The following is a 54,058-nucleotide window of genomic DNA, read 5'->3' on the forward strand; positions in this document are numbered from 1 at the left end:
CGACAGTGATATTCCGGTCCGCCCGACTTCCGATGAGTGGGGCATTGCGGACATGACGAATGGATCCAATCGCTGCGGCGGATCCATAAGCCAGACCGTCTCCACGGGCAGAGGCGGCACCGGTTCCGGCCGCGACGCGATGTTTTGCGGCGGTTTGCCGGACAATGCCCGCATCCTGCTGGACTTTGTTGTCGAGCGCCGGATCCGGCAGTTCCGCGATGGCTCACTGGGCAATGTCTATGTGCGTGACCTTCCCGACCAGAATATCGTCATCGACATGAGCGAGGACGATGACGAGAATACAGAAGAGGAAACTGACGGCGAAATCTCGAACTAGCCCCGGATGACAAGCACCGGAAAAGGCGGCCCCGACGGGCCGCCTTTTTTGTGGATCGCGGGTGCCATTCGCGAATATCGGGTCTAAGCTGTCAATAAAAGGGAGGACTCAGATGGATCAGCGCAATATTGGCGATTTTTCCGTATTTCCGATCGGCCTGGGCTGCATGGGTCTTTCGGCCTTCTATGGCCCGCCGACAGAACAGGCTGAAGCGATCAACCTTCTGCACAAGGCGATCGACCTAGGCGTCAATCACTTCGACACAGCCGAAATGTACGGGATGGGCGCCAATGAGAAGCTGCTTGGCGAAGCCTTCGCTGACCGGCGCGAAAAGGTAAGAATCGCCACCAAGTTCGGGCCGAAATTCCTGTTCGATGAAAATGGCAAGCCGACAGGCACAACGATTGACGGGACACCGGAAAATATGCGCCGCGCCGTCGAGAATTCATTGCGCTATCTGCAGACTGACGTGATTGATCTCTATTACCTTCACCGGGTCGATCCGAAAGTTCCGATCGAGGAAACCGTTGGCGCCATGGGCCAACTGGTCGGCGAAGGGAAGGTTCGCGCCATCGGCCTTTCAGAGGCGTCCGCGGAAACCATTAAACGCGCGCATGCAACCCATCCGATCTCGGCCGTCCAGAGCGAGTACTCGATCTTTTCCCGTGATATCGAGACCGATATTCTGCCGACCCTGAGGGCCATTGGCGCCACGCTTGTTGCCTATTCTCCGCTGGGCCGTGGTCTGCTGACCGGTGCCATGACCACGGATAACAAGCCCGGCGGGGAAGGCGAGTATCGTCAGGGTGCGATGCAACCGCGCTTCGCCGATGGCGCCTACGAAGCCAATCTGGCGCTCGTGGATGAGGTCAAGGCAGTAGCCAGCACGCATGATGCCCCTCCCGGGCAGGTTGCCCTCGCCTGGGTGCTCGGGCGCGCCGACAATATTGTGGCCATACCGGGAACGACGAAGTTGAAAAACCTGCAATCCAATCTCGGCGCCGCAGATATTGCCCTGAGCGGAGATGAAATTGGCCGTTTGAACACGTTGGCCGACAAGGTCCAGGGCGCCCGCTATAACGAACAGGGCATGTCGGCGGTCAATCGCTAACACCATGGATTGGGACAAGCTGAAATCCTTTCACGCCGCGGCCGAGGCCGGTTCGCTGACAGCGGCAGCTGATACGCTCGGCCTGTCCCAGTCGGCCCTGAGCCGCCAGATCACCGCGCTTGAAGAACAATTGGGGATCAAGCTTTTCCATCGCCATGCCCGTGGCCTGCTCCTCACCGAGCCCGGAAAACTGCTCTATCGGGCGGCTCATGATATCTCTGCCAAGGTCGCGTTGGCAGAAGCCATGGTGGCGGACTCCCGGGACAAACCGTCAGGCGATTTGCGGGTAACAGCACCGACTGCCCTTGGCGCGATCTGGCTGGCACCTCGCCTCGCCGCCTTTAACGCGGCCTATCCGGACATACGCATCCGGCTGCTGCTGGACGATCATGAGATCGACATCGCCAATCTTGAAGCCGAATGCGCCATCCGGCCCTGGGCCTCAACACAGAATGATCTCGTGCAGCGAAAGCTGATGCAGGTGCCCCAGCACCTCTACGCCAGCCGTGGCTATCTGCAGAAACGGGGCGTTCCGGCCAGCCCTGCCGATCTCGACGATCATTCATTTGTGCAGTACGGACCGCCTTCCATGGCGCCGATACCGAATCTGGATTGGGGCACACGCCTCGGCCGGGCCGAAGGGCAATCGCCGCGGGAAGCCATTATCGAGGCCAATACGATCAATGCGGTGATGAAGGCAGCCGAAGCCGGACTGGGCATTGCCAGTCTTCCCGACTATGTCGCACGCGAGAACGAAAAGCTGGTCCGTGTCCTGCCCGAAATAGAGGGGCCGGTCTTCGAGGTATACTTCGTCTACCCTGAAGAATTGCGGGGATCTAGCCGGATCAGCGTGTTCCGTGACTTCCTGATTTCCGAAGCAAAGAGCTGGGCTGGATAGCCAGTTCGGGTGCTGTCTGACCCGATACTTGAGCCTTGCAAATCTGCATAACCGTTATTCCGGAATGTCTCTGGTCCTGTCGACCGCTTTGCATCATATACCCACCCGAACGAAGCGAGAGCACACGTTCCCCTTCTGAGTTTGCATACTGTCTCCTCCCCGACATTGTATGCACATCGCGCCGGGACCCTTTCCCTCCCCTAGGGCCCGGCGCTTTAATTTTCACAGATGTGAAAAAAGCCCCGGCCGATTGGCCGGGGCTCTCTTTTTCAGACTTGGCGAAATCCAGATCAGCCCAATGTGGACCGAAGCATCCAGGCCATTTTCTCGTGGGCCGTAAGGCGCGGCGTCAGCACGTCAGCCGTTGCTTCATCGCCATTGTCTGCAGCGTCCCGGAGCGCCCCACGAATCGTTGCGGCAACCTGCTCATGGCCAGCAAGGAGATCAGATATCATTTCGTTGGCATCGGTTTTGGACGCCTCTGACCTGATTTCCGCATGCTTGTCCATCTCGCCATAGGACATGGGGGCTTTGACGCCCAGAGCCCTGACGCGCTCGGCTATCACATCCGTTGCCATCCACATTTCATTGTACTGGGTTTCAAACAGCATATGCAGATCATGAAAGCGCGGGCCGGTTACATTCCAGTGATAGGCGTGTGTCTTGAAATAGAGCGCGTAGGTATCCGCCAGCACCTTGGTGACAGCTTCCGCCATTGTCTCGCGCTTGGCCTGATCCATTCCCATCGATATCGACATCGGACATCTCCTTCAGATTTCTGACCGTTGATGAGATTTATCGCATTCCTCCTTGTATAAATCCAATAAATCTTTTGCGTCGATATTATCATATATTTCTATGATATATTTGCTGCGAAATTCTTCAGGCGCTGTCCGGCTTTGATCAGGGCCTCGTCATTCGTGGCATAGGAGATGCGAAAGCCGGGCGAGCCACCAAACGCTGCCCCGGGGACAACGGCAACGGCTTCTTCCTCGAGCAGGGCATTACAGACATCAATATCGGTTTCCATTGTCTGCCCCTTGGGCGAGCGCTTTCCAATCCAGTCAGAACAATCTGCAAAGATATAGAAAGCGCCCTCAGGCGTGGGGGCCGTCAGACCCTCGCATCCGGCAATATCTGCCAACATCCGATCGCGTCGACGCAGGAAAGCCGCATTGCGATCGGTCAGGAAATCCATGGAGCCATTCAAGGCGGCCACAGCGGCCCACTGGCTGATAGAACTCGGGTTAGAGGTTGTCTGCGACATGACCTTCCGCATGGCCGCAATCAGCTTCTCCGGCCCACCGGCATAACCGATCCGCCAGCCTGTCATGGCAAAAGCCTTGGAAACGCCATTCGTCGTCAGGGTCCGGTCATAAAGATCCGGCGCGACCTCGGCGAATGTCGAGAAGACAAAATCGCCGTAAACGATGTGCTCGTACATATCGTCCGTCATCACCATCAGCCGGGGGTGCTTGCGGATCACCTCGGCCAAGGCGGCAATTTCATCGCGTGTATATCCTGCCCCCGTGGGATTGGACGGTGAGTTGAATATCAGCCATTTGGTCGCTGGCGTTATGGCGGCGGCCAACTGGTCCGGGGTAATTTTGAAACCGGTTTCGATCGGGGCGGGAATGGACCGCGGCTCGCCACCGCAAAGCCGGACCATCTCTGGATAGGAAACCCAGTAAGGCGCGGGGAACAGGACCTCGTCACCGGGATTCAACGTCGCCACAAGCGCATTGTAGATGATCGGTTTGCCGCCGGGAGCGACCGAAATCTCTCCGGGCGCATACGACAGATTGTTCTCGCGCCGGAATTTAGCAGCGATGGCGTCCTTCAACTCAGGAACACCATCGACCGGCGTATACTTGGTCTTTCCAGCATTGATCGCCTCAATGGCGGCCTGTTTGATGTGATCGGGCGTGTCGAAGTCCGGCTCGCCCGCGCCCAGCGAAATGACGTCGACGCCCATAGCGCGCAATTCCCTTGCCTTTTGCGTGACGGCAAGTGTTGCGGACGGCTGCACCCGCGACAGCGCATCAGATTGTTTGAAGACCATTTCGACTCCGGATCAGAACTGCGCGAGGACCGTAACGAAGGCCGGTGTAGAGGCCAAGCGGCTTGACCCCATTTCCGCCGCATTTGCCTTCGCATTGCCCCGAACGTCTTCAACATGGCCCGAATTCGCCCTTACCGCGCCCGCATGCAAATCGATTCTTTAACCATCGGACGATTTAGGGGAGATGTGCGATGGCCAGACCGGGTAGTATAAATGCTTCCGCGATATTCGGGCTTGCGCTCGCTGCCGGAATGTTCGCTGCGACGCTGTATCTCAGTCAAAGCCAGGCGCCGTCGAACCTGATCATGACGGTTCATAGCGAGGGCGCAAATCAGGAGTCAGGTGTCGAAAACACTGCTCTGCAAGAAAGGGAAGCACGATGAAAATTCTGCGCAAAACCGCTTCGCCTGCCAAACTGCCGAACGTCCGTGGCTATGGCGTCCTGAACCGCACTGGCAGCGCCTCTGTGGCCGCACTGTTCGACGCACGCCGCAAGGCGAGCAAAACCCAGAAATAAGCTGTTGTCCGCCCCAAAAAGGGTCGCGCTCCGTTTTCTCATCGGCTATGTCTGATTGAGGCGGGGCAATTGATCTTACCGGGGCGGGCGTTTGCAGCTTCGTGCGTTCAGCTTTTCATTGCCGTCCCTGCCAAAACGGCGGTTTGCCGCCGCATTTGGAGCGGTCTGTGTTCATGCCGGACTGGCCATTTTCATATTCTCTGTGAAACACGACCCGGTCGTTCCAGTATCGGTTATCACTGATATCGTCATTGTCGCTGAACCAGACGAAGAGCTGTCGCAGCTGCCCGAGCCTGACGAAGTTACCGAAACTGCCGCCATTGCGCCAGGTCCACAGCCAGAAACCACAGCCAGTCCGGTCGCCTCGCTTCCTGCCCTGCCTCCGGTTTCCGCCAGAGCTGGCGAAACCGAGGCTGCGGATACAGAACCAGAATCGAACCTCGTTTATCCAATCAGCCCGGGAACCCGGTCGGTGTTACAAGGCCTGCAATGCCCCGGTGATCCGGATGCCTTTGCCCGCACAGGGCTCTGCCCGCAGGGAGCCGGACCCCACACCGCCATGGCCGCCGCCGATGAAAGCGCGGCCGATTTTATTACCCTCGACACCGGTACCATCCGTTCAATGTTCGGGCTTGCCCCTCATGCATTGGCCGGTCAGGCGGCGCTGGATGGCGGAACGCAGAGAACGGGTCTGGCCAATTCCGACTCGATTCGTGATGCCCTGCCCGCCAGTCAGCCCGATCCAGCATTCGGCGATTGACGATCGTGATCAGGTGCCGAATGTTTTCGCCATGAAATTCCTTTCCGACACAACGTCTCCGGCGCATCCCGATGTCCTGGCCGCTCTGGCAAAGGCCAATGAGGGTTATGCGCCCAGTTACGGCAATGACCCGCTGACTGCGGAATTGCGGGAAAGGCTGGCGGCGCTTTTCGGGTGCGAGCTGGATATTGTTCTGACAACCAGTGGCACCGCGTCGAATGCGCTGGCGCTTTCGGTTCTGTGCCCGTCGCATGCCGTGATCCTGTGTCATGACGAAGCCCACATCCATCGTGACGAGCGAGGCGCACCGGAATTCTTCACCGGTGGTGGCAAGCTTCTGCCGTTGAAGGGCGATCATGCGAAAATCGATCCGGCATTGCTGGCCGCTGCACTGGCAGAATGGCCGCAGGATTTCGTCCACACGACACCGCCGCGGGCATTGTCGATTTCGAACCTGAATGAATCGGGCTGTGCCTATTCGCCCCGGGAGCTGATGGAGCTGACCGCTCCGGCGAAGGCCAAGGGGCTGAGTGTGCACCTGGATGGCGCGCGCTTTGCCAACGCGCTGGTCTCGCTCGGCTGCTCGCCCGCGGACATGAGCTGGAAAGCCGGGGGCGATATTCTCTGTTTTGGCGCGACCAAGAACGCGGCTTTGGGCGCCGAGGCCATCATTCTCTTCGGTGAGACCCGCGACCGACTGGGCGAGTTGCAGGCCCGGCAGAAGCGGTCAGGCCATATGGGTCCCAAGGCCCGCTTCATTGCTGCGCAGATGTGTGCCTGGCTGGACAATGATCTGTGGCTGGATCTGGCCCGGAAAGCCAATTCAGCAGCCAGGGAGATCGAGCGTTTGCTGATGCGATCGGGTGGCGCGGAAATGGCGCACCCTGTTGATGGCAATGAGGTTTTCGCCCGTCTCGATCCGGTACTCGCTGATCAGCTACAAAAGGCCGGTGCCGGCTTTTATGCCTGGCCGGACGGCTCGGCCCGCTTCGTGGCCAGCTGGTGCACCAGCGCGGAAGAGCTGGCAGCGTTTGAAGCCGCGATCAACGGCTAGGCGACATCCAGATCCTCTTCCAGATCATCGTGCTGCTCGTCGGTTGAGCGGCGCCACGGGCCGGTATAGGCAGAATCCTGGCGCCGCCGTCGATCCGGACCGAAATAGTCCGGCGCGCGGACAAAGCGCCGCGGACGCTCGATCAGCGAGACAATCCGCTCGAACAGGTCGATCGGCCGCACCGGTTTGGCGAGGTATTCATTGACGCCGGCATTGATGGCCTGGAGCACGCGCGAGCGCTCGGTATGCGCTGTCACCATGACGATGGGCAGGTATTTGTTGGGGCTACGATCGTCATTGCGGACCAGCCGGGACAGTTCGAGCCCGTCCATTTCCTCCAGGAAAAGGTCAACGATGAGAATATCGGGGCTGAGGGTTTCAAGGTTCTGCCAGGCGGTTTCGGCATCCCGGCATTCGTGAATCGTACGCACGCCAAAGCCCTGCAGGATCGTCCTCAGGATCGCTGACATATGCGGGTTATCCTCAACAATGAGCACCCGGACGCGTTCGAAACTGCCCGCCATTTTCTTTCGCGGACCTACCTCTAGATTACACTTTGCCCCAGCCTTGAAACTGGTCCGATTGGCCTTAACCAAGGGTGTATGGCTAGAATAATTGTCATGAACGGAGAAACCGGAATGCGCCTCAAGCCATTTGCCCTTGTCAGTCTTTGCCTTGCGCTGGCCGCCTGTTCGAGCCCGCGCGACCGCCTTGCCGGCGATGAACCGCCGCCAGTGGCGGACAATGTGGACATCGAGCGTTATCTCGGCACCTGGTTCGAAATTGCCCGCGCCGACCACTCCTTCGAGCGGAATTGTGACGGTGTTTCAGCCTTTTACGAACGGCGCGAGGATGGCGCGATCCGGGTCATCAACCGCTGTTGGAAGGGCGGGCTGGATGGCGAGCTTGAGGTGGCGGAAGGCCGCGCCCTGATCGCCGACCGCAATTCCAATGCCCGCCTTCGGGTGAGTTTCTTCGGTCCTTTCTTCGGCGATTACTGGATCCTCGACGTGGCGGAGGATTATTCCTGGGCCGTGATCTCCGAACCGGCGGGCCGCTATCTCTGGATCCTGGCGCGCGAGCCGCAGATGGACCCAGCGCTTTTGCAGGAGCGCCTCGATTTCCTGCAGGGGCTGGGTTTTGACACGGACGGGCTGATCTATCCCGACCAGTGGGAGAGTGCCGCCGCCGCGCCGACAGACGGCCTGCCCGGATAGGCGGAACAAACTGGAAACTTCCATCCGCAATCCCTATACCTGAGCCATGGCCCGACTCACTGCCGATGACAGCGCCGTCCAGGACATGGGACAGGCGAATTTCACGCCCGAACCGGTGGCGAATACCCCTGCCGCCTGGGTGCCGCACCGGCCCGAGCGCCCGGAAAAGTCGGAGGGCGGAGTCCGGTTTGAGTGCGTGTCGGAATATTCTCCGACCGGAGACCAGCCCACCGCGATATCGGAGCTGGTCGGAGGCCTCAATGCGCAGGAAAGAGACCAGGTTCTGCTCGGCGCCACCGGTACCGGCAAGACCTTCACCATGGCGAAAATCATTGAAAGCGTTCAGCGTCCGGCGCTGATCCTCGCCCCGAACAAGACGCTGGCCGCCCAGTTATACGGCGAATTCAAGAGCTTCTTTCCCGGTAATGCGGTCGAGTATTTCGTCTCCTACTACGACTACTACATGCCCGAAGCCTATGTGCCGCGCACCGACACCTATATCGAGAAGGAAAGCTCCATCAACGAGGCGATCGACCGGATGCGTCACTCGGCGACCCGGTCCATTCTGGAGCGCGATGATGTGATCATTGTCGCCTCGGTCTCCTGCATTTACGGCATCGGCTCGGTCGAGACCTACACGGCGATGACCTTCGAGATCAAAACCGGCCAGCAAATCGATCCGCGCGAGATCGCCCAGCGGCTGGTCGCCCTGCAATACACGCGCAATGACGCGGCCTTCCAGCGCGGCACCTTCCGCCTGCGCGGCGACGTGCTGGAAATCTTCCCGGCGCATTATGACGATAGGGCCTGGCGCGTGGATTTCTTTGGCGACGAGATCGAGCGCATCACCGAATTCGACCCCTTAACCGGTAAGGCGCAGGCCGAGCTCGACAGCGTCAAGATGTACGCCAATTCGCACTATGTGACGCCGCGCCCGACGCTTCACCAGGCGATTTCCTCCATCAAACAGGAGCTGAAAGTGCGCCTCAAATGGCTGGAGGAAAACGGCAAGCTTCTCGAAGCGCAACGCCTCGCCCAGCGCACCGAGTTCGACCTGGAAATGCTGGAAGCCACGGGCTCCTGCGCCGGCATCGAGAATTACTCCCGCTATCTCACCGGCCGCAAGGCGGGCGAGCCCCCGCCCACCCTGTTCGAATACCTGCCCGAGGACGCGCTGGTCTTCGTCGATGAAAGCCACCAGACCATTCCCCAGCTGGGCGCCATGTATCGCGGCGACTTCAACCGCAAGAAAACGCTGGCCGATCACGGCTTCCGCCTGCCCTCGGCGCTGGATAATAGACCGCTGAAATTCGAGGAATGGGACCTCATGCGCCCGCAGACGATCTGCGTCTCGGCCACGCCCGGCGGCTGGGAGCTGGACCGCACGGGCGGTGTGTTCACGGAACAGGTCATCCGCCCCACCGGCCTCGTGGACCCTCCTGTGGAAGTCCGCCCGGTCTCGAAGGATGGCGCCAGCCAGGTTGATGATGTCATCGACGAGGCGCGCGCCACGGCAGAGCGCGGTTTCCGCACCCTCATCACCACGCTGACCAAGCGCATGGCCGAGGATCTCACCGAATACATGCACGAGCAGGGCCTGAAGGTCCGCTACATGCACTCGGATGTGGATACGGTGGAGCGGATCGAGCTGATCCGCGACTTACGCCTGGGCGTCTATGACGTGCTGGTGGGGATCAACCTCCTGCGCGAAGGCCTCGATATTCCCGAATGCGGGCTGGTCGCCATTCTCGATGCCGATAAAGAGGGATTTCTGCGCTCGGAAACCAGCCTGGTGCAGACGATTGGCCGCGCCGCGCGCAATGCCGAGTCAATGGTCATCCTCTATGCCGACAATATCACCGGCTCCATGCAGCGGGCGATGGATGAAACCGACCGCCGCCGCGAAAAACAGGAAGCGCACAATCTCGAACACAACATCACGCCGAAAACCATCACACGCGGCATCTCGGATGTGCTCGAAGGCGTGATGGAGAAGACAGCGAAAGGACGCTCAGCGAAGGCGCGGGACCGGAAGCAACGGAAAGGCTTGACCACTCGCGAAGAAAGCGCTCAATTTGAACCCAACAACCTCAAGGCGGTGATCGCCGATCTCGAAAAACAGATGCGGGAGGCTGCGGCCAATCTGGAATTCGAGACTGCTGCCGATCTGAGAGATCAGATCAAAGCCCTGGAACAGGACTAGGCAGCAGAAGCGGCGAGGCGGAGCCTGCCCTCACGAAAGTGAGGGTGACGAGATCAAGGGGTTGGAGGGGGAGTAGGTAAAACCCACACTTTTCATGACCGCTGAGATTTTGCGGGAAACGTCGCTCACATTGTTAGAATCGAACCCACAAGCAAGGCAATTAAAATGGTTAATACCAATCTCGAACAATATACTATTGCCGACTTCATCCAGTGGGATCAAGAAAAATCCCTTACATTAAATCCATACTTTCAAAGAAAAGGCGTCTGGACACCGGCAGCCAAGACATATTTGATTGATACAATACTTAATGACATGCCGATCCCGAAGATCTACATAAGATCAAAAATCGATCTAGAGACGCAAAAATCAATAAGGGACGTCGTTGATGGCCAGCAAAGACTGCGGGCAATTTTAGACTTCGCAAGAAGCAAATTTAGACTAACCCCTAGATCAAAACACTTTAAAGGCTTGAGCTACGACAAGCTAAGTGACGAACTAAAACAACAGTTCCTAGGATACTCCTTAAGCGTCGATCACCTTTTGAACGCTAACGATGAAGATGTGCTTGAGATTTTTGCTCGTCTTAACTCATACTCCGTTGTCTTAAATCCACCGGAAAAACGTCACGCAAAATTCCATGGCGATTTCAAGTGGCTCATTGTCGAGCTCACTAAAAAATGGTCGGTATTGTGGGAGGAATACAATTTAGTTTCACTTTCGCAGCGTACGCGAATGATGGATTACTCTTACATGGCCGAGCTGTTCGGGATCATTCTTGAAGGCGTGAAAGACGGTGGCCAGGCCAACATAAACAAGCTGTACCAGAAGCACGACAAAACAACCGACGGTTTTGACGAGGCAATTAAAAAACTAGACAAAACTCTGAGCTTTTTGCTCGAGAACTTTGAAGCCGTATTGAGCAAGCCGCTAACTAATCAACCTCATTTTTTAATGTTTTTCGCTGCGGTCGCGTTTCATAGAGTAGGCATTCCGGAAGGCGACATCGCGGTGGATCAGTTCGGTCAGCTTGAGCGTGGCATACAGGATATAGAGGCCGCTAATGCAAATGTAGCAACGCTCGCGGACTACATTGAAAATGACTCAGCACCTAAAGATTTCACAAGCTTCCTCACAGCCTCCTCGGAGACGACGCAGCGGATAAAAAGCCGGCGAATACGGTTTCCAATCTATGTGAAAGCTCTTGCTGGCCAGTTTTAACCGGTGAGCTTTCTCGGCCACGATCCGTTCCGTAGATTCGTTCGCGAGGTCGAAAACCTCCGGTCAATCTTTGCGGAGGAACACGAAAGTGAGTTGCAAAACAGGCTTCTAACGGAGATTTGCGTTATCCGGCTCCACGACGCGTGGGCGCGATTTTGTTACCGCTTTATCATCGAATTAGCCGTCTCAGATGGTCAGTATGCTGATGGAAGCGCCCATGTACGGCCTGTGGTCTACAGCGACAAAGACGAAGTACTCCGTGCATTGCGCCGCAGCCGCCAATTTCGACACGAACCACTGTGGCACAACCCCTCGGATACGATTAGGGCGGCACAGATACTTCGTTTACCTAATTACTCTCGCTTGTCTTCTGGTTTCGGATCAAGCTCAATTGACGTCAATCATATCCGCGTAACTAGGAATTTTTTCGCGCATAAGAAACCCGAACTTCATGATAAGTTCAAAAATGTCACTCGGCAGCGTTCACCGATCGAATACGCTCGCCAAATACTTCGGCCTGATTTTAGCCGATACGATTTTTGGAGCACTCGAACTGTTCTTTACGCAAAAAATGTGTTGTAACGACGTGCTTTATTCTAACCACGAATATTTATTAGTTAATAACTCAAACTCTTAACTGGGCGGCAGTAATTTATTCGGTAGACGAGGCGGCATCGGAAGGCCATTCGCTTCGAGGTGGGCAATTAATTTCGGTTCTAGATGCGGCGACCAGCCATCATAGTTTGCTGAAATACAATGCCGACAAACCGTAAGATCATAGGAACGTAATTAGTCTCCATCGTACTTGTGCGGTCCGAACTGGAATTGTGATCCACACATCGGGCACTTCATCATGTTGCGAAAATCTGACATTTCGATCTCTTTCCCAAACTATAAGCTCTTTTCAGAATCTAAGTATGGATTCGATTCGCGCAGCGGGGGCTAAAGCTCTTATCCACGCCCTCCCCCACCCCGCATAAACCTTGCGGTTGATGGCGCCGCCGAACCTCTCCGATCTTAAAGCCGAAGCCGAGGCGATGCGTCGTTGCAAGCTGCGGTATGATAGGGTGAAAGGATCGATCAGGCAGAGTGATCCATGTTGCTAGAATTCAATGGCATTTCTTTAGACCTGAGCCTGATCCAGGGCCGTGGCGGCGCGATTCCCAATGCGCCTGGCATTTATGCGGAAATTCATTGGCCAACGATGACTATTCGTATTGGCGAAAGCAAAAATATACGGTCTCGAAACCTTGGCCATATCCGTTGGGCCGATAAACACCGCGCTGGCACCCACAATGAAAAAAACGAACCGTAGAGGACGGATTGTTGAACTGGTCAAGCAATGGGGCTCGGAAGGGCTTGAACATTTCCTGATAAGCGACGATCCGCGTTTAGCCGACCGGGAGTTGCGCGTGGAATGCGAAAAGTTCCTCCATGAATGGGCTCGGAATCAAGACCGGTTCGAAAACCTGAACACGCAAGTCAGCTATCGAACCCGCAATTGAATAAAGACGGCTGGGAGAGCCGCGGAATGGGTACCTAATGGCTCACTGCGTGGTTCGAGGCTGCCTACGGCAGCACCTCACCATGAGGTTGGTGGGGATTTAAGTTCACAACACACCTCATCCTGAGGTGCTCGCGATAGCGAGCCTCGAAGGAGGCTTCCAGTTGGTGTTTGGTTCGAGGCCCGGCTTCCCCGCTTTACCCGCTTTCGCGGGCACTAGCCGCGGGGACAGGTCGCCGGGCACCTCACTCCCCGGTCCAGTCGAGGACAGGCATGAGGTGGGTTTTTCAACTCGTCATGCCCCGGCTCGTCCGGGGCATCTCTATATGGGCGAGGTCCTCCGGTTAAACCGGAGGATGACGGTTTGGATGTGCACACGGGAAATGTAATCCACCCCTCTCCCGCCCCGCATAAACTCTGCGGTCGATGGCGCCGTCCAACCTCTCCGAACTGAAAGCCCGCGCCGAGGCCTTGCGCCGCGAAGGGGCGAGCATGGCCGAGGTGGCGCGCGCCGTCGGGCGCTCGCCTTCCACCGTCTATGGCTGGGCGGCGCAGGGCGGCTGGCGGTTGGAGGAGATTGAGGGGGAGGTTTTTTCTGATGCTCCGGCCCCTCCGGGCCGTCGATCCTCGCTTATTCCGGGCGAGCCGGAAACGCTGCGGACGCGCACTTGCGCTTTGCCCTTCCCTGAACGGGAAGGGGATGGGCCTGAGCATCAACAAGAACACTTTGCCCCCCTCGCCGCTACGCGGCACTCCCCCCGCGAGCGGGGGGAGAAAGATTTTATTTCGCCCGGCCTCACCCCGCTGGAAGCCGCCAAGGCGCTGCACCAGCGCTCGGCCGAGCTGGGGGCGGCGGGGCAGATCCGCGCCGCCGAGGCCGCCGCGCGCCTGGCCGAGCGCATCTTGCGCACGGAAGTCCAGCTGTTGCGTGCCGGGCTGTCCGACCCCGGACCTGACCCGGACCCCGAAGGCTTCAATGAATATGAGGGCGGTTACAGGGCCGAGCTGGAACGGCGCCTGAACAAGCTGCGCGCGGTGAAGGAGGGGCGGAGTCTGGAGGGGTTGTGAGGTTTGTGCTGGGTTCGTGGTTCGAGGCCCGGCTAACGCCGGGCACCTCACCATGAGGTGGGTTGAAATATCAGATTTCACCTCATCCTGAGGAGCCCACGAAGTGGGCCTCGAAGGACACTGGCGGTCGCGCTCTGGGCAGGCTTCGCCTGCCGATATCAGCACCTCATCCTGAGGTGCGAGCGGCTTGTCCCCGCGGAAGCGGGGAAGCGAGCCTCGAAGGACACAACCTTTCGAATTTTTAATCCGTCACCGGTCTTGCACGGGCGGAGCGGCAACCCATTTCAGGGGTGTTCCGGCGGGGAACCGCTGCTCTCCCCCTCCCCTCTTGGTGGCGGCCCGCCGGGAACACTCTTTGGAAACGAAGACACATGGGAGGTCTTGATGAGACATTCATTGATGCTTGCCCCGGTATTGCTTGCCAGTGTCAGCACGCTGGCGTTTTCGGGCGCTGCTGTGGCGCTTTCCGATGAAGCCGATACCTCCGCCGCCGACACGCGCGCGGACACGGCAATGACCGAAGCCGGCAACCCGGTTCCGGCCAGCGACCCTGTGGTGATCGACAAGCCGGACCTGCCGGCCGATACGGTCGAAACCACTGCCGTCTCCCCGGAAAAGGACGAGATTGTCCCCTCCGCTGACATGGCGGCCTCCGGCATGGGCGACAAACCGCACAGCGAAGGCTGATCCCCCGGCCTTCCCTGCCACACTGACCCCCGCCTCGACCCCTTCAGGCGGGGGTTTTCGGTTTTTCTTTGTGCTCCGGCCCCTCCGGGCCGTCGCTCCTCGCTGACGCTGCGGGCGCCCCAGCCTTGCATTCATTGGCGCGCTCTGGGCAGGCTTCGCCCGCCGGGAGTGGCTCATCCGGCGTTCAGAGGGTTTTCGTGATAGTCTGTCCCGCAACAGGGGAGGCTTTCATGAAAACGATGCTGATGATCAGCGCCGCGATATGGCTGGCGGCATCCGCTGCACCGGCCTTCGCGCAATCGGATTCCATCCAGTCCCGGCCGACCACCCAGCCGCGCTCGCCCGGCGGCGAAATGCCGTCCGACACCAACGAGCCGGACAAGCCTGGCGGTGAGGATGGCGATGGAGAGCCGACGCCCGGCGGCGGGGGTGGCGAGCCGCCCCGCGATGGTGATTTTGATCCCGACCAGGTGAATTTCCCGGCGCGGCAGACGCAGCGGGGCGGTGACGGCATGGATGTGCCCGGGCCCGGCCCGCAAATCCCCGGGCCGATCGAACCGGAGATTCCCGATGAGCCGGAACCGGAGCCCGAACCCGAGCCGCAGCCGGCGCCCACCCGGACCAGCGAGCTCTATTGCTGCGTGTTGTCAGATGGCAGCACGCAATGGACGCGGCGCAATAGCTGTATCCGTCTGCGTGGCCGGCTGGCGGAGGAGACGGTGTGTGCCGACCCGAATGCCGGATCCGGCGAAACCGGCCTGCCGGCCTTTGAGGGCTTCGAGGTCCATGAGCTACAGGGCAATGAGGACACGCGCTCGGGCGAGACGGTCGATGGCGAGCCGGTGCGCCGCCGCGAACGCGGTGAACGCGAAGGCTATAACGAGGATGGTGTGCGGGTGCGCGACATGCGCGACCGCGACGATGATCACTAGCTCGCCGGTGCGGTGCACAATCCCAGTGCCGAGCCCAGCGTGGTCAGCCCGCTGGTCGCATCGGCCGCCGCGCGGGAAAGGTCATACAGGCGATTGGCCAGCTCGGCCGCACTGAGCTCGTCTGCGGCGCGATCGTTGCGATCGCCCGCGAGCGGCATCTGGTCGCCCTCTTCCGGCGCTTCGGCCGGAGGAGTTGGCCGCTCGCCGCCAGAAGCCACGATGCGGCGGTTGGAATCCTCGGCGATGGCACCACCATAACTCTGTAGTGCATTGATAAGGTTCGACGGGTTTGACCCGATATTATCGACCCTTTCGATCATCCGCGATTCCAGTCCACGCACGGCCAGGAGGCTGTCGCTGCGGACATTCCGGGTATTGTTGATGGCGCTCTCCAGCAGAGCGATTGCGGCGCGGGCCTGCGTGGCCGTATCGGCCAGCATGCGCCGGTCCGCGGCCGTCGTGCCCTGGGGGAAATCGAAGGTCTCGGCCACACGCAACGCATCCTGGAGCGCGTCCCTGAGCGTGCGCAGCTCGGCCTCATCCACGCCGATGAAAGGCGAGATTTCCTCGGCAATACAATAGAGGGAAAGCGCGGTCTCACTGTAGATCCGGCGCCAGGCCGAGTTCTGGTCATAGCCTCTCAGGCCGGTGATCAGCGTCCCGACCAGACCCAGGCCAAGACTGGCCTCCTCACCCCCGTCGAACAGGGTGTTTGCCGCCAGGCCGAACGTGGTGGCAATGGCCGGAGCGTCATAGTGCCGGAAGCGGGTCTGCGGTTGTGCACCGGCGGCCCGGAGCAGTTCATCGGCCTTTGCCCTGATGTTGGTGACATCGTCCTGGGTGCTTTCGTCCAGATCGATAAGGCTGAACTCATAATCGTGGTGGCTGCAGGCCGTAATGGTCAGGGCTGTGAAGAGGATGATGGCGGCGCGCGCAAGGCGCCCGCCTGCGCCGGTGTCCCGTGCATGGCTCGGATTTGTCACATCTGCCCCCAATTCCACTGGCCGGATTCGGCCTGTTTCCAGACGGCGCTCATGGCGCTCTTCGTCTACCAAGTGTGGAATCCGGACAGCTTCGCGTCAAGCGTGTGTTTGGATTTTATGGCTCTATTGAGTTGTGCCAATCTACCACTCATCTTCCGGCGCGGCGCCTGACAGCACCTCATCAATGCGCCTCGCGGTCGCGGGGGAGATGTCCTGTGGCAGGGCATCGGGCGCAAACCAGCGGGTCTCGGCGATCTCCTGGCCGGGCTCGGGCGGGCAGGCCGACCAGTCCCTCACCACAAAGAGCGCAATGTGATCACCGCTGAATTTCCGCTCGTTCGAGTAGACATGGAAAAGGTCCGGCGCGCCGGTCAGCGCCACACCTGCCTCTTCGCGCATTTCCTTTTCGATCGCCTGCCAGACGGTTTCGCCGCGCTCCACCCCGCCGCCGGGCAGATGCCAGCCGGCCATATAGGTATGGCGCACCAGACAGACCCGGCCCCTGCTGTCCAGCGCCAGGCCGCGCACGCCCAGCGTCATGCCGCGGGTGCGCCGCCAGTGCAGCCGCATCAATGGCCGGATGACCGGTTCGAGGCGAATCCGCCAGCCTGTCATGAGCGCCCTTCCGCCGCACAGTTGGGCCCTAGCAGCGCGCCGCAAACCCGGTTAGAAAGCCGGTCAATCTGGTTCGTATTCACGGAGTTCGTCATCATGATGGCACTGGTCGCTCTTGGCATTCCCTTCGTCCTGTTCGGCATCCTGAATCTCATTGAATACCGCCGCGTCGACTAGTCTCTTGCGCAGACGCGATAGAGCAAGCTGATGTTCGGTGTCGAGGAGTCCCTGCCGATTGCTGCCAGTTTCATACTGGCCGGTATCGTGGTGCTTCTGTTTGGCGGGGATCTGTTGATCCGCGGCGCCGCTGCGCTGGCGCGCCGGGCCAGCCTGCCGCCGCTTCTGGTCGGCCTCACCATTGTCGCCTTCGGGACATCGGCGCCGGAACTCGTCGTCTCCATCGATGCTGCCCTGTCGGGCGCGCCGGGCCTGGCGCTCGGCAATATTGTCGGCTCGAACATTGCCAATGTGCTCTTCGTGCTGGGCCTGCCGGCCCTGGTCGGCGTGATCGGCACCCAGTCCAAGGGCGTGCGCCGCAACGCCCTGTTTGCCCTCGCCGCCGGTATCGCGCTGGTGATCGTCAGCCGTGACGGCACCATCTCCACGCTCGAAGGCGGCGTGCTGTTCGCCCTGATCATCGTCTTCATCAGCCTGCTGGCGATGTCGGCGCTGAAGGCGCGCGATGATGATCCGCTGCTGGCGGAAGTCGCTGAACTGGAAGAAGCCGCTTCCAAAGGCTCCATGCTGACCACCCTGGTCTCGCTGGTCGTCGGAATCATCCTTCTGCCGGCCGGCGCGCACATGATCGTCACTGGTGGCACATCGGCCGCGGCCATTCTCGGCGTGTCGGATGCGGTGATCGGCCTGACCGCGCTGGCGATCGGCACTTCGCTGCCGGAATTTGCCACGGTCGTGGTGGCCGTTCTGCGCCGACAGGCGGACCTCGCCATCGGCAATGTGCTCGGCTCGAACGTATTCAACGTGTTTGCCGTGGGCGGCGCGGCCGGGCTTGCCGCCGGTGCGGCCGGTCTCGATCTGCCTGTGCCGGACCAGTTCATGCGCTTTGATTTCTGGGTGATGCTGGGCGCCAGCACGCTGCTTGCCGCCTGGATCTATATGGGGCGCAATGTGGGCCGGCTGGCCGGCATACTTTTCTTTGGTGGCTATGTTGCGTATATCGCCGCGCTCTGGGTCATGAACCCGATCCAGTTCTAGACGCTTGAAGGCCCATGACCACGACCCGCCTGGAAATCACGAAGGACTTCACCTTCGAGGCCGCTCACTATTTCGAGCATGAGGCCGCCGACCATCCGTTCGCACGGATGCACGGGCATTCCTTTGCCGGCTCGGTGACGCTGGCGGGCGCCCCCAATGACAAGGGTTGGATCAAGGATACCTGGAAAATCGAGCAGATCGTGAAGGGCGTTATCAGCCAGCTGGACCATCATCTGCTGAACGAGGTGGAAGGCCTTTCCAAGCCATCACTGGAGAACATCTGCGACTGGCTGTTCGACCGTCTGGAAGACCGGCTGCCGGGTCTTGTCGCCGTGGAAGTCGGCCGCCCGTCCTGTGGCGAACGCGCGGTGCTGCGCCGGGGTTAGAGCCTGCCGGCAGTAAGCGGGGCTATTTTGCCGCGCGCTTTCTTGCAGGCTTTTCCGGCGCAGGCTCGCCCTTGGCCCTGGTTTCTTCGTCTCTTGCCAGGCGTGCTTTGCGCAGCCTGTCAGTCAGCGCGGCACGTTCTTCGGATTCCTGCTGGAGGATTTCACGAACCGCGGCATCAGTTATGTCACCCTTGGTCCGCGGCGCCTTACCTTCCAGCGCGAAGATCGAATCGTAATTTTTTTTGGGCATGCAGCTTCCTCAATCAGCGAGAGGACAAGGGAAAGGCCGGGGGTGCCCCCGGCCTTCCGGAAGTCTGAACGTCTGTCCGGCGGCAAGCCGCCGGACAGAGCCGGATCAGGCGAGGACCAGATTGTCGGCTGCGTTTTTGCCGGAGCGGCTATCCTGCACAACCTCGAAGCTGACCTTCTGACCTTCGGCCAGCGAACGGATGCCCGCGCGCTCAAGCGCACTGGCGTGCACAAACACATCGGTCGAGCCATCTTCCGGCTGAATGAATCCGAAGCCCTTGACGGAATTGAAGAATTTTACGGTACCAGTTGTCATGACGATTTCCTTTCAATCGATGACGTGAATAGACGGAATCCGGCCAGAGGCCGAAAACCAAGAGTCGAAATTGGAAGGGAAAAAGTCGGGAACGCGGCGGACCGCACAACAGAAATAATCGTCAAACCATATCGATGGAGACCTCTTTACGCCGTAATTGTGTTCGTATTGAGGCGAAAAAAATAATCTGCCGCGGGCCTGTGTGTTGGCCGCCTGCGCTGCGGGCCCACCTCTAAACCTGAGGCGCATTCTCCCAGCGGCCACCGGCGTCGGCATATTCCTGCGTGCCTTCGGTATAGACCGTGTCACCGTCGATGACGCCGCGGGCGGGAATTTCCTCGGCCTGCTTCACCCGGTCGTAGATCGGCGCGAAGTCCTGGTTCACCGTCCGGTCCAGCAATTGTTCGAAACTGTCGATGACGAAATAGGTCTGCTGGAAATCGTCATAGCGGTACTGGGTGCGCATGATGCGCTCGATATCAAATCCGATCCGGTTGGGTGAACGGGCATCCAGCGAAAACACGCTTTCGGCAAAGGAAGAAACGATCCCGGCGCCATAGATCTTCATGGCATCGTCCTGCTTAATCAGGCCGAATTCCACCGTGTACCAGTAAAGCCGGGTGATGTTTTCCAGCGTGCCGAATTTCAGCGCCCGCAACCCCCCGCGTCCATAGGCCGCCATATAGTCGGCAAACACTGGCAGGCCCAAAAGCGGGGCGTGACCGAAAACATCATGGAAGATGTCCGGCTCCTGAAGATAGTCGATCTCGTGCGGCTTGCGGATGAAGCGGCCGACCGGGAATTGCCGGTTGGCGAGATGAGTGAAAAAAGGCTCGTCGGGAATGAGGCCCGGCACGGTGACCAGCTTCCAGCCTGTGAGGGCTTCCAGCTTCGGATTGACCTCGCGGAAGTCCGGTATTTTGCTGTTATCCAGGCCGAGCGCGTCCAGCCCGTCATAGAATTCCTTCACCGCGCGGCCGCCCAGCATCTGGGTCTGCCGATCATAGAGCTTCGCCCACATGGCATGCTCTTCCTCGGTGTACTCATCCCAGCACTGATCGATGGTATAATCGTCGCGCACGGCGCCGGCCTCGACCTGGCGCTGGACAATCGGATCGGATGTGGGGACGCGGAGTTCGACCATGTCAGGCTCCAGATTGTTTCATTTGAAACTAAATTACAGTGTATCGGCCCATCCTCCAAGGGGGTGGGCGCTTGAAACCTCAGGAAATCCCGCCTATCCACGCGATCCGTCCTGACAATCCGGTGGCAAATCAATGGCCGAAATGGAAATCGAAATCACCTCGCTGCGCGTACCGGTATCGCTGGGCGTTCACGATTTCGAGCGCAAGGCGCGACAGGACGTCACTGTCGATCTGGTGCTGGCGCTGAAATCCGTACCGGCCAGCGATTCGATCGGCGAAACAGCGCATTATGACGAGGTCGCCGATGCAGTTCAGCATGTGGCCGATGCCAAGCATTATGATCTGATCGAGACGCTGGCGCTGGCGATTGCCGAGCGCGTGCTGGAGTTCCGCGATGTCGCCCGGGTCGAGGCTGCGGTGCACAAGACACCGCGAACGGTGGCCGCCGAACGCCTGTCTGCACGGGTTCGGCTATAACCCCTCCCTTTATGATGAATTTATGGTAATGAACCTGTGACACCGCAGCCTGGTGGCTGGGTGGACAATGGAAGGGAAACCCATGCGTACAAGATTTTTGCTGACCGCTGCCCTGCCCGCGCTGGCACTTGCTGCCTGCTCGCCGGCCGAGGAAGCGACTGACGACACGATGATGGACGATGCCGAGACCACGATGGAAGATGCTGCTCATGACGGCGGCGAAGCCATGGACGAGGCAATGGACGAAGCCGGTGACATGGCAGAAGACGCCGGCGAAGCGGCCGATGACATGATGGATGATGCTGCAGACGCAGCCGATGACATGATGGATGACGCCGCGGACGCCGCTGAAGACGTCATGGATGATGCCGGTGACATGATGGAAGGCGAAGGCCATGGGGATGGCCATGATGATGAGGGCGGCCGCTAGCCCCCTTCATTGATGCCTTCTTTTGGCTGTAAAGGCGCCGCCGTGGTTTCACGGCGGCGCTTTTGGTTTAGCCGAAGGCCCGGTCGACGAGTGATTTCGGCTTTGTCGCGCTGACAAACATCGACGCGACGATCGCAATGATGATGCGCGAGACGATGGTGAAGAAAAGGAAAGCCAATTGTTCGTCGCCGAGGAAGAGGCGGACAAAATTGTTATAGCGGTCGGGCAAACCCGTATGGGTCAGCCATTGTTCGACTAGCTCTGCGCCGTCCAGGATCCAGTTGAGGACTGTCGGGGCGTATAGCCCCAATGCGACCAGCATGGCCGTTGCCATGACAAATGCCAGAAACAGCGTCGCGCTGACAGAACCGATACGTCCAAGCAGGAACATGACAAACCTCTTCCACCCGTTTCGAGACCGATCCTAGCACAAATGCATGAACCATGCCTGTCAGAGGCCGGACTCGTGAAGCAGGGTATAGGTGAAGCTGTTGCCGTAAATCTCTTTCGCCCGCCGCGCGAGCGTCATCAGGACGTCGAAATCGGTCGGATCTGCCAGAACCGTACATCCGGCAGACCAGCGGTCGACCTGTGTAGACCGGCGTGTCCGGTTGGCGCGATGGATGTTAATGCCCGTGGCATTGGTAAAAATGCGGCCGTCCGACCGGTCGATCGTGCCGTCCTGATTGCGGTCACGGTAGACCTCCAGCTGATAACCCGGCTTCTGGCAGATGGCGTCATACTTGCCCTGGTGCTTCCGGATCATGTGCGAGGACCGGTATTGCCCTTCCCTCAACACCGCCGTGCCGTCGGGATGAGACAGATTTTGCAAATGGGACAGGCCGGGATCGGTGGTGCAGGCGAAGGCATAGAAGGCCCAGTCACCGTGCGCGGCATCGATATAGGAAACGGTCAGCCAGTCGTCGAAGCTGTTGGCCCGGGTTTCCGCGGAACGGACGGCTATGATGTTCAGGTCAAACCCTTTGGCATTGTCGAAAATGACATGGCCCTTGGCTGTCATCGCGGCATGGATGGTCTGACGGTCAGGACGCTGCATGGCGGCCTCCTTGATAACAAGAAAAAACGGCCAGCCTTGCGGCCGGCCGTTTGATTATCCCTGAAGGCTTACAGGTGCGGATTATTCAGCCGGAGGCGTCGGAGGGGTCGGCGCATCATGGCCGCGGCCTTCAAGGATGGTAAAAGTCAGCATGGTGCCATTCTCGGCCCAGGCGTCGGTCTGCCACTCGCCGCCGGGGGCGAGATCTTCATTCCAGGGTCCGCAGGCAGGCGGTGCTTCAGTCTCTGCCGGCGGGATCACGCACAGCTCTGTGCCATACTCCCAGCCACCGGAACGGCCGAGGCTGTCGGAGAAGGTTCCGTCAGCATCGAAATAGGCATCAAAGCCCTGACCGGTATCGCCGATCATGATCCGGACCGTGTTGCCAACGGCATTATCCAGACCGTCGGCGAAAGCGGAACCGCTTGCGAGGAGCGCCAGCGCGGCTGTCGTCAAAACCAGGTTTTTCATTGAAAAGTCCTTTTGCGTCACTAGGCCCCCCGGCGCAGTGAACACAGTTAACCACGAGTTAAAGGCAAGAAAAAGCCTCTATGGAGAGCAAGTTATGCTGCACTCGCGTAATAAGCGAATGAAGACGGCCTTTTCCGGCGGTCACAATCATGCCGCATGCGCGGCGAAACAAAGCCCGTCATCGTCAGCTGTCATTCAGGCAGGACAAGGCAATTTCGTGAGCGTGCGCTCCCGGCTGCGGTGTTTCGAACCCGGGACTTTACCGAACCCTCCCTCGCACGGGCGAGTGCCGGGCAAGGACACCGCAGCTACTCTCACCCCTCCTTGAAGCGGAAGAAACGGTGCGATCTGAACCGGGGGCGCACACTTTTCCTACCTCGCGCCAACTCGCTACGCTCGTGGCTCCGGCGGGCAGCCTGACCGGCTGACGCGCAGTCGCGCTTTGTGGGATTTTCCTGATCTGCCGACGCCGCAGCCTTGAGCCGTGTTCCATGCGAGCACCGGCGCCAACGCTTCCCTTCATCACAATCACCGCGCCGGGCGGAGCGGGAACAATGAAAGAATCGGGCGCGCAGTCGCGCTTTGTCAGGCGTCTGTTCGTGAAATATTTGCAGTTCAAAACACGCGTCACCCTCCGGTTAAACCGGAGGATGACGAGGGTTTTCGTTGTTGCGCATCAAGCCAGAGGCAGGCGCATGATGGCGCGCAGTCCGCCCAGCGGACTGTCGGACAGATCCACCTCGCCGCCATGACCACGGGCCACATCGCGGGCAATCGCCAGGCCGAGCCCGACGCCTTCGCGGTTCATATTGCGGGCCTCGTCCAGCCGGGCAAAAGGCTTGAAAGCCTCCTCGCGCTGATCCTCGGGTATGCCCGGCCCATCATCATCCACGATGATCTCCAACCGCCGCACACCACGGCGGACCGACACCTCACAGGTGTTTCCGTAAGCGCAGGCATTGCTGATCAGATTGGCGATCCCGCGCTTCAGCACGCCGGGGCGGACATTCGCCAACAGGCCTTCATCGGCCGTCAGGGCAATGTCCGGATCGGCGCGCCTTGCCGCTTCAACGGTTTCTGCCACGATCGCGGAGACATCGGCCTCGACCGTTTCTTCATTCACCTGGCCGCGGGCGAAGGCGAGATATTCCTCCAGCATGTGTTCCATCTCGGACAAATCGCGGATCGCTTCCTCGCGTTCCTCGCTTTCCGGCAGCAGGGCCAGCTGCAACTTCAACCGTGTCAGCGGTGTCCGCAGATCATGACTGACGCCGGCCAACATGGATGTCCGCTGCTCCAGGTGACGACTGATGCGCTGGCGCATATCGATGAAGGCATGCGCCGCCTCGCGCACCTCGCGGGCGCCGGCCGGCTTGAAATCCCCGGCATCCTCGCCGCGGCCGAACTGCTTGGCGGCATCGGCCAGGCGGCGGATCGGCTTGACCTGATTGCGGATGAAGATCACCGACACCAGGCTGAGCACCGCCGTCGCGCCAAACAGCCATAACAGGAAGATATGCCCGGTCGTGGCAAAGACGCGCTCGCGCACGGCAATGAAGCGCAGAACGCCATTATCCGTCTGGACACGGATATCGACATAGGCGGGATAGCGGGTGGTATCGAACCAGACCTCGTTATCCATCGCCGCCGTCAGCGAGCGTCGTAGCGTCCGGTCCAGCGTCCGGAAAAAGGAGGATCGCCGCGAGGTTGGCAACAGCTCGCCTTCGCGGAAATCCACCGAGAGCTGCATGTTGCGATAGGCCGCATCGGCCAGCGGTTCGAAGGCGGTCTCGTTGCCACCGACCGATTCAAACAGTTCGGTCATGATGGCGACATCACCGGCCACGCCTTCCGACAGGCGGCTGGTGACGGTTTCCCAGTGCTGTTCGAAGAAAGCCCAGGCGATCAGCCCCTGCATGACCGCCACGGGAACAACGAAAATCAGGAGGGACCGGCCAAACAGGCTCTTCGGCAGATATCGTTTCAACGGTCCCAATGCGCGCTCAGCCCTGATCCTCGAAAATCGCGTCGGCGATCAGCTTGTATCCCTCACCGCGGATGGTCTGTAAATGAACCGGCTGGCGCGGATCGGCTTCCAGCTTGCGGCGAAGCCGCGTCATCTGCACGTCTACCGCGCGTTCTCCTCCTCCGGTCAGCTCGCACAGATCATAGCGCGAAACGGTCTGGCCGACCTCGCGGGCGAGCGCTTTCAGCAGGGTTTCCTCACCGCCGGTCAGGCGTACCGGCGCGCCATTCTCGATCAGCGAACCGTTGGAAATATCGAACTGGAAACGGCCGAAACGCACCTTCTTGTGCTCGGTCCCGGCCGGGCGGGCGCGCCGCAATATATTGTTGATCCGCAGGACCAGTTCTTCCGGCTCGAACGGCTTGGAGAGGTAGTCATCCGCGCCCAGCGACAATCCCCTGATGCGATCCTCGGCCTCGCCGCGGGCGGTCAGCAGCAGAATCGGTGTTTCGCGGTTCTCCCGAACCTTTCCGGTCAGCTCGAACCCGTCCATGCCCGGCATCATCACATCCAGCACGATCAGGTCGAAATCCATGGAGCGCATTTTGGCCTGCGCCCGCGACGCATCGGCTGCGGTGGTAATGCGAAAGCCGCGCTGGGCGAGGAAACGCTTGATCAGCTCGCGAATGCGATCGTCGTCATCGACGACCAGAATGTGCGTGTCAGTCAATTCGGTCATGGTGCTCCTCACCGCAAAATGCGGCGGCATATAAGCCGTTTAGCACGAATTTGGCGGATCACTTATCCTGACGAAGTCTTTCGCTGGGCGAGGACGTATTGAAGGCCGGTATAGAGGCTGAGCGCAGCCGTCACCCAGATCATCGCGATCCAGACGATATAGGCCCAGTCGCCACCGATCCGGGCCAGGACAATCAGCGCGAAGAACCAGGCGATAACGCCCATCTCGGCAGCGGTTTTCACCTTGGCGGCGAAGCTGACCGGAACCGGATTGGCCTCCTGGCCCAGCCTGGACAGCCGCATCCAGGTGATCATTACATCTCGGGCGATGATGGCCGCCACCGGCGCAGAGACCATCCACAGGCCCGACCAGATGCCAAAGACGATCAGAAAGGCGCCGATGAAAACCTTGTCCGCGATCGGATCAAGCAGGGCACCAAAGGCTGTCACCTGATCCATTCGGCGCGCCAGCCAGCCATCGAGGAAGTCCGTCGCCGCACCGGCAAGGAAAAACGCCAGCGCATAGCTCCACCAGTTGATCAGCGCGGCGTCGGTTTGCGCGGTCAGGCCTTTCCAGAGCAGGAAAGCGCCCAGCGGGCCGGCCACAAGGCGGAAGGCGGTGAGGATTGTGGGAATCGTGAAGATCATTGCTGGAACCAGTCGTGAATGCGTTTGGCCATGGCGGCAGACACGCCCTCCACGGCTTCAAGATCGGCCAGAGCCGCGCGTTCGACGGCCTTAGCCGAGCCGAAATGCGCCAGCAGTGCCTTCTTGCGAGAGGGCCCGATGCCGGGAATGGAATCAAGCGGGTTTTCCCGCAGCGCCTTCTGGCGTTTGGCCCGGTGACCGCCAATGGCAAAGCGGTGCGCCTCGTCACGCAGGCGCTGGAGATAGTAAAGCACGGGATCATTCATCGGCAGTTTGAAGGGCGGCTTGCCGGGCATGTAGAAGGCCTCCCGGCCAGCATCGCGCTCCGGCCCCTTGGCGATGGCGGCGATGGGGATTTCGGTGACGCCGAGTTCTTCCATCACCTCCAGAGCGGCCGAGAGCTGGCCCTTGCCACCATCGATCAGGACCAGATCCGGCACGGGGGCGCCCTCCTCGCTTTCCTTCAGCAGGCGCGAGAAACGCCGTCGCAGCATGGCGGCCATCATGGCGAAATCATCATTCGTGGCGGCATCATCGCCCTTCATGTTGAAGCGGCGGTAATGGGTTTTGGAGAAACCCTCAGGCCCGGCGACGATCATCGCGCCCAGCGCGTTCGAGCCCTGGATATGGGAGTTGTCATAGACCTCGATGCGTTGGGGCGGCTCATCCAGATTGAAGACTTTCGCGACACCGGCCAGCAGCCGGCCCTGGGTGGCGCTTTCCGAGAGGCGGCGGCCCAGCGCCTCGCGCGCATTGGTGGCCGTACGTTCCACCAGCTTTCGCTTCTCGCCGCGCTGCGGGGTCATGATGGTGACTTTCCGCGAGGCCCGCAGGGTCAGGGCTTCGCCGATCAGTTCCGCTTCCTCGATGGGGTGCGAGGTCATGATCAGGGCCGGTGCCGGCCGGTCATCATAGAATTGCGCGAGAAAGGCGGAGAGAATTTCAGCCGGCTCGGCATCTGCTTCATGGCGCGGGAAGAAGGACTGGTTTCCCCAATTCTGGCCTGCCCGGTAGAAGAAGACCTGCACGCAGGATTTCCCGCCTTCCTGGGCCAGCGCCACGATATCGGCTTCTTCCACCCCGTCGGGATTGATGCCCTGATCGGTGGTGACGGCGGCAATGGCGCGGATCCGGTCACGCAGGCGGGCGGCCAGCTCGAAGTCCAGTGCCTCGGAGGCTTCACCCATCTGGCGGCTCAATTCCTCGCGCAGCGCGTTCGACCTGCCCCGCAGGAAGGCCTCGGCCTCGTCGACCAGTTCCTGATAATCCTCTTTCGACACCAGACCGACGCACGGGCCGGCGCAGCGCTTGATCTGATAAAGCATGCAGGGACGGGTGCGCCCGTCATAGACACTGTCGGTGCAGGTGCGCAGAAGAAAGGCCTTCTGCAGCGTGTTGAGCGTGGCGTTTACCGCCCCGGCGCTGGCGAACGGGCCGAAATACATCCCTTTCGCCTTGCGCGCACCGCGATGCTTGCGGATCTGTGGCGCGTCGTGATCGGTGCCGATCAGAATGTAGGGAAAGGATTTGTCGTCGCGCAGCAGCACATTGTAACGCGGCTTCAGGCGCTTGATCAGATTGGCTTCAAGCAGCAGCGCTTCGGTCTCGGTCTCGGTGACCACGAATTCCATCGAGCGCGTCAGCGCGATCATCATGGCAATGCGGTTATTGTGCCCGCCGCCCTTGGCATAGTTCGAGACGCGGTTTTTCAGGCTCTTGGCCTTGCCGACATACAGGATATCGCCATCTTGCCCGTACATGCGGTAGACGCCGGGTTTCGCTGGCAGCTGCTTGACGTAAGATGCAATGATCTCGGGTCCGGACAGACCGGTTGTGCCCTCCACGGGAGGCGCTGCCGCATCTTCCGCGACGGTCGGGGGACGTTCGGGCCGGGAGGCTTTCATGGGCTCTAAAATCGCTTTGGTGACCGGTGCTGGCAAGCGCCTGGGCGCAGCCATGGCTCTGGCGCTGGCCGAGGATGGTTACAAGGTCTGGGTCCATTTCAATCAATCCGCGGCCGAGGCGGGCCGAATTGTCGAACAGATCCGCAGCTTTGGCGGCAATGCCGAAGCCGTGCAGTTTGACCTGGCCGCGGTGGACACGCTGGCCACTCTGGTGCGCGGACTGGGCCAGATTGATGTGCTGATCAATTCCGCTTCGGTGTTCGATTACGACAGTGCCGACAGGCTGGATTCGGCAGACATGCAGCGCATCCTGAATATCAATCTGGTCGCCCCGGCCCTGCTGGCCTCGGTGATTGCGGAGCGTCACACGACACGCAATTCCGGCAATGTGATCAATCTTCTGGACCAGAAGCTGTTTAATCTGAACCCGGATCATTTCAGCTATACGCTGGCCAAGGCCGGGCTTCACACCGCCACGGAAACCATGGCCATGCAGTTTGCGCCGCGGGTCCGCGTCAATGCGATTGCGCCGGGCCTGACCCTGCCGGCGCCCGGCATGAGCGATGAGGAATTCGCGCGCTGGCATACGGACAATCCGATGCAGGGCGGCACATCGCCCGAGGACATTGTCCGCACGATGCGCTTCATCCTCGCCAGCCCGGCGATGACGGGGGAGACGATCCTGATGGATTCCGGCGAGCATCTGATGCGCCGTGGCCGGGATGTGTCGCAGGGGGGTTAGCGGTTACTTTCGCCCAGCTGACGGGAGCGGCGCTCGGCAGCGGCAACGGCATGGCGCATCAGTTCCGGCAGGGCGGAGCCGCCCATCATCACATCCAGCGCGGCCTGTGTGGTGCCATTGGGCGAGGTGACCTGGCGGCGCAATTCCTGCGGTGTCAGGCCGGACGCCTTCATCAGCTCGCCCGCCCCGATCAGGGTTTCAGCCGCCAGTTTTTCTGCCAGTTCGCGCGGCAGGCCGAGTGATTCCCCTGCCCCGGCGAGTGATTCCGCCAGCAGGAAGAAATAGGCCGGACCGGAACCGGATACGCCGGTCACGGCGCCCATCAGACGCTCATCATCGATCCATTCCACCTTGCCACCGACCTTCAACAAGCGGTCGGCATCGGCACGCAGGGCTTCGCCTGCCGCATTGCCGGCGCAGACGATCATGCCCTTGCCGATCGAGGTGGGGGTGTTGGGCATGGCGCGGATAACAGGCCGCTCGCCCAGCACATCGGTCAGGGCGCGGATATTGATCCCGGCCATGACCGAGATGACAAGACAGTCTTCCGGCAGGGCGGCAGCCAGATCCTCGGCGATCTCGTGAAACACTTGCGGCTTGACGGCAATCAGGGCGATTTTCACATCCTTGCCGGTGCGCGGGCCCAGCGCGTCAATGCGCTTGATGCCATGCTCGCGGACCAGGGCCGACATGTCCGCCGGCAGGCGCGGAGCACACACAATCAGGTTTTCCGGATCAATCTTGCCCTTGCCGCGAAACCAGCCCGTGGCCAGCGCGCCGCCCATGCGTCCCGCACCGATCAGCGCTATGCGGTCATCCTTTGCCAAGCGTCAGGCCTCGCCAATGGTTTCAAACATGGCTGACTGAGCCGCTTCCTCGACCGTCTTTCCGCCCCAGACAAGGAATTGGAAAGCCGGATAGAAGCGTTCGCCCGCTTCGCGAGCCGCCGAGATCAACATGGCGGCCTGTGCCGGAGACAGGGATTCGCCCGGAGGAACCGGGACGCCATGGCGCCAGACGACACCGCCATCTTCTTCCCAGACGTCGAAATGCCCGTACCAGAGCTTTTCATTGAGGCGGGTGGCCAGTTCGCAGACCTCGCGGAAACGGGCCCGCGGCGCCTTCAACTCGAGGCTGGCGCAGATATGGATGGCATCGTGATCGGGCCGCCAGGCAAACCAGATCTGGTGATCGCGCCAGGCTCCCGGCGCGGACATGTGCAGCTCACCGGATTCGTCGCGTTCATAGGGCAATTGCTCGGCGATCACCGCCTGCTCGACGGCGTCAAGCGGATCGATCTCGATGCTGGTGTTTTCTGTCGCAAGTTCCATGCGCTGTCTTTCCTCTTCGCGCCGGCTGCCCCCAATGCCCGTTGCGACCCGCTTTCAAACGAATCGTGCAGCAGACAGTGAAAAGCCTAAGGGTGGAAATTCCACCCGCGCAATAGGCTGAACGGTGGCTATCCGTGGATTAGTTCTTCTTTGCCCGGCTGGCCGGCTTTTTAGCCGTGGATTTCCGCGCTGCCGGCTTCTTTGCCGGTGCGGCGGGCTTCCTGGCTGTCTTTTCCAGAGCCTCGATGCGGGCCTTCAGGGCCTCGTTTTCCTCGCGTGCAGCCTGGGCGACGGCCTTCACCGCCTCGAATTCCTCGCGGCTGACGAAGTCCATATTGGCCGCCATCTTGTCGGCGCGCGCGCGGAAAACCGCCTGCGCTTCCTCGCCAGCAGCCTGCGCCGCAGCGAAAGCGTCCGTCATCAGATCGGCGATGTCATTCAGGAGGGGATTACGGGTCTGCATGCCTTGGCCTTCTTTCCTTACGCTCCGGTATATGCGATTTCAGGCGCTCAGATGCAATGTGACAGCCCAGCGCAGGACAATCCATGATCGAAGCTTGTCAATCGACCTTCCAGCTCCTGGACTCGGTTCTGTTCCGGATCCCGCTGGATTTCATCCGCGAGGGCTGGGGCTTCGATATCCGCTGGTATGCGCTGGCCTATATTGCCGGCCTGCTGCTGGGATGGCGCTACATGCTGGTGCTGGCACGCCGTCCGCAATTATGGGTGCCGCGCGATGGCAAGCCCAAGGGCTCGCCTTTCACGGTCGAAGATGTCGATGATCTCCTGCTGTGGGCGACAATCGGCGTCATTGGTGGCGGCCGTCTGGGCTATGTTCTGTTCTATAATACCGAGGTGATCTGGACCAATCCGCTATGGATCATCACCGGCTTCCAGGAAGGCGGGATGGCCTTCCATGGCGGGCTGATCGGTGTCGGTATCGCCATCTTCTTCGTCGCCCGCGCACGCCAGCTGGATTTGTGGCGGATTGCCGACGCGGCGGCCGTTGTCGCGCCGATCGGCCTGTTCTTCGGCCGGCTGGCCAACTTCATCAATGGTGAGCTCTGGGGCCGCGTCAGCGACGTGCCCTGGGCGATGCGCTTTGCGGGTGACCGCTTGTGCGCCCTGCGCCATCCCAGCCAGCTCTATGAAGCGGCGCTGGAAGGCGTGCTGATCTTTGTCATCGTCAATTTTGCCACCTGGAAGCACCGCTCCCTGTCGCGGCCGGGCCTCAATACGGGCCTTTTCCTCGTGATCTACGGCCTGTCGCGGGCGGTGCTGGAAACCGTTCGCGAGCCGGATGCGCACATGCCCGAAGCCCTGCGCGGCTACATCACGATGGGCATGATCCTGTCCATCCCGATGATCTTTGCCGGCGCCTGGCTGATCCATCGCGCGCTGAAGGCGGCGCCGGCGCCGGCCCCGGCGAAGAAGCCCGCAGCCTGATGTCCACGGGGATTGCGGCGAAAATCGCCGAGCGGATCCGCAATGGCGGACCGATCTCGGTGGCCGCCTTCATGACGGAGGCGATGTTCGATCCGCTGGAAGGCTATTACGCCACCAAGAACCCGATCGGCGCGGGTGAGGATTTCATCACCGCCCCGTCGGTCAGCCAGATGTTTGGAGAGCTGATCGGCCTGTGGTGTGCGCAGGTCTGGATGGATATGGGCCGGCCGTCCCGCTTCCAGCTGGTCGAGCTGGGACCGGGGACCGGCCAGATGATGTCGGACATTATCCGCGCGGGCCGGGCGGTTCCGGGTTTTCTGGATGCCGCGCAGATCACGCTGATCGAAGCCAGTGCCGCACTGAAAATGGTGCAGGGCCGCACGCTCACGCCGATGGGCGTGCAGGCAATGTGGGCCGACCGGCTGGAAAATGTGCCCGCCGGGCCGGCTATTATTCTCGGCAATGAATTCCTCGACTGCCTGCCCGTACGCCAGGCGGTGAAACAGGACGGTCACTGGCATGAGCGTCTGATCAATCTCAATGAGGATGGCGGGTTCGCATTCGTCATGGGCCCGCGCCTGGGCGTGGAGGCAGAGCTGGTGCCCGCCCCGCTGATGGATGCCCCGGACGGCACGCTGGTGGAATTGCGCCCCGGCGACCAGCAGGTGATGGATCAGCTCTCCCGGCGCTTCGCCGAACAACCCGGACGGGCGCTTTTCATCGATTACGGTCCTGCCAAGAGCGAACCGGGCGATACCTTCCAGGCCATCCGCCAGCATCAGAAGGCCGATCCGCTGGCTGACCCTGGCACGGCCGACCTGACCGCCCGGGTCGATTTCGAGCAGCTGGGCGTGTTTGCCCGCCAGGGCGGGCTCGATTTCGCCGGGCCTGTCACGCAGGGCGAGTGGCTGAAATCACTGGGACTGGAGATGCGCGCAGCGGCGCTGATCCAGTCGGCACCGGACCAGAAAACGAAAATCGCCCGCCAGGTCATGCGCCTGACTGAACCGGACCAGATGGGCGAGTTGTTCAAGGTTATGACGTTTTCCACACCGGGAATGCCGATTCCGCCGGGATTTACCGCGAACGGATGATTTAGCGGTTCATTATTCCCGGTCCTTTTGCTAGAGCCTCGCGCAGGCGCGGCAAACACAAGGCGATCCGATGGCTGGACGGACCCCTCTCAAGCTTGTTTCGGGCACTTCAAACCAGAAGCTGGCAAAAGCCATCGGCGATCATATCGATGCGCCACTGACCGGTTGCGATATCGAACGCTTTGCGGATGGCGAGATTTTCGTCCGCATTTCCGAGAATATTCGCGGTGAGGACATCTTCCTGATCCAGTCGACGTCGAAGCCGGCGAATGACTACATCATGGAATTGCTGATCTGCATCGACGCGCTGAAGCGTGCCAGCGCCAAGCGGATCACCGCCGTCATTCCCTATTTCGGTTATGCGCGTCAGGACCGGAAAACCGGTGGCCGCACGCCGATTACCGCGAAGCTGGTGGCCAATCTGATCTCCGAGGCCGGTGCCGACCGCGTGCTGACGCTGGATCTGCATGCCGGTCAGATCCAGGGCTTCTTCGACATTCCGACCGACAATCTGTTCGTGACGCCGGTGTTCGAGGACGATCTGACCCGCAATTACGACACTTCCTCGCTGATGATCGTGTCACCAGACGTTGGCGGTGTGGTCCGCGCGCGCTCGCTGGCCAGCCGGCTGGGCGCTGATATTGCCATCGTCGACAAGCGCCGACCCAAGCCCGGCCAGTCCGAAGTCATGAATATTATCGGTGATGTCGATGGCCGCGATTGCATCATCTTTGACGATATCTGCGATTCGGGCGGTACGCTCTGCAACGCTGCGGCAAAGCTGCGCGAACAGGGCGCCACCAGCGTGGCCGCCTATGTCACGCACGGCGTGCTATCCGGCAAGGCGGTGGAGCGGATTGAAAGTTCGGAGCTGTCCGAGCTGGTAATCACCGATTCCATTTCGGTCAGCGACGATGCGCTGAAAGCGAAGAAAATCCGCCAGATTTCCATCGCGCCGCTTCTGGGCGAAGCCATCCGGCGCATCGCCAATGAGGAGTCTGTGTCGAAACTCTTCGACTAGACGGTTTTCCTGTCTGCGAATCCTTTGTTGAGGCGGTTGCGCGCCCGGAATGTATCGGCTATACGCCGCGGCTCGAATTCAACTGGCTAGGGGCATGGCCCCGATGGGCCGCCCGATGCGGCCTTTCTTGTTTCAAGGATCAGACCGATGAGTGACATCGTTCTCCCCGTCGACGTTCGCGACAACACCGGTACCGGTGCCGCCCGCGCTTCGCGCCGCGACGGCTATGTTCCCGGCACGCTGTATGGCGGCAAGCTGGGCCCGGTTTCCATCGCCATTCGCGAAAATGTCCTGCGCAAGGCCATCTATTCCGGCAAGTTCCTGTCGAACATGGTGACGCTGGAGCACAAGGGCGAGAAGCAGACCGTGATCCCGAAGGACGTCCAGTTCGACCCGGTCACCGACTTCCCGCTGCATGTCGACCTGTTCCGCGTGGACGAGGACTCCGTCATCGACGTTGAAGTCACGGTTCACTTCCTGAACGAAGACAAGGCACCGGGCCTGAAGCGCGGTGGTGCACTGAACGTCGTGCGCCACTCGATCGAACTGTCCTGCCCGGCCGGCTCGATTCCGGACTCGATCGAAATCGACCTCTCCGGTATGGAGATCGGCGATTCGGTACACATTTCCGATGTGACCCTGCCTGAAAACGTCACCCCGACCATCGCTGACCGCGACTTCACCATTGCCACGATTGCCGGCGCGCGCGCTGCGATCGAGGAAGAGGAAGACGAAGCCGCCGAGGGCGAAGAGGGTGAAGCCACCGAAGCCGAAGCCGGCGAAGGTGAAGAAGGCGAAGACGAGGCCTCCGAAGACTAGTAGGGGCCTCGCCTCCCCGCATTGCACGGGGGCTTTCCATGCTGCTCATTGCGGGCCTTGGCAATCCGGACAGCAAGTACCGGTATAACCGTCATAATATCGGCTTTCTGACGCTCGACAGAATCGCCGATGACTGGCGGCTGGGCCCGTGGAAGGCGAAATTCCAGGGCGCGGCCTGTGATGGCACAATCGATACGCCCGAGGGTCCGAAAAAGGTTCTGCTCCTCAAACCCGGTACCTATTACAATGAGAGCGGCCGCGCCGTGGGCGAAGCCGCGCGCTATTACAACATCCCGGCCAGCCAGATCGTTGTCTTCCATGACGAGCTGGATCTGGCGCCCGGCAAGTTCCGCCTGAAGACCGGCGGCGGCCATGCCGGCAATAATGGCCTGCGATCCATCATGGCGCATGTCGAAGGCGATTTCCGCCGTGGCCGGATCGGTATCGGTCATCCCGGCGACAAGAATCGCGTGACCGGCTATGTGCTGTCGGATATTCCCAAGGCCGACCAGCGCTGGGCGGGTGATCTGATGGACGCAATTGCGCGCTCGGTACCGCTGCTTGCGGCGGGCGAGTTCGACGCTTTCCAGACCAAGGTAACGCATCTGGCGCCTGCGCCGGGGCAGACAGACAAGGACTAGGGATAATGGGTTTCAAATGCGGCATTGTCGGCCTGCCGAATGTGGGAAAGTCGACGCTTTTCAACGCGCTGACACAGACCGCTGCCGCGCAGGCCGCGAACTACCCCTTCTGCACGATCGAGCCGAATGTTGGCGATGTCGCCGTGCCTGAGCCGCGTCTGGCAAAAATCGCGGCCATCGCGGAGTCGAAGGAAATCATCCCGGCGCGCATGAATTTCGTCGACATTGCCGGTCTGGTGGCCGGCGCCTCCAAGGGCGAAGGCCTGGGCAATCAATTCCTCGCCAATATCCGCGAGACCGATGCGATCGCCTATGTGCTGCGCTGTTTCGAGGATGACGACATCACCCATGTCGACGGGCGCATTGATCCGCTGGCGGATCTGGAAACGGTCGAGACCGAGCTGATGCTGGCGGACATGGAAAGCCTGGAAAAGCGCCGCTCCAATCTGGAGAAAAAGGCCAGGACCGGTGACAAGGACGCCAAGGCCGCCCTGAAACTGGTTGATATCGCGCTGGAGCAATTGCAGGCCGGCAAGCCGGCCCGTTTTGCCACCATCGACAAGGAAGACGAGAAGGAATGGAGGAAGCTCCAGCTCCTCACGTCCAAGCCGGTCCTGTTCATCGCCAATGTCGATGAAGAGAGCGCGGCCGAAGGCAATGAATACTCGCAGCGCGTGATTGACAGGGCAAAGCAGGAAGATGCGGAGGCCGTCGTCATTTCGGCCAAGATCGAGAGTGAGCTGGCTCTGCTGGAAGACGATGAACGGGCGGAATATCTTGAAACCATCGGCTTGGAAGAGCCTGGTCTCGACCGGCTGATCCAGACCGGTTATTCGCTACTCGGTCTTCAGACCTATTTCACGGCGGGACCGAAAGAAGCCCGCGCCTGGACCTTCCACAAGGGCTGGACCGCACCGAAATGCGCTGGCGTAATTCACGGCGATTTCGAGAAGGGTTTCATCCGCGCCGAGACCATCGCCTATGATGATTATGTCTCCCTGGGTGGCGAAGCCGCGGCCCGCGAAGCCGGCAAGCTGCGCCAGGAAGGCAAGGAATACGTGGTCAAGGATGGCGATGTCCTGCACTTTAAATTCAATGTCTGATCTGTAATCCGCCCGTCAGTTTACGCCAAGGTCAATTCCGTCAGACAGCTCCCCGATTTGGGGAGTATTCAACATGAAACAGTCAATCCTGGCCCTCGCGGGTCTGACCCTCGCGGCCTGTTCCAACGAGCCGAGCCTGCTGGATCGTCATGTGACAGCGATGGGCGGCGAAGCCGCACTGGAATCGGTGAACGCGATCCGGCTGGAACTCGATATCACCGAGCCCACCTTCAATGTCCGCGGTGTCTATCAGGCTGAACGGCCCGATTCGATGCGCGTCGATATCTATGTCGGCGAGAATCGCGTGTTTTCGGAGGGACTGGACGATGGCGCCGGCTGGCAGATGTTTGCTGACGGGTCGATCGAAGCGACGTCGCCGGAAGGTACGCTCGCCCTGTTGCGCGGACTTCACGGCAATCTCTACGGTGCGCACGAATATGCCGCGCTGGGCCACACCATCACCGAGGGTGAACCGGCGGAGATTGATGGTGTCGTCTATCCGACGCTCGATTTCCTGATGTCCGACGGGTTCGAGGAGCGGCTCTATCTGGATCCGGAAACCTTCCTGCCGGTGCGCGATCGCAGCGAATATGCCCTGCACCCCGACGTCAATCCGGATCAGGAATTCCATGAGACCCGCCGCTCGGAATTCACGATGATCGAGGGCGTGATGTTCCCGATGCTGCAGGAAACCGTCGATCTGCGAACCGGCGAGGTCGTGCAGACGGTGCGTATTGTGTCCGTCGAGATCAATCCCGAATTCGAACCCGGCGTATTCGCGATGCCCTCGGAAGAATAATTCCTGTGCAACCGCACCTTGCCATCCTCTGGCGATAGGCGCACCAAGGTCCCTGAAAGAGGGGGCCATGAGAGAGACTGAGTATGCAGGAGAGCGTCAGCTTCTGAGCTTCTGGCAGCTGGTGACGCTGCTGGTCCTGTCTACCGGCATTGTTGCCCTGAGTATCGACATGATGCTGCCGGCCCTGCCGGCCATCGGTGCGGATTTGCAGGTCGCCGGGCCCAACAGCCAGCAATTGGTCATCACCGCCTTTCTGTTTGGTTTTGGCCTGGCCCAGCTGGTCTATGGCCCGTTATCCGATGCTTGGGGACGCAAGCCGGTCATTCTCGGCGCGCTGGCGCTCTATATCCTCGCCACCGTCTTCTGCCTTTCGGCCTGGAGTTTCGAAGTCCTGCTGGCGGGACGTTTCCTGCAAGGCCTGACCATTGCGGCAGCCCGCGTCGTGGGTACGGCGGTGGCGCGAGACCTGACCTCCGGACGGCGCATGGCGCAGGTCGTTTCCATGGCCATGATGGTGTTCATGGCAGTCCCGGTCGTGGCCCCCAGCCTGGGCCAGCTGGTCTTGCTGGTAGCGCCCTGGCGATGGATTTTCGTGGTGCTGCTGATCGCCGCATCAAGCCTTGGCATCTGGCTGGCCTATCGCCTTCCGGAAACCCTGCACGAGAAATACCGCCGCCGGCTGGATGTGAAGGGGACGCTGGGCGGTTTCCGTGAATGCCTGCGGCACCGAGCGCTGGTAGGCTACATGCTGGCCGGTGCCTGCTTCTTCGGCGGTCTCTATGCGCTGTTGAACATGTCGGAACAACTGATGGCCCGGCATTTCGATCTCGGGACCAGCTGGACTCTGGCCTTCGCGGTGATGGCGGGCTTCATGGCGATCACGAATTTCGTCAATTCGCGGCTGGTCATGCAATATGGACAGCGCCGCCTGTCGCAGGCCGCGCTGATCGGTTTCACAATCATCAGCGCCAGCCATGCCGGCCTGATCCTGACGGGAATGGACAATATCTGGACCTTCATGGTGCTGTTGTCCGCCGCCATGATGCTGATGGGGCTGATCGCTGCCAATTTTAACGCGCTGGCGATGGAGCCGGTGGGCCATATCGCCGGTACCGCTTCCGCGATTTACGGTTTTGGCACCGGCGTGATCGGCGCCCTGATCGGCATGGTGCTGGGCCAGCTCTATAACGACACCGCCCTGCCTCTGATCGGCGGGCAGACCCTGACCGGGCTTGCGGCCTTTGCCATCGTCTTTATCACTGAGCGCGGCGAATTGTTCGGTGAAGGCACCGAAGACTAGGGAGACATTCATGGCGTTTGAAACCATCGATCTGACGATCGAAGGGCCGATCGCAACCATCAAGCTCAACCGGCCACAGGCGATGAATGCCTTCACCCATGTCATGCGTGACGATGTCTGCGCGGCGCTGGACGAGACCGATGCCGATGACAATGTGCGCGCCGTGATCTTCACAGGAGCCGGGCGCGGCTTCTGCGCCGGCGCCGATCTGTCCCTGGGCGCGGAGACCTTCAACGCGGTCAGCCAGGCTAAGGAAGCCGGCGAGCTGGACGATAGCGACCCGCGCTGGCGCGACAGTGGTGGCGTGATGAATCTGCGAATCTGGGCATCGGAAAAGCCGGTCATTGCCGCCATCAACGGACCGGCGGTCGGCATCGGGGCCACCATGTTGTTACCCATGGATGTCCGCTTTGCCGTCAGGGACACGAAGATGGCGTATCCGTTCTCGCGGCGCGGCATCGCCTGGGATGGCGCAGCCAGCTGGTTCCTGCCGCGGATTGTCGGTGTTCCGACCGCAATGGACTGGGCGCTTTCGGGCCGGACCTTCAAGACCGAGGAGGCGCACGAGGCCGGGCTGATCAAGGCGCTCTATGACAGCAAGGACGAGTTGCTGGATGCGGCGAAGGCCTATGCCACAGAGCTGGCGGAAACGACGGCGCCGGTCTCGGTCGCGGTGATGCGGCAGATGGCCTGGCGGATGCTGGGCCCTGTTACGCCGATGGATGCCCACCGGATCGAATCGAAAGCCATATTGCATGCCGGGATGAGCCCGGATGCGGCCGAAGGCGTGATGAGCTTCCTTGAAAAACGTCCGCCGGACTTCCCCCTGAAAACCTCGACGGACATGCCGCCCTGGTATCCGTTCTGGGACGAGGAAGAGTACTAGAACTCCTCGACCGACAGGCTTTCATCCGTCGCACAACCGTCCAGACGCCAGCCGGCGCCCTCACCCTGCGCCAGCGTCTCTGCCAGCCAGGGCAGCAGCGCCAGTAGCTGGCCTTCCAGCGTATAAGGCGGATTGACGACGACAATGCCGGCACCGGCCAGCTTGCCCTCGCTTTCAATGTCGCGGACCCAGAGATCCGCGCGCAGCAGTTTTTCTGGCGTGGCCAGCTCTTCCTCAAACAACCATTCAGCGAGGCCGACATCGAAACGTTCCGACGCCCACAGATCCTTCAGCGGCCGCCAGAAAATCCAGGTTCCATTGGGCCATTTGGGCAGGGCCGCACGCACGGCTTCAGCCATGTGAGCCATCTCGTCGCGATGCTCGAAGGGCGGGTCGATCAGCACCACGCCGCGCTTTTCCCGCGGTGGCACCAGACCCGGCAGGGCCTTGTACCCATCACGCGCCTCGACCTTGACCCGGGCATCACGCTTGTAGCGATTGTCCAGCGTCTTTGCGTCGGCCGGGTGAAGCTCGCAAAGCTGGATGCGGTCTGTCGGGCGCAAGAGGCGCGCGGCAATTTCCGGTGATCCCGGATAGTCCTTGAGGCCGTCCGGATTCATCGCGGTCACTGCCTGCAGGAGCGGGGCAAGTGCTTCTGCGACATCCGCCGGTTTTGCGCTGGCCATCACTTTGGCGATGCCGCCTTCCCATTCCGGATTGCGCTGGGCCTCGCTGGAGGTGAGGTCATATGCGCCAATCCCCGCATGGCTGTCGATATAGCGGAAGGGTTTGTCCTTCTTCTTCAGATGCGCAAAGCATTGCGCCAGCACAGCATGCTTCAGGACATCGGCGAAGTTTCCGGCGTGGAAGGCGTGGCGATAATTCATGGCCTCGCTTTATCGTAATTTGCATAGGCAGGTGAAGGCTTTATGTTGCCGCCCAGGGTCTTGGGAGAGCTTCATGAAACGCTGGATTTCAATCGCTACCGCTATCGTTCTGGGTGCCTGTACGGCTGCTGCACAGGATGAACCGTCGTCTGTTCGCGAAGATGGTTCGCGCGTCTATGAAAGCGAAGGGCAGATCACCACCAATGGCCAGCGCGTACGCTATTCGGTGATTGCCGGCGAAACCTATATGGCTGGCGATGATGGCGAGCCCTATGCCTCGATCTTCTCGACCGCCTATATCCGCCAGGGCGTGGACGACCGGCAAAGCCGTCCGGTGGCCTTCATCTTCAATGGCGGGCCGGGCTCGGCCAGTCTGTGGCTGCATATGGGCGTGTTCGGCCCTTACCGTCTGGACCTTCCTTCCGATGCCCGCGATGACGGCGCCGCGCCCTATTCCATCATCGAGAACAATCTCTCCATCCTCGACCAGACTGACCTGGTGTTCGTTGATCCGGTCGGCACGGGCTGGAGCCGCCCGCTGGGCGAAGCCGATACGGAACGCTTCTGGGGCATTCGCGAAGATGCCCGCGTGCTGGGCGCTTTCATCCGCCGCTGGCTGACCGAGAACCGGCGCTGGAACTCGCCGAAATACCTGCTGGGCGAAAGCTATGGCACGACGCGGATCGCCGCCCTCCTCAACGAGATGCAGGGCGGCTGGACGGATGTGTCCTTCAACGGCGTGGCCCTGATCTCGACCGTGCTGGACTTCCGCTTCGACGATACCTCCGAAGGCAATGATGTCGGCTTTGTCGGCCTGATGCCGGGCTTTGCGGCTACGGCCTGGTATCATGAGCGCGTCGACCGCTCGGCCTGGAATGGTGATCTGGAAGCCTTCATCCAGGATGCGCGCGATTTTGCCTATGACACCTACATGCCCGCCCTTTTGCGCGGTGCCAGCCTGCCCGAGGAAGACCGGCGCGCCGTGGCCGCCGAGCTTTCAAGCTTTATCGGCCTGTCGGAAGATTATCTGATGCGCGCCAATCTGCGGGTCAATCTGGGCCGTTTCATGCGCGAGCTGTTGCGGGATGAAGGCCTGTCCGTGGGCCGTCTCGACAGCCGCTTTACCGGTGCCGAGGCCGATGCCGTCAGCGAGGGACCGGAATATGACCCGTCCGCCTATGGCATTGATGGCGGATATACAGCCGCCATGCTGCACTATTTCACCGACACGCTGGGCGTCGATATCACCGAGGAATATTCGGTCATCGACATTCCGACGGCGACACAGTGGGACCGCTCGATCGGCCAGGGGTCGGCCTATGTGAATGTGACGCCCTGGGTGGCCACGGCTATGCGCCAGAATTCCGATCTCGAAGTGCTGGTGGCGCAGGGCTATTACGATCTTGCCACACCGTTTTTCTCGGCCGAGCTGATGTTCAACCAGCCGGGCTTTGATCCGGACCGGGTGACCTTCAGCTATTATGAAGCCGGGCACATGATGTACATCCACCACCCCTCGCTGGAGGCTTTCGTGGCGGATGTGCGGGAGCTGATCGGCGGGGAGTAGGCGCCGGCCAACTTCCCACCTACCCACCTCATCCTGAGGCGCTCGCAAAGCGAGCCTCGAAGGAGGCTTCCAGCGAGTTGCGTGGTTCGAGGCCCGGCTTCCCCGCTTTCGCGGGGACAGGTCGCCGGGCACCTCACCATGAGGTATGTGGTTTGGGGGCTATTTGCCGCCTTGAACGGCTATTTCGCCTCCCGCACCCGGTCGCACAACAGCCAGGCCAGCACGGCCACCAGCGTGTAGCTGAGGATCGCCATCGGGCCGAACTCCTGAGCCGTGGCCGGTGGCGGTTGGAAAAAGCTGACCGAATAGAGCGCGACCAGCAGCACGCCGAAAATCCACGGGCTGATTTTGCCGAACGCACCCTTCGCCTTCGTCGCGGAGACGTAGAGCAGAAGACCCGCCGCCAGCACGCCGAATTCCAGCGTCAGGGCAATCGGCGCATTGTTCCACAGGCCAAAGCCGACCTTGGGTCCGCCCGGCCAGAGGGCGAGATCGGGCACATGGACCAACAGATCGACCAGCCAGTGCGAGAACACGGCGACACCGATCAATATCCCACCAGCGCGTTTCTGTGACCTTGCGATCAGCGACCAGACAAAGCCCAGCACCACTGACCAGACCAGCGCCATGAGGAGGGAATGCGTCCAGGGCATGTGGTAGAGGTCGAGCGGGCTGACCGCGGTGAAGCCCGGCTCGATACGAACATGCTCGATGCCGAAATAGACGAAGGCACCCCAGAGATAATCGAGGAACTGGACCGCGACGCACAGCGCCCAGACAGGCACGGCTTTCACAAAACGCGGCCCAGCGAGCGCGGGACCGTAATGACCGACGAACATGGCAAATCTCCCCAGACTTGGTGGGAGAATAGCAGATAGGCCAGGATGGTTCGAGGGCGCTTATTTCGTCATCCCGGACGGGCGTTAGACCGATCCGGGACCCAATCCGGTTGAATGACGTATCGGGATGGGTTCAGGGTTCACGCCTCCGGCGCGCCCCGGAGTGACGAATTAGCCCCCCTCAAAGCTCACCAGAGAGGCACAGGGCACGCCCAGCGCTTCGATGCGCTTTGACCCGCCCAGATCCGGCAGATCGATGACAAAGGTGGCGCCGACCACATCCGCGCCGGCGCGGCGCAAGAGCTTGATGGCCGCATCGGCGGTGCCGCCCGTGGCAATCAGGTCATCGACCAGCAGGACGCGTTCGGTCTCGGCGATGGCATCGGCGTGGATCTCGACGGCATCTGTGCCGTATTCCAGCTCGTAGGACTCTTCCAGCGTGCGGCCGGGCAGTTTGCCCTTTTTGCGAACGGGTGTGAAACCGACCGACAGCTGGTGAGCCACGGCGCCGCCCAGGATAAAGCCTCGCGCCTCGATGCCGGCCACCTTGTCGATTTTCGCACCGGCCCAGGGCTGGACCATGGCGTCGATGGCGGCGCGGAAGGCGCGCGCATCCTTCAACATCGTGGTGACATCGCGGAACATGATGCCCGGCTTGGGATAGTCGGGAATGGTCCGGATCGCGTCCTTGATGAAATCCATATCTGGCCTCTAGTGGAAGGGGGCGTCCCAAGTCTCTTCAAGCGCAGCGGTGTGCCAGTCCTTGTAGACCGGATCAGACAGCAAAGTCTCGACATAGGCGGCCGCGTCTGTGGAAAGCGGCACCTGGTAGGTGTCGAAGCGCGTGGCCACCGGCGTGAAAAACGCGTCTGCGATCGACCAGTCGCCGAACAGGAAATCTCCCTCGCCCGTCTTTACATGCGCCCACAGCGCCTGGATCGTTTCGATATCGCGCCAGCAGGCGACGCTCATATCCTTGGCGGCCTTTTCCCGCTTCAAATCCATACCGAGTTCGTTTCGCAACGCCGAAAAGCCGGAATGCATGGAGGCGGTGATCGACCGCGCCGTCGCCCGCAAAGCGGGGTCCTCGGGCCAGAGCGATGGCACCTGTTCGGCGGCCCATTCACAGATGGCGAGACTGTCCCAGATATTCCGACCGGCGGTTTCCAGAACGGGCACAGTCGCCGCTGGAGACAGGGCCAGCAGCGTGTCGCGCGTGTCCTCCTGATCGAGCGGGATGATGTTTTCCTGAAAGGCGATATTGGCCTTCTTCAACGCCAGCCAGGGGCGCAATGACCAGGTCGAGAGGCGCTTGTTGCCGATATGCAGGATGGGCGTCATTGGGTCTCTAATTCCGTTGCCCGGGCGCGGGTCAGGGCAATGCGGCAATCGGTGGCAACCGCCTCGGCATCATCACCGATGAGCAGGAGCGAAGCCCGGCGCTCGCATTCGGCATCGCGGTAAGCGATCCAGGCCGAATGCGCAGCGCCGAGCCGGCTGGCTGCATCGGCCACGCCCGGCATGTCGAGGTCAATCTCGGAGGCTTCCTGGCGGGCCGCTGCCAGTGCGGTGTCCAGATCGTCCTCGGCGGCCTCCAGAAGGCCGGACAGGCAGGAGAGAAGCGCACGGTCATCATTCATGTGCTCGGAACACTCGATCATGGGACGGATTTCCGCCCCCTGAAGGGCAAACAGGCCAAGAAGGACACTGGCGATCATCGGGGAAACCTCACTCTGGGACAGAGCTGAACGCTAGTCGGCGGATGCCGCCAAGTCCACGGCGCAGGGCTGCTGGACGTGGCGCCTAATCCACTTGCGCGATGGCGCGCTGCAGCGTGCCTTCGACGGTTGCCGCAATCAGGCCCTCGTCGAACACGACCGCGATGGAGGCTCCGTCAAATCCGGTGACCCGGCCGACATTGACACCGACCACCGACAGGCGCCCGTCCTCGAGCGTCAGAATGGGTGCGCCGGACAGGCCATGACGCGAGCCGCAATCATGGATCCGGACCCGCTGACCGCCATCCACGATGCGGTCGCTCTGCTGGAGCGTGCAGTCAGTGACCAGATGATCGCGGCCGATCAGGGCAACAGAGCGCGGCGTGATCTGGTCGGCGGCCGACCAGGCGATGGGCAGACGCCATTCCGGATGGGCGAAATCATCCTCGGTCAGGATGATCGCCCAGTCATCGAACGACGAATTCATACCCTGCGGCCGGATCACAGAAATGATGTCGTGCTGAGTGCCGAAGGCATCGACAACCCAGCACTGGCGCGGCTGTGAGGAATTGTAATAGCGCACGCCATGACCGGTGGTGATGATGACTTCCGCGCGGCGTGTGTCGCTGCCGCCCGCCAGGATGACGCCCCGGCTGCGCGAACCGCGATTGGTGGTGCCGACGCGGCAAATCACATCCACGACGGAGGAGGAAGCGCCTTCGGCGACGTCCCGCGGCACCGGCAGATTGTCGGTCGCCATGGCGCTGGCAGCGCTGAAGAACAGCCCTATCAAAGCAATGCGGAACACGCACTCACCCCCGTTACAGGACGCGCCCCGCAATGGCTCTCAGCTTTTCCACCAGCACCGGGTCGCGAGCGTGCGGTGCGGTTATGATGGCCGTATCCAGCGCGGTCTCGATCCCCTGTGGCGAGGGCGTCCGGTCCATATCGGACACCATTTCCGCGAGCCGGGCAATGCTTGTCCGGGCAATTCTGGAATTTTGTGCCATCACGGCCAGCACGGCGGGAACATCGACGGCCGCCTCTTTTTCATTCCAGCTGTCATAATCCGTGACCATGGCGATAGAGGCGTAGGGCAACTCGGCTTCGCGGGCGAGACGGGCTTCGGGCATGTTGGTCATGCCGATCACATCGCAACCCCAGGACCGGTAGAGGGCGCTTTCCGCCCTGGACGAAAACTGCGGACCTTCCATGGCCAGATAGGTGCCGCCGCGCGTAACCGGCGCTCCGGCTGCCTCTGCGGCGTCGGCGGCCAGGCCAGCGAGTCGCGAACAAACAGGTTCGGCGACCGACACATGGGCGGCGCAACCGGCTTCGAAGAAGGAGTTCACCCGCGATGTCGTGCGGTCGATATACTGGTCAACGGCAACAAAGCGGCCGGGATGCAACTCTTCCTTCAAAGACCCGCAGGCCGAGATCGACACGATATCGGTGCAGCCGGCCATTTTCAGCGCCGCAATGTTGGCGCGGAAATTGATGTGATTGGGCGGGAGACGGTGACCGGGTCCATGTCGCGGCAGGAAGACCAGTTCAGTGCCCGCCAGCGTGCCGAGGGTCAGCTCGCCTGAAGGCGCGCCCCAGGGCGTTTCCACCGCCTGTTTGCGGATGTTTTCCAGACCGGGCAGGTCATAGAGGCCGGAGCCGCCGATTATGCCGAGTTTCCAGATCATGATGTTGTTCTAGCCCTTATGGGGAAAAGAAAAAGGCCGCGGACATGCCGCGGCCTTGATCCATTTCATGGCGGCAAACCGCCTAGTGCTTCACGTTCGACCAGACCTGACGATAGGCCAGCCAGAGCAGGCCTGCGAAGATCAGAAGGAAGATGATCACGGCCAGGCCCATGCGCTTGCGGTTTTCCATGTGCGGCTCGGCCGCCCAGGCCAGGAACGCCGTCACATCGTGAGCGTATTGCTCGACCGTTTCCGGCGATCCGTCCGGATAGGAAACGATACCATCTGACAGCGGGGCTGCCATGGCGAGCACGCCGCCCGGGAAGTATTCATTGTAATGCTGTCCCGGCAGCAATTCGACGTCGTAGGGAATTTCGTCGCTATAGCCCAGCAGCAGCGAGCGGAGATATTCCGCACCGCCCGCACGGGCCTTGACGATGACCGACAGGTCCGGCGGGATTGCGCCGCCATTAGAGGCTGCCGCCTGCTGCGGATTGGCAAACGGGTTCGGGAAGCGGTCGGCTGGAACACCGGCGCGTTCGAACATGTCACCGGCATCATCCGGACCGTCCATGATCATGTATTCGCCGGCGATCGCCATCACGACCGGATTGTCGTTCGGGTTGGCCCAGCTAAGGTATTCGCCTTCATGTTCCGGATCCGGAATCAGCTCGAACGGACCGCCGGGCTGACCCAGATTGCGGAAGCTCAACTGGTCAAGGCCGTGACAGCTCGCGCAGACCTGCTGGTAAACCAGGAAGCCACGCTGCAGTTCGGCATCGTCGAACTGACCAAACGGGCCTTCCCACGACCAGTCATGCGGTTCCGGCGCATGGGCTTCGCCTTCGGCGGCCAGCGCTGGAGCGGAGACGGCGGCCAGAGCGGCCAGAGCGGTGATAAAGCGTTTCATCTTCTCTCTCCCGTCTCTACTGGGCCGCGGCGGGCTGGTCACCCAGCACGGAGGCTTCGATGCTGGCCGGGCGCTCTTTCGGTTTCTCGATGAAACCGAGCACTGGCAGGATCACCAGGAAGTAGGCGAAATAATAGGCCGTCAGAATCTGGCTCAGCGTAACGAATTGCAGCGGCGTTCCCAGCACCTGGTTGTCCGGCAGTTCGGCACCGCACCAGCCAAGGCCGAAGCAGGCGATCACGAAGATCAGGAAGAACCATTTCGCCACCGGCCGATAGCGCATCGACTTCACTTTCGAACCGTCCAGCCAGGGCAGGACGAACAGCACGCCGATGGCACCGAACATGGCCAGCACACCGCCGAGCTTGGCCGAGATCGGGCCAATATCGAAGGTGACGGCCCGCAGGATCGCGTAGAAGGGCAGGAAATACCATTCCGGAACGATATGCGCCGGGGTGGCCAGCGGGTTGGCCTCGATGAAGTTGTCAGCGTGACCGAGCGCGTTCGGCAGATAGAAGACGAAGGCCGCAAAGATCATCAGGAAGGCAACAATCGCGAACCCGTCCTTGACCGTGTAATAGGGGTGGAAGGGAAGCGTATCGCCCTTGCCCTTCACCTCGACACCGGTCGGGTTGTTGTTGCCCGGCACGTGCAGAGCCCAGATGTGCAGGATTACCAGGCCTGCAATCAGGAACGGGATCAGATAGTGCAACGAGAAGAAGCGGTTCAGCGTGGCATTGCCCACGGAGAAACCGCCCCACAGCCATTCGCGGATACCTTCACCGACAACCGGCAGAGCCCCCACGAGATTGGTAATCACCATGGCGCCCCAATAGGACATCTGGCCCCAGGGCAGCACATAGCCCATGAAGGCGGCGGCCATCATCAGCAGGTAGATCACCACGCCGATGATCCACAACATCTCGCGCGGCGCCTTGTAGGAGCCGTAATAGAGACCGCGGAACATATGCAGATAGACCGCGACGAAGAAGAAGGACGCGCCATTGGCGTGCATGGCCTGGATCAGCCAGCCATAGTTCACATCGCGGCGGATGCGTTCGACCGAGTCGAAGGCGTAATCAATGTGCGGCACATAGTGCATGGCCAGCACGACGCCGGTCAGGATCTGGATCACCAGGAAGACGGCCAGAATGCCGCCGAACGTGTACCAGTAGTTCAAATTCCGCGGGGTCGGGAAATCAACGAAGCTGTCCCAGCCCAAGCGGACGATCGGCAGACGGGCGTCCAGCCACTTTTCAATGCCGGTTTTCGGCTCATAGGTCGATTGATGGCTCATGCCACGCTCCATCCGGCAGCGGCGACTTCATCAGCGGTCGCACCCAGTTTCACAACAGCACCATCATTCTCGAAGGCGTAGGCCGGCACAGGAAGGTTTTCCGGGGCCGGGCCGCGGCGGATCCGCGCCGAGCTGTCATAGTGCGAACCGTGGCAGGGGCAGAACCAGCCATCATAATCGCCGGCGCCATTACCCAGCGGCACACAGCCGAGGTGCGTACAATTGCCCTTCACAATGAGATATTCCGGGTTCAACACGCGATTGGCGTCAGCCGCCGAAGCGTCTTCCGGCAGGTTTTCATTGCGCGCCAGATCATCAATGAGCCGGGCGGTATCACCTTCGCGCGCTTCCGCGATCTCGGTTTCCGTCCGGCGCCGGATGAAGACCGGGCCACCGCGGAACATCACGGTGATTTCCTGACCGACAGCGATCGGCGAGATATCCACCCGGATCGAGCCCAGCGCCAGCGTGTCCGCGGCCGGATTCATCTGGTCGATGAAGGGCCACAATGTCATGGCACCACCGATAACGGCAGCGCCCCCTGCAGCAATGTAAATGAAGTCCCGGCGTGTCGGTTCTTCAGTCGTATGGTCTGTCACGGCCGACCTCTTGTTGTTTGCCTGGCAATCCGGCTGCGGCCGCAGCCGGTATCCCCCGCTTGACGGATCCAGCCCCATGGGGGCATCACCGCCTCACTTAACCCGGAAGGCACTGGAGGGCGAAGCGGCAGACCGCCGCACTTCCCCCAAACCCTCGTTCAGCGCGGCTTAAAATGCGGCTCGTATTTTTTCAACCAGATATTCCGCAAAATCTCGGCGCCTCGATCCGCCTCGCTGCATGTTTTGGTGCAGGCATTGATGTGATCGAGCCCTGCGCATTCCCGCTGAATGACAAGGCCATGCGCCGGGCAGCCTTGGATTATGCGCCCCTTGCCGATTTCCGGCGGCATGATTCGTATGCGCGCTGGCAAGCTGACCGCGGTCCCGGACGCATGGTGCTTTTCACCACGCAAGGGGCAACAAATTTGTGGAATTTCAGCTTCGAGCCGGATGATCAGCTGGTTTTCGGCCGGGAATCGGCGGGTGTGCCCGAAACCGTGCATGGCGACGCCGAAGCGCGGGTCTTCATTCCCATCCGCCGTGAAGCCCGTTCGCTGAACGTGTCGATGAGCGCCGGCATCGCGCTCGCCGAAGCCATGCGCCAGCTGTCCTAGCCACCCGAGCCGTAGATCAGCCGGATGATGGCGGCCCTGTCAGGGTGATTGTTATACGCCTCGAAAATGCTGAGCATCAGATCGCAGGCAGCCAGATACTCGCTGTCATCCTGCGGCCGCGCGCCCATGGCAAAGCGGATGTCGTCTTCGTTATCATCGGTATAGATACCCGCTTCCGCTTCCATGACAGCGGCCTGTGCCGTGGCGAAATCGATCGGAATGCGCGTATCACCGGCATTGCGGACGATCATTGTCATCGCCCGTATCACCCCCCGGAATCCCTCCGCCTCGCCGACACGGGCCATCAGCACGGGGTCGATATTCTGCGGTGCGATCTGATTGTAGAAGAAGGTGTAGCAGAGCTGCGGACGGGTCCGGTTCTGCTCTCCAACATTTACCATGGCATCAAACAGGCGCTGCAAATCCTCATCGCTGGCATAGGCGCCCAGCTCGGTCATCACGCTGATGCCGATTTCTTCGCCGATGATCGCCGCTTCCTGGTAGAGGCCAGCTTCGCCATTGTTCAGGAAAGCTTGTTCCGCTCTCAGCAGGATGATAGCCGCCCGGTCCGGATAACGGTCCATATAAGCCGCCAGCAGGGGCTCCTCGCGCAGGCTGCTATTCACTTCCTCTGCCAGGTTCGCCGTCGCGAACTGGCGAAGGAATGGTCCGGTCGACAGCTGCAGATAGGGGCTAAACCAGAACAGGCCGGCAATCATGCCGGCAATCACGATCGAGGACCTGAGGAAGGTGATGAAGCGTCCGCCGAGCACATGCAGTAAAAGCGCCGGCAGAAACGCCAGCATGCCACCCAGCCCGGCCGCCAGAACAAGCGCCAGAATTTGTGAGAAATCCATCTATCCCTCCCATTCCCCGCTACGACTTTAGATAATCCTGCCTGCGGCGCAACGCCGCGCGGCGGCGCGCCTCATTTAACCGCAAAACAAGTGGGGTTTTATTCGTTTTCATATTCGGCCACGAAAGGACAAGACAATGCTGGACGGTTCGGAGACCCCCGCCATGACGCTGGTAGATGAGAAAGCCAAGGCCCGCGGCTGGTTTGAAGCCCTGCGCGACGAGATTTGCGCGGAATTCGAACGGCTGGAGGACGAAGCGCCTGCTGAGCTGTACCCGGGAGAACCCGGCCGCTTCGTGCGTGAAGCCTGGACCCGGGGCGATGGATCAGAAGACCAGGGCGGCGGTGTCGCCTCAATGATGACGGGGCGTTTGTTCGAAAAAGTCGGCGTGCACTGTTCTACGGTCTACGGCACGTTTTCAGAGCAATTCGCCAAGCAGATTCCCGGCGCCGCCGAGGATCCACGCTTCTGGGCGTCGGGCATTTCCCTGATTGCCCACATGCGCAACCCGCACGTGCCGGCGACCCATATGAACACCCGCTTCATCGCCACGACGGTCGGCTGGTTTGGCGGCGGGCTCGATCTCAATCCGACGCAGGACTATCAGCGCGACAAGTCCGCCGAGGACGCACAGACCTTCCATGCTGCCTGCAAATCTGCCTGCGACAAGCATGGCGAGGATTTCTACGAACGGTTCGACAAATGGTGTGATGAGTATTTCTGGCTGCCGCACCGTAATGAACCGCGCGGTGTCGGTGGTATTTTCTATGACCGCCACGACACCGGTAATTGGGAGGCGGATTTCGCCTTCACCCAGGATGTCGGCCGGGCCTTCCTGGAGGTCTATCCGAAAATCGTGCGCTCGCGCATGCACCAGCCCTGGACCGAGGCCGACCGCGAGGAACAGCTGATCCGACGCGGGCGGTATGCCGAGTTCAACCTGCTTTATGACCGCGGCACCAAGTTCGGCCTGGAGACCGGAGGAAATGTGAAATCCATCCTTTCTTCCATGCCGCCCGAGGCCAAATGGCCCTAGGCGCACAGCCGGTTTGCATCCAAATCGCCGCCAGATTCATCAATCATCTGACAGTCCGGTAACGCACAGCAGGTGGTTGGAGACATTGGCGGAACACACAGCAAGCCCTGAGGTAGAACGCATCGAAATGATTGTGCGGGAGCAGAGCTATGCCCCGCACCGCCACGATACCTATGTTTTCGCGCTGACCCTGTCGGGTGCCCAATGCTTCAACTATCGCGGCGAAGGGCGGGTATCCCTGCCCGGCCAGCTTGTGGTGCTGCACCCGGACGAGAAACACGATGGACGGGCGGGCACAGATGACGGTTTCCGCTATCGCGGTATTTCCATCGATCCGGCGCGGCTCCGCCCGGCTCTCGGGCGACAGCCCCTGCCCTTCATCAAGGATGGCATTACGCGCGATCGGCGGCTGGTTTCGATTATCGCATCGCTGGTTGATGATCTGGATACGCCTCTGGATACGGACGCCTTTGATGATGCGATGACGGCTTTAGCCGATGCATTGTGTGCCGCTGCGGGCTCGCCGCGCCAGCCCGCCATTGCGGACGTTGAGGCGGCCAGGCGTGCCCGCGCAATGATCCTCGAGGCTTGCTCGCAACCCGTCAGCATGGCCGAGCTGGAAGCGGGCACCGGACAGAATCGCTGGCAATTGTCCCGCGATTTTACGGCACTGTATGGCACGAGCCCCTACCGGTTCGGACAGTTGCGCCGGCTTGATCGGGCTCGCAAGCGCCTGCGCAATGGTAGCGGACTGGCCGATGCGGCCTATGCTGAAGGCTTTGCTGACCAGAGCCACTTATCGCGGCAATTCAAGAACGCTTACGGGGTAACGCCCCGCCAGTGGCAGAAGATGGCCGCCTGACGCCGCACGATCGTTCAATACCGATGGCGGGTTCCGGGGTTTTCTGGGCTTCCAATCCAACCCGGAGAAAGCCATGACTGATATCTCCTCCCCCCGGTCCCGCTTTGCCATCCTGGTCGAGCTGGGCATTGTTCTGACCGTGCTGATCGGCAGCAAGCTGCTGTTCGACCAAATCGCCTGGCGGTTCGCCGGACCGCTCTCACTTCTGTGCACGCTGATCACCATCTACTTTTTTGCACGCGGCAATCAGGAAACCGTTTCCGATTTCGGTCTGATCCGCCTGCGCAAATGGTGGTCATTTCCCCTGATCCTTCCTCAATCGGCCCTCGCAACCGTGGCGATCATCGCCAGCGGCGCCGGCATGGCCTATCTCGGCGGCGCGCTAGGCTTCTGGCCGGTCGAAGAGGTCCCGTCAGGGGTGGAGGACCGCTGGGGCAATATCGTTGGCAATTTTCCGGTTTATCTGGGCTGGCTGGCCATCGTCTGGACGTCGGCCGCCTTTGGCGAGGAAATTTTCTTCCGCAGCTATCTGATCCGCAGGGTGGAAGCCCTGTTACCGGGCGTGAAGTGGGCAGCGGCCCTGGCTGTTATTATCGCCGCGACCGGTTTCGGCATTGCCCATATGTATTATCAGGGTGTCCGAGGCCTGGTTGTCACCGGCGTTATCGGGCTTGCACTCGGCACGCTCTATCTGGTCTACAAACGCAATCTGTGGCCGCTGGTCCTGGCGCACGGTGCCGTCGATACACTGGCCTTCACCGCCATGTATCTGGACCTCGACATCTAGCGGTCCGCCAATAACGCCTCTTTCGACAGCCGGAAGCGGCTGTCGATCCAGGCCTCTTCCATGCGCCGCAGCGCTTTTCCCATTTCCGGCCCCGGTGTCAGACCGGCAGCCTTCAGGTCATCGCCGCCGACCGGAAAATCCGGCGCTGCGAAAGACAGGACATGGGCAATCGCGCCGCCCCAGCCTTCCGGCGGATCGGCCATCTTCGAGAACAGCAGGTAAAGCTGATCGGCCATGGCGTCATTGCCGTGGCGGTAGACCAGTTTTTCAAGCTCGGCGCGCACCGGCCAGACCTCTGCAATGGTCGCCGCGAGCTCTGCCTTTCCGGCCAGGCGCAAGCGCGAAGCTTCCTCGTTGGACATCTTCATCGGGCGGATCAGCCGCTCCGCCGGATCGAAAGCAGCCGCAAATCTGAGCAGCGGATCATCACCGCCGAGCGCAATGAGGCGCTCCAGCCGGTCCGTGTCCGGTGCCTGCCCGTAAAGTGCCTGTGCCACACCAGCCTGGATCATCCAGCCGAGACTGGCCACCGGGTCCGGCGCCGAGAACAGTTTACGCGTCTCCATCCAGACACGTTCTGCCGAGAGCTGAGACAGTCCATCCGTCATCTCGGCACAGGCGGTCAGCCCGTGGGCATCGGGTTCGCCCTGGCCATAGAATGCATAGAATCGGAAGAAGCGCAGGATGCGCAGATAATCCTCGGCAATGCGGTCCTGGGGCCGGCCGATAAACACTACCCTCCGGCCGGGAATGTCGGCCAGACCGCCGACCAGATCATGGATCGTGCCGTCCGGATCGGCATAAAGCGCATTGATCCGGAAATCGCGGCGCGCGGCATCCTCGGCCCAGTTCGTGGTGAAGGCGACGGTCGCCCGGCGCCCATCGGTCGAGACATCCCGGCGCAGCGTGGTGATCTCGAAAGGCTGATGGTCGGCGACTGCGGTCAGTGTGCCGTGGGCAATGCCGGTGGGGTGAACGGCTATACCGGCTGCCTCAAGCGCAGCCTGGCTGGCTTCCGGCTCGAGGACCGTTGCGATGTCG

The 54,058-nt window shown here is 60.8% G+C and carries 62 protein-coding genes (2 of these 62 only partly in view); 32 read left to right on the forward strand and 30 right to left on the reverse strand.

Annotation, left to right across the window (positions count from 1 at the left end; translation table 11 throughout):
* The 3 genes from V0U79_RS08485 to V0U79_RS08495 form a co-directional block, all read left to right on the forward strand.
* A protein-coding gene (locus V0U79_RS08485; RefSeq protein WP_330199064.1) for a DUF547 domain-containing protein crosses the window boundary here: on the forward strand, positions 1-337 show its end. The gene continues 860 nt to the left of window position 1, outside the view; 337 of the gene's 1,197 nt are visible here — the last part of the coding sequence; its start codon lies beyond the left edge, outside the window; the stop codon is at positions 335-337.
* Positions 338-449: 112 nt separating this feature from the next.
* Positions 450-1,448, forward strand: coding sequence for an aldo/keto reductase (locus V0U79_RS08490; RefSeq protein ID WP_330199065.1), 999 nt, complete (start codon positions 450-452; stop codon positions 1,446-1,448).
* A gap of 4 nt (positions 1,449-1,452) precedes the next feature.
* The gene (locus tag V0U79_RS08495) at positions 1,453-2,346 is read left to right on the forward strand and encodes a LysR family transcriptional regulator (protein ID WP_330199066.1); all 894 of its coding nucleotides are present in this window, start codon (positions 1,453-1,455) and stop codon (positions 2,344-2,346) included.
* Positions 2,347-2,636: 290 nt separating this feature from the next.
* Here the strand turns inward: V0U79_RS08495 and V0U79_RS08500 are convergent, their stop codons facing one another.
* Both V0U79_RS08500 and V0U79_RS08505 read right to left on the reverse strand, forming a co-directional pair.
* Positions 2,637-3,104, reverse strand: a complete 468-nt coding sequence (locus tag V0U79_RS08500; protein WP_330199067.1) for a Dps family protein — start codon at positions 3,102-3,104, stop codon at positions 2,637-2,639.
* 98 nt (positions 3,105-3,202) lie between these two features.
* Positions 3,203-4,408: a pyridoxal phosphate-dependent aminotransferase gene (locus V0U79_RS08505; protein WP_330199068.1), complete on the reverse strand. Its 1,206-nt coding sequence runs from the start codon at positions 4,406-4,408 to the stop codon at positions 3,203-3,205.
* A 379-nt stretch (positions 4,409-4,787) separates the two neighbouring features.
* On the opposite strand from V0U79_RS08505, the gene V0U79_RS08510 reads away from it, so the two are divergent.
* From V0U79_RS08510 to V0U79_RS08520, 3 genes are all read left to right on the forward strand, one after another.
* On the forward strand, positions 4,788-4,925 hold the full coding sequence (locus V0U79_RS08510; protein ID WP_330199069.1) for a hypothetical protein: 138 nt from the start codon (positions 4,788-4,790) through the stop codon (positions 4,923-4,925).
* A gap of 91 nt (positions 4,926-5,016) precedes the next feature.
* A complete protein-coding gene (locus V0U79_RS08515) occupies positions 5,017-5,685 on the forward strand; it encodes a hypothetical protein (RefSeq protein ID WP_330199070.1) in 669 nt (222 codons plus the stop codon).
* On the forward strand, positions 5,642-6,739 hold the full coding sequence (locus V0U79_RS08520) for a threonine aldolase family protein (RefSeq protein ID WP_330199071.1): 1,098 nt from the start codon (positions 5,642-5,644) through the stop codon (positions 6,737-6,739). The genes V0U79_RS08515 and V0U79_RS08520 overlap by 44 nt, the downstream gene beginning before the upstream one ends.
* Here the strand turns inward: V0U79_RS08520 and V0U79_RS08525 are convergent.
* Positions 6,736-7,263, reverse strand: a complete 528-nt coding sequence (locus V0U79_RS08525) for a response regulator (RefSeq protein ID WP_330199072.1) — start codon at positions 7,261-7,263, stop codon at positions 6,736-6,738. The two genes, V0U79_RS08520 and V0U79_RS08525, sit on opposite strands and share 4 nt — an antisense overlap.
* 114 nt (positions 7,264-7,377) lie before the next feature.
* Here V0U79_RS08525 and V0U79_RS08530 point away from each other — a divergent pair, with 114 nt between their 5' ends.
* The 7 genes from V0U79_RS08530 (at position 7,378) to V0U79_RS08560 (ending at position 15,571) form a co-directional block, all read left to right on the forward strand.
* Entirely contained in the window at positions 7,378-7,956 is a 579-nt protein-coding gene (locus V0U79_RS08530) for a lipocalin family protein (protein WP_330199073.1), read from the forward strand.
* Between the two features lie 85 nt (positions 7,957-8,041).
* Positions 8,042-10,159, forward strand: coding sequence for an excinuclease ABC subunit UvrB (gene uvrB / locus V0U79_RS08535; RefSeq protein WP_373696457.1), 2,118 nt, complete (start codon positions 8,042-8,044; stop codon positions 10,157-10,159).
* Between the two features lie 165 nt (positions 10,160-10,324).
* Positions 10,325-11,380 (forward strand): GmrSD restriction endonuclease domain-containing protein, encoded by a 1,056-nt coding sequence (locus V0U79_RS08540; protein WP_330199075.1) that lies wholly within the window; start codon positions 10,325-10,327, stop codon positions 11,378-11,380.
* 1,096 nt (positions 11,381-12,476) lie between these two features.
* The gene (locus V0U79_RS08545) at positions 12,477-12,695 is read left to right on the forward strand and encodes a hypothetical protein (protein WP_330199076.1); all 219 of its coding nucleotides are present in this window, start codon (positions 12,477-12,479) and stop codon (positions 12,693-12,695) included.
* 615 nt (positions 12,696-13,310) lie between these two features.
* On the forward strand, positions 13,311-13,952 hold the full coding sequence (locus V0U79_RS08550) for a helix-turn-helix domain-containing protein (protein WP_330199077.1): 642 nt from the start codon (positions 13,311-13,313) through the stop codon (positions 13,950-13,952).
* A 384-nt stretch (positions 13,953-14,336) separates the two neighbouring features.
* Positions 14,337-14,639, forward strand: a complete 303-nt coding sequence (locus tag V0U79_RS08555) for a hypothetical protein (protein WP_330199078.1) — start codon at positions 14,337-14,339, stop codon at positions 14,637-14,639.
* Between the two features lie 230 nt (positions 14,640-14,869).
* Entirely contained in the window at positions 14,870-15,571 is a 702-nt protein-coding gene (locus V0U79_RS08560) for a hypothetical protein (protein WP_330199079.1), read from the forward strand.
* On the opposite strand, the gene V0U79_RS08565 is transcribed toward V0U79_RS08560, so the two are convergent.
* Positions 15,568-16,626, reverse strand: a complete 1,059-nt coding sequence (locus V0U79_RS08565; protein WP_330199080.1) for a hypothetical protein — start codon at positions 16,624-16,626, stop codon at positions 15,568-15,570. The two genes, V0U79_RS08560 and V0U79_RS08565, sit on opposite strands and share 4 nt — an antisense overlap.
* Positions 16,627-16,695: 69 nt before the next feature.
* On the reverse strand, positions 16,696-17,169 hold the full coding sequence (locus tag V0U79_RS08570; protein ID WP_330199081.1) for an NUDIX domain-containing protein: 474 nt from the start codon (positions 17,167-17,169) through the stop codon (positions 16,696-16,698).
* A 207-nt stretch (positions 17,170-17,376) separates the two neighbouring features.
* On the opposite strand from V0U79_RS08570, the gene V0U79_RS08575 reads away from it, so the two are divergent.
* Entirely contained in the window at positions 17,377-18,384 is a 1,008-nt protein-coding gene (locus V0U79_RS08575) for a calcium/sodium antiporter (protein WP_330199082.1), read from the forward strand.
* 14 nt (positions 18,385-18,398) lie between these two features.
* Positions 18,399-18,770: a 6-pyruvoyl trahydropterin synthase family protein gene (locus V0U79_RS08580; protein WP_330199083.1), complete on the forward strand. Its 372-nt coding sequence runs from the start codon at positions 18,399-18,401 to the stop codon at positions 18,768-18,770.
* 22 nt (positions 18,771-18,792) lie between these two features.
* Here the strand turns inward: V0U79_RS08580 and V0U79_RS08585 are convergent, their stop codons facing one another.
* From V0U79_RS08585 to phhA, 3 genes are all read right to left on the reverse strand, one after another.
* Positions 18,793-19,020 (reverse strand): hypothetical protein, encoded by a 228-nt coding sequence (locus V0U79_RS08585; RefSeq protein ID WP_330199084.1) that lies wholly within the window; start codon positions 19,018-19,020, stop codon positions 18,793-18,795.
* Between the two features lie 105 nt (positions 19,021-19,125).
* A complete protein-coding gene (locus tag V0U79_RS08590) occupies positions 19,126-19,335 on the reverse strand; it encodes a cold-shock protein (protein WP_330199085.1) in 210 nt (69 codons plus the stop codon).
* A gap of 232 nt (positions 19,336-19,567) precedes the next feature.
* Complete coding sequence (phhA, locus tag V0U79_RS08595; protein WP_330199086.1) at positions 19,568-20,479, reverse strand: phenylalanine 4-monooxygenase; 912 nt, start codon at positions 20,477-20,479, stop codon at positions 19,568-19,570.
* Between the two features lie 133 nt (positions 20,480-20,612).
* Between phhA and V0U79_RS08600 the strand changes: the two genes are divergently transcribed.
* Positions 20,613-20,957, forward strand: coding sequence for a dihydroneopterin aldolase (locus V0U79_RS08600; RefSeq protein WP_330199087.1), 345 nt, complete (start codon positions 20,613-20,615; stop codon positions 20,955-20,957).
* Between the two features lie 82 nt (positions 20,958-21,039).
* On the forward strand, positions 21,040-21,387 hold the full coding sequence (locus V0U79_RS08605) for a hypothetical protein (protein ID WP_330199088.1): 348 nt from the start codon (positions 21,040-21,042) through the stop codon (positions 21,385-21,387).
* A gap of 67 nt (positions 21,388-21,454) precedes the next feature.
* On the opposite strand, the gene V0U79_RS08610 is transcribed toward V0U79_RS08605, so the two are convergent.
* From V0U79_RS08610 to uvrC, 7 genes are all read right to left on the reverse strand, one after another.
* A complete protein-coding gene (locus V0U79_RS08610) occupies positions 21,455-21,778 on the reverse strand; it encodes a hypothetical protein (protein WP_330199089.1) in 324 nt (107 codons plus the stop codon).
* Positions 21,779-21,838: 60 nt separating this feature from the next.
* Positions 21,839-22,444, reverse strand: a complete 606-nt coding sequence (locus tag V0U79_RS08615; protein WP_330199090.1) for a hypothetical protein — start codon at positions 22,442-22,444, stop codon at positions 21,839-21,841.
* An 81-nt stretch (positions 22,445-22,525) separates the two neighbouring features.
* On the reverse strand, positions 22,526-22,915 hold the full coding sequence (locus V0U79_RS08620) for a hypothetical protein (RefSeq protein ID WP_330199091.1): 390 nt from the start codon (positions 22,913-22,915) through the stop codon (positions 22,526-22,528).
* 676 nt (positions 22,916-23,591) lie between these two features.
* Positions 23,592-24,911 (reverse strand): ATP-binding protein, encoded by a 1,320-nt coding sequence (locus V0U79_RS08625; protein ID WP_373696455.1) that lies wholly within the window; start codon positions 24,909-24,911, stop codon positions 23,592-23,594.
* Between the two features lie 7 nt (positions 24,912-24,918).
* Complete coding sequence (locus V0U79_RS08630; protein WP_330199093.1) at positions 24,919-25,620, reverse strand: response regulator; 702 nt, start codon at positions 25,618-25,620, stop codon at positions 24,919-24,921.
* Positions 25,621-25,682: 62 nt separating this feature from the next.
* Entirely contained in the window at positions 25,683-26,267 is a 585-nt protein-coding gene (locus V0U79_RS08635; protein WP_330199094.1) for a CDP-alcohol phosphatidyltransferase family protein, read from the reverse strand.
* Entirely contained in the window at positions 26,264-28,171 is a 1,908-nt protein-coding gene (gene uvrC / locus V0U79_RS08640) for an excinuclease ABC subunit UvrC (protein ID WP_330199095.1), read from the reverse strand. Before uvrC ends, V0U79_RS08635 begins: the two co-directional genes overlap by 4 nt.
* Between uvrC and V0U79_RS08645 the strand changes: the two genes are divergently transcribed.
* Positions 28,170-28,913, forward strand: a complete 744-nt coding sequence (locus V0U79_RS08645; RefSeq protein ID WP_330199096.1) for an SDR family NAD(P)-dependent oxidoreductase — start codon at positions 28,170-28,172, stop codon at positions 28,911-28,913. The two genes, uvrC and V0U79_RS08645, sit on opposite strands and share 2 nt — an antisense overlap.
* Here V0U79_RS08645 and proC read toward each other — a convergent pair.
* The 3 genes from proC to V0U79_RS08660 form a co-directional block, all read right to left on the reverse strand.
* Complete coding sequence (gene proC, locus V0U79_RS08650; protein ID WP_330199097.1) at positions 28,910-29,740, reverse strand: pyrroline-5-carboxylate reductase; 831 nt, start codon at positions 29,738-29,740, stop codon at positions 28,910-28,912. The genes V0U79_RS08645 and proC overlap by 4 nt on opposite strands.
* Positions 29,741-29,743: 3 nt before the next feature.
* Positions 29,744-30,244: a type III secretion system chaperone family protein gene (locus V0U79_RS08655; protein ID WP_330199098.1), complete on the reverse strand. Its 501-nt coding sequence runs from the start codon at positions 30,242-30,244 to the stop codon at positions 29,744-29,746.
* A gap of 139 nt (positions 30,245-30,383) precedes the next feature.
* The gene (locus V0U79_RS08660; RefSeq protein WP_330199099.1) at positions 30,384-30,707 is read right to left on the reverse strand and encodes an accessory factor UbiK family protein; all 324 of its coding nucleotides are present in this window, start codon (positions 30,705-30,707) and stop codon (positions 30,384-30,386) included.
* 83 nt (positions 30,708-30,790) lie between these two features.
* Here V0U79_RS08660 and lgt point away from each other — a divergent pair, with 83 nt between their 5' ends.
* The 9 genes from lgt to V0U79_RS08705 all read left to right on the forward strand — a co-directional run bounded on the left by lgt (position 30,791) and on the right by V0U79_RS08705 (position 39,353).
* Positions 30,791-31,690, forward strand: coding sequence for a prolipoprotein diacylglyceryl transferase (lgt, locus tag V0U79_RS08665; RefSeq protein WP_330199100.1), 900 nt, complete (start codon positions 30,791-30,793; stop codon positions 31,688-31,690).
* Positions 31,690-32,784, forward strand: coding sequence for a class I SAM-dependent methyltransferase (locus V0U79_RS08670; RefSeq protein ID WP_330199101.1), 1,095 nt, complete (start codon positions 31,690-31,692; stop codon positions 32,782-32,784). The genes lgt and V0U79_RS08670 overlap by 1 nt, the downstream gene beginning before the upstream one ends.
* Positions 32,785-32,854: 70 nt before the next feature.
* Complete coding sequence (locus tag V0U79_RS08675; RefSeq protein WP_330199102.1) at positions 32,855-33,805, forward strand: ribose-phosphate pyrophosphokinase; 951 nt, start codon at positions 32,855-32,857, stop codon at positions 33,803-33,805.
* 147 nt (positions 33,806-33,952) lie between these two features.
* Positions 33,953-34,624 carry a 50S ribosomal protein L25/general stress protein Ctc gene (locus V0U79_RS08680; RefSeq protein WP_330199103.1) on the forward strand — a complete coding sequence of 224 codons (672 nt, stop codon included), beginning with the start codon at positions 33,953-33,955 and terminating at the stop codon, positions 34,622-34,624.
* Between the two features lie 38 nt (positions 34,625-34,662).
* Positions 34,663-35,265 carry an aminoacyl-tRNA hydrolase gene (gene pth / locus V0U79_RS08685; protein WP_330199104.1) on the forward strand — a complete coding sequence of 201 codons (603 nt, stop codon included), beginning with the start codon at positions 34,663-34,665 and terminating at the stop codon, positions 35,263-35,265.
* Between the two features lie 5 nt (positions 35,266-35,270).
* The gene (ychF, locus tag V0U79_RS08690) at positions 35,271-36,368 is read left to right on the forward strand and encodes a redox-regulated ATPase YchF (RefSeq protein ID WP_330199105.1); all 1,098 of its coding nucleotides are present in this window, start codon (positions 35,271-35,273) and stop codon (positions 36,366-36,368) included.
* Positions 36,369-36,441: 73 nt separating this feature from the next.
* Positions 36,442-37,167: a LolA-like protein gene (locus V0U79_RS08695; RefSeq protein WP_330199106.1), complete on the forward strand. Its 726-nt coding sequence runs from the start codon at positions 36,442-36,444 to the stop codon at positions 37,165-37,167.
* 67 nt (positions 37,168-37,234) lie between these two features.
* Positions 37,235-38,467, forward strand: coding sequence for a multidrug effflux MFS transporter (locus V0U79_RS08700; RefSeq protein ID WP_330199107.1), 1,233 nt, complete (start codon positions 37,235-37,237; stop codon positions 38,465-38,467).
* Positions 38,468-38,477: 10 nt separating this feature from the next.
* Complete coding sequence (locus tag V0U79_RS08705) at positions 38,478-39,353, forward strand: enoyl-CoA hydratase-related protein (RefSeq protein WP_330199108.1); 876 nt, start codon at positions 38,478-38,480, stop codon at positions 39,351-39,353.
* Here the strand turns inward: V0U79_RS08705 and V0U79_RS08710 are convergent.
* Complete coding sequence (locus V0U79_RS08710) at positions 39,350-40,240, reverse strand: 23S rRNA (adenine(2030)-N(6))-methyltransferase RlmJ (RefSeq protein ID WP_330199109.1); 891 nt, start codon at positions 40,238-40,240, stop codon at positions 39,350-39,352. The genes V0U79_RS08705 and V0U79_RS08710 overlap by 4 nt on opposite strands.
* Positions 40,241-40,313: 73 nt before the next feature.
* On the opposite strand from V0U79_RS08710, the gene V0U79_RS08715 reads away from it, so the two are divergent.
* The gene (locus V0U79_RS08715) at positions 40,314-41,807 is read left to right on the forward strand and encodes a S10 family peptidase (protein ID WP_330199110.1); all 1,494 of its coding nucleotides are present in this window, start codon (positions 40,314-40,316) and stop codon (positions 41,805-41,807) included.
* A 179-nt stretch (positions 41,808-41,986) separates the two neighbouring features.
* On the opposite strand, the gene V0U79_RS08720 is transcribed toward V0U79_RS08715, so the two are convergent.
* From V0U79_RS08720 to petA, 9 genes are all read right to left on the reverse strand, one after another.
* Positions 41,987-42,646 (reverse strand): hypothetical protein, encoded by a 660-nt coding sequence (locus V0U79_RS08720; protein WP_330199111.1) that lies wholly within the window; start codon positions 42,644-42,646, stop codon positions 41,987-41,989.
* A 171-nt stretch (positions 42,647-42,817) separates the two neighbouring features.
* Positions 42,818-43,348, reverse strand: coding sequence for an adenine phosphoribosyltransferase (locus V0U79_RS08725; RefSeq protein ID WP_330199112.1), 531 nt, complete (start codon positions 43,346-43,348; stop codon positions 42,818-42,820).
* Between the two features lie 9 nt (positions 43,349-43,357).
* Entirely contained in the window at positions 43,358-43,987 is a 630-nt protein-coding gene (locus V0U79_RS08730) for a glutathione S-transferase family protein (RefSeq protein ID WP_330199113.1), read from the reverse strand.
* Complete coding sequence (locus tag V0U79_RS08735; protein ID WP_330199114.1) at positions 43,984-44,364, reverse strand: lysozyme inhibitor LprI family protein; 381 nt, start codon at positions 44,362-44,364, stop codon at positions 43,984-43,986. Before V0U79_RS08735 ends, V0U79_RS08730 begins: the two co-directional genes overlap by 4 nt.
* A gap of 85 nt (positions 44,365-44,449) precedes the next feature.
* A complete protein-coding gene (locus tag V0U79_RS08740; protein WP_330199115.1) occupies positions 44,450-45,172 on the reverse strand; it encodes a trypsin-like serine peptidase in 723 nt (240 codons plus the stop codon).
* 13 nt (positions 45,173-45,185) lie between these two features.
* On the reverse strand, positions 45,186-46,055 hold the full coding sequence (locus V0U79_RS08745; RefSeq protein WP_330199116.1) for an S-methyl-5'-thioadenosine phosphorylase: 870 nt from the start codon (positions 46,053-46,055) through the stop codon (positions 45,186-45,188).
* 82 nt (positions 46,056-46,137) lie between these two features.
* Positions 46,138-46,965, reverse strand: a complete 828-nt coding sequence (locus V0U79_RS08750; RefSeq protein WP_330199117.1) for a cytochrome c1 — start codon at positions 46,963-46,965, stop codon at positions 46,138-46,140.
* A 16-nt stretch (positions 46,966-46,981) separates the two neighbouring features.
* The gene (locus V0U79_RS08755; protein WP_330199118.1) at positions 46,982-48,262 is read right to left on the reverse strand and encodes a cytochrome b; all 1,281 of its coding nucleotides are present in this window, start codon (positions 48,260-48,262) and stop codon (positions 46,982-46,984) included.
* Positions 48,259-48,861, reverse strand: coding sequence for a ubiquinol-cytochrome c reductase iron-sulfur subunit (gene petA / locus V0U79_RS08760; RefSeq protein WP_330199119.1), 603 nt, complete (start codon positions 48,859-48,861; stop codon positions 48,259-48,261). The genes V0U79_RS08755 and petA overlap by 4 nt, the downstream gene beginning before the upstream one ends.
* Before the next feature lie 173 nt (positions 48,862-49,034).
* On the opposite strand from petA, the gene V0U79_RS08765 reads away from it, so the two are divergent.
* Positions 49,035-49,475, forward strand: coding sequence for a tRNA (cytidine(34)-2'-O)-methyltransferase (locus tag V0U79_RS08765; protein WP_330199120.1), 441 nt, complete (start codon positions 49,035-49,037; stop codon positions 49,473-49,475).
* Here the strand turns inward: V0U79_RS08765 and V0U79_RS08770 are convergent.
* Positions 49,472-50,332 (reverse strand): hypothetical protein, encoded by an 861-nt coding sequence (locus tag V0U79_RS08770; RefSeq protein WP_330199121.1) that lies wholly within the window; start codon positions 50,330-50,332, stop codon positions 49,472-49,474. The two genes, V0U79_RS08765 and V0U79_RS08770, sit on opposite strands and share 4 nt — an antisense overlap.
* A 136-nt stretch (positions 50,333-50,468) precedes the next feature.
* On the opposite strand from V0U79_RS08770, the gene hemF reads away from it, so the two are divergent.
* The 3 genes from hemF (at position 50,469) to V0U79_RS08785 (ending at position 53,017) form a co-directional block, all read left to right on the forward strand.
* Entirely contained in the window at positions 50,469-51,368 is a 900-nt protein-coding gene (gene hemF, locus V0U79_RS08775; RefSeq protein ID WP_330199122.1) for an oxygen-dependent coproporphyrinogen oxidase, read from the forward strand.
* A gap of 85 nt (positions 51,369-51,453) precedes the next feature.
* Entirely contained in the window at positions 51,454-52,230 is a 777-nt protein-coding gene (locus tag V0U79_RS08780; protein WP_330199123.1) for a helix-turn-helix domain-containing protein, read from the forward strand.
* 73 nt (positions 52,231-52,303) lie between these two features.
* Positions 52,304-53,017, forward strand: a complete 714-nt coding sequence (locus V0U79_RS08785) for a CPBP family intramembrane glutamic endopeptidase (protein WP_330199124.1) — start codon at positions 52,304-52,306, stop codon at positions 53,015-53,017.
* On the opposite strand, the gene V0U79_RS08790 is transcribed toward V0U79_RS08785, so the two are convergent.
* Positions 53,014-54,058, reverse strand: the 3' portion of a protein-coding gene (locus V0U79_RS08790) for a CCA tRNA nucleotidyltransferase (protein WP_330199125.1). The gene runs 158 nt beyond the window's last position; the window shows 1,045 of its 1,203 coding nt (coding positions 159-1,203); its start codon lies beyond the right edge, outside the window; the stop codon is at positions 53,014-53,016. The two genes, V0U79_RS08785 and V0U79_RS08790, sit on opposite strands and share 4 nt — an antisense overlap.

The organism is Hyphobacterium lacteum (genome assembly GCF_036330345.1).
Taxonomy (GTDB): Bacteria; Pseudomonadota; Alphaproteobacteria; order Caulobacterales; family Maricaulaceae; genus Hyphobacterium; species Hyphobacterium lacteum.

Coding starts and splice junctions, on each gene's coding strand:
- V0U79_RS08590 (WP_330199085.1), bottom strand. CDS start 19,335: ATGACAACTGGTACCGTAAAATTCTTCAATTCCGTCAAGGGCTTCGGA.
- V0U79_RS08610 (WP_330199089.1), bottom strand. CDS start 21,778: ATGTTCCTGCTTGGACGTATCGGTTCTGTCAGCGCGACGCTGTTTCTG.
- V0U79_RS08560 (WP_330199079.1), top strand. CDS start 14,870: ATGAAAACGATGCTGATGATCAGCGCCGCGATATGGCTGGCGGCATCC.
- V0U79_RS08490 (WP_330199065.1), top strand. CDS start 450: ATGGATCAGCGCAATATTGGCGATTTTTCCGTATTTCCGATCGGCCTG.
- phhA (WP_330199086.1), bottom strand. CDS start 20,479: ATGGTCGAACTCCGCGTCCCCACATCCGATCCGATTGTCCAGCGCCAG.
- V0U79_RS08705 (WP_330199108.1), top strand. CDS start 38,478: ATGGCGTTTGAAACCATCGATCTGACGATCGAAGGGCCGATCGCAACC.
- pth (WP_330199104.1), top strand. CDS start 34,663: ATGCTGCTCATTGCGGGCCTTGGCAATCCGGACAGCAAGTACCGGTAT.
- V0U79_RS08770 (WP_330199121.1), bottom strand. CDS start 50,332: ATGGATTTCTCACAAATTCTGGCGCTTGTTCTGGCGGCCGGGCTGGGT.
- V0U79_RS08615 (WP_330199090.1), bottom strand. CDS start 22,444: ATGCAGCGTCCTGACCGTCAGACCATCCATGCCGCGATGACAGCCAAG.
- uvrB (WP_373696457.1), top strand. CDS start 8,042: ATGGGACAGGCGAATTTCACGCCCGAACCGGTGGCGAATACCCCTGCC.
- V0U79_RS08580 (WP_330199083.1), top strand. CDS start 18,399: ATGACCACGACCCGCCTGGAAATCACGAAGGACTTCACCTTCGAGGCC.
- V0U79_RS08700 (WP_330199107.1), top strand. CDS start 37,235: ATGAGAGAGACTGAGTATGCAGGAGAGCGTCAGCTTCTGAGCTTCTGG.
- hemF (WP_330199122.1), top strand. CDS start 50,469: ATGCTGGACGGTTCGGAGACCCCCGCCATGACGCTGGTAGATGAGAAA.
- V0U79_RS08620 (WP_330199091.1), bottom strand. CDS start 22,915: ATGAAAAACCTGGTTTTGACGACAGCCGCGCTGGCGCTCCTCGCAAGC.
- V0U79_RS08540 (WP_330199075.1), top strand. CDS start 10,325: ATGGTTAATACCAATCTCGAACAATATACTATTGCCGACTTCATCCAG.
- lgt (WP_330199100.1), top strand. CDS start 30,791: ATGATCGAAGCTTGTCAATCGACCTTCCAGCTCCTGGACTCGGTTCTG.
- ychF (WP_330199105.1), top strand. CDS start 35,271: ATGGGTTTCAAATGCGGCATTGTCGGCCTGCCGAATGTGGGAAAGTCG.
- V0U79_RS08675 (WP_330199102.1), top strand. CDS start 32,855: ATGGCTGGACGGACCCCTCTCAAGCTTGTTTCGGGCACTTCAAACCAG.
- V0U79_RS08530 (WP_330199073.1), top strand. CDS start 7,378: ATGCGCCTCAAGCCATTTGCCCTTGTCAGTCTTTGCCTTGCGCTGGCC.
- V0U79_RS08755 (WP_330199118.1), bottom strand. CDS start 48,262: ATGAGCCATCAATCGACCTATGAGCCGAAAACCGGCATTGAAAAGTGG.
- V0U79_RS08500 (WP_330199067.1), bottom strand. CDS start 3,104: ATGTCGATATCGATGGGAATGGATCAGGCCAAGCGCGAGACAATGGCG.
- V0U79_RS08785 (WP_330199124.1), top strand. CDS start 52,304: ATGACTGATATCTCCTCCCCCCGGTCCCGCTTTGCCATCCTGGTCGAG.
- V0U79_RS08630 (WP_330199093.1), bottom strand. CDS start 25,620: ATGACCGAATTGACTGACACGCACATTCTGGTCGTCGATGACGACGAT.
- V0U79_RS08600 (WP_330199087.1), top strand. CDS start 20,613: ATGGCCGAAATGGAAATCGAAATCACCTCGCTGCGCGTACCGGTATCG.
- V0U79_RS08635 (WP_330199094.1), bottom strand. CDS start 26,267: ATGATCTTCACGATTCCCACAATCCTCACCGCCTTCCGCCTTGTGGCC.
- V0U79_RS08605 (WP_330199088.1), top strand. CDS start 21,040: ATGCGTACAAGATTTTTGCTGACCGCTGCCCTGCCCGCGCTGGCACTT.
- uvrC (WP_330199095.1), bottom strand. CDS start 28,171: ATGAAAGCCTCCCGGCCCGAACGTCCCCCGACCGTCGCGGAAGATGCG.
- V0U79_RS08725 (WP_330199112.1), bottom strand. CDS start 43,348: ATGGATTTCATCAAGGACGCGATCCGGACCATTCCCGACTATCCCAAG.
- V0U79_RS08545 (WP_330199076.1), top strand. CDS start 12,477: ATGTTGCTAGAATTCAATGGCATTTCTTTAGACCTGAGCCTGATCCAG.
- V0U79_RS08550 (WP_330199077.1), top strand. CDS start 13,311: ATGGCGCCGTCCAACCTCTCCGAACTGAAAGCCCGCGCCGAGGCCTTG.
- V0U79_RS08750 (WP_330199117.1), bottom strand. CDS start 46,965: ATGAAACGCTTTATCACCGCTCTGGCCGCTCTGGCCGCCGTCTCCGCT.
- V0U79_RS08505 (WP_330199068.1), bottom strand. CDS start 4,408: ATGGTCTTCAAACAATCTGATGCGCTGTCGCGGGTGCAGCCGTCCGCA.
- V0U79_RS08555 (WP_330199078.1), top strand. CDS start 14,337: ATGAGACATTCATTGATGCTTGCCCCGGTATTGCTTGCCAGTGTCAGC.
- V0U79_RS08570 (WP_330199081.1), bottom strand. CDS start 17,169: ATGACAGGCTGGCGGATTCGCCTCGAACCGGTCATCCGGCCATTGATG.
- V0U79_RS08585 (WP_330199084.1), bottom strand. CDS start 19,020: ATGCCCAAAAAAAATTACGATTCGATCTTCGCGCTGGAAGGTAAGGCG.
- V0U79_RS08745 (WP_330199116.1), bottom strand. CDS start 46,055: ATGATCTGGAAACTCGGCATAATCGGCGGCTCCGGCCTCTATGACCTG.
- V0U79_RS08510 (WP_330199069.1), top strand. CDS start 4,788: ATGAAAATTCTGCGCAAAACCGCTTCGCCTGCCAAACTGCCGAACGTC.
- V0U79_RS08575 (WP_330199082.1), top strand. CDS start 17,377: ATGTTCGGTGTCGAGGAGTCCCTGCCGATTGCTGCCAGTTTCATACTG.
- V0U79_RS08765 (WP_330199120.1), top strand. CDS start 49,035: ATGCGGCTCGTATTTTTTCAACCAGATATTCCGCAAAATCTCGGCGCC.
- V0U79_RS08645 (WP_330199096.1), top strand. CDS start 28,170: ATGGGCTCTAAAATCGCTTTGGTGACCGGTGCTGGCAAGCGCCTGGGC.
- V0U79_RS08715 (WP_330199110.1), top strand. CDS start 40,314: ATGAAACGCTGGATTTCAATCGCTACCGCTATCGTTCTGGGTGCCTGT.
- V0U79_RS08710 (WP_330199109.1), bottom strand. CDS start 40,240: ATGAATTATCGCCACGCCTTCCACGCCGGAAACTTCGCCGATGTCCTG.
- V0U79_RS08655 (WP_330199098.1), bottom strand. CDS start 30,244: ATGGAACTTGCGACAGAAAACACCAGCATCGAGATCGATCCGCTTGAC.
- V0U79_RS08525 (WP_330199072.1), bottom strand. CDS start 7,263: ATGGCGGGCAGTTTCGAACGCGTCCGGGTGCTCATTGTTGAGGATAAC.
- V0U79_RS08520 (WP_330199071.1), top strand. CDS start 5,642: ATGCCCTGCCCGCCAGTCAGCCCGATCCAGCATTCGGCGATTGACGAT.
- V0U79_RS08670 (WP_330199101.1), top strand. CDS start 31,690: ATGTCCACGGGGATTGCGGCGAAAATCGCCGAGCGGATCCGCAATGGC.
- V0U79_RS08730 (WP_330199113.1), bottom strand. CDS start 43,987: ATGACGCCCATCCTGCATATCGGCAACAAGCGCCTCTCGACCTGGTCA.
- V0U79_RS08660 (WP_330199099.1), bottom strand. CDS start 30,707: ATGCAGACCCGTAATCCCCTCCTGAATGACATCGCCGATCTGATGACG.
- V0U79_RS08720 (WP_330199111.1), bottom strand. CDS start 42,646: ATGTTCGTCGGTCATTACGGTCCCGCGCTCGCTGGGCCGCGTTTTGTG.
- V0U79_RS08680 (WP_330199103.1), top strand. CDS start 33,953: ATGAGTGACATCGTTCTCCCCGTCGACGTTCGCGACAACACCGGTACC.
- V0U79_RS08695 (WP_330199106.1), top strand. CDS start 36,442: ATGAAACAGTCAATCCTGGCCCTCGCGGGTCTGACCCTCGCGGCCTGT.
- V0U79_RS08735 (WP_330199114.1), bottom strand. CDS start 44,364: ATGATCGCCAGTGTCCTTCTTGGCCTGTTTGCCCTTCAGGGGGCGGAA.
- V0U79_RS08495 (WP_330199066.1), top strand. CDS start 1,453: ATGGATTGGGACAAGCTGAAATCCTTTCACGCCGCGGCCGAGGCCGGT.